At 71.6% G+C, this 50,217-nt stretch carries 50 protein-coding genes and 1 riboswitch (1 of these 51 cut by a window edge); of the genes, 28 read left to right on the top strand and 22 right to left on the bottom strand.

What is annotated here, in order from left to right; translation table 11 throughout:
* The first annotated feature begins 107 nt into the window (after positions 1-107).
* The 10 genes from clsA (at position 108) to AQI95_RS40250 (ending at position 10,401) form a co-directional block, all read left to right on the top strand.
* Positions 108-716, top strand: a complete 609-nt coding sequence (clsA, locus tag AQI95_RS40295; protein ID WP_067135873.1) for a cardiolipin synthase ClsA — start codon at positions 108-110, stop codon at positions 714-716.
* A gap of 114 nt (positions 717-830) precedes the next feature.
* Entirely contained in the window at positions 831-3,326 is a 2,496-nt protein-coding gene (locus tag AQI95_RS40290; protein WP_067135871.1) for a mannose-1-phosphate guanyltransferase, read from the top strand.
* 141 nt (positions 3,327-3,467) lie between these two features.
* Positions 3,468-4,376, top strand: a complete 909-nt coding sequence (locus AQI95_RS40285; RefSeq protein WP_244189027.1) for a DUF881 domain-containing protein — start codon at positions 3,468-3,470, stop codon at positions 4,374-4,376.
* Positions 4,373-4,705, top strand: coding sequence for a small basic family protein (locus AQI95_RS40280; RefSeq protein WP_003988855.1), 333 nt, complete (start codon positions 4,373-4,375; stop codon positions 4,703-4,705). Before AQI95_RS40285 ends, AQI95_RS40280 begins: the two co-directional genes overlap by 4 nt.
* Before the next feature lie 5 nt (positions 4,706-4,710).
* A complete protein-coding gene (locus AQI95_RS40275; RefSeq protein WP_067135867.1) occupies positions 4,711-5,541 on the top strand; it encodes a DUF881 domain-containing protein in 831 nt (276 codons plus the stop codon).
* Between the two features lie 148 nt (positions 5,542-5,689).
* Complete coding sequence (locus AQI95_RS45740) at positions 5,690-6,562, top strand: FHA domain-containing protein (RefSeq protein ID WP_244189029.1); 873 nt, start codon at positions 5,690-5,692, stop codon at positions 6,560-6,562.
* Between the two features lie 43 nt (positions 6,563-6,605).
* A complete protein-coding gene (gene ftsR / locus AQI95_RS40265; RefSeq protein ID WP_067135863.1) occupies positions 6,606-7,343 on the top strand; it encodes a transcriptional regulator FtsR in 738 nt (245 codons plus the stop codon).
* An 85-nt stretch (positions 7,344-7,428) separates the two neighbouring features.
* Positions 7,429-7,902 carry a bifunctional nuclease family protein gene (locus tag AQI95_RS40260; RefSeq protein WP_026253112.1) on the top strand — a complete coding sequence of 158 codons (474 nt, stop codon included), beginning with the start codon at positions 7,429-7,431 and terminating at the stop codon, positions 7,900-7,902.
* 228 nt (positions 7,903-8,130) lie between these two features.
* Positions 8,131-8,814, top strand: coding sequence for a MerR family transcriptional regulator (locus AQI95_RS40255; RefSeq protein WP_107121890.1), 684 nt, complete (start codon positions 8,131-8,133; stop codon positions 8,812-8,814).
* An 81-nt stretch (positions 8,815-8,895) separates the two neighbouring features.
* Entirely contained in the window at positions 8,896-10,401 is a 1,506-nt protein-coding gene (locus tag AQI95_RS40250; protein ID WP_067135859.1) for a DNA polymerase IV, read from the top strand.
* Here AQI95_RS40250 and AQI95_RS40245 read toward each other — a convergent pair.
* Complete coding sequence (locus AQI95_RS40245) at positions 10,314-10,694, bottom strand: PRC-barrel domain-containing protein (protein WP_067135857.1); 381 nt, start codon at positions 10,692-10,694, stop codon at positions 10,314-10,316. The two genes, AQI95_RS40250 and AQI95_RS40245, sit on opposite strands and share 88 nt — an antisense overlap.
* A 119-nt stretch (positions 10,695-10,813) precedes the next feature.
* A riboswitch (glycine riboswitch) is annotated at positions 10,814-10,908 on the top strand.
* A gap of 172 nt (positions 10,909-11,080) precedes the next feature.
* Between AQI95_RS40245 and gcvP the strand changes: the two genes are divergently transcribed.
* Positions 11,081-13,966, top strand: coding sequence for an aminomethyl-transferring glycine dehydrogenase (gene gcvP, locus AQI95_RS40240; protein WP_067135856.1), 2,886 nt, complete (start codon positions 11,081-11,083; stop codon positions 13,964-13,966).
* Positions 13,967-14,020: 54 nt separating this feature from the next.
* Here gcvP and AQI95_RS40235 read toward each other — a convergent pair whose 3' ends face one another.
* The 4 genes from AQI95_RS40235 to modA are packed head-to-tail and all read right to left on the bottom strand — an operon-like array spanning position 14,021 to position 17,283.
* A complete protein-coding gene (locus AQI95_RS40235; RefSeq protein WP_067135855.1) occupies positions 14,021-14,440 on the bottom strand; it encodes a TOBE domain-containing protein in 420 nt (139 codons plus the stop codon).
* Between the two features lie 28 nt (positions 14,441-14,468).
* Positions 14,469-15,554, bottom strand: coding sequence for an ABC transporter ATP-binding protein (locus AQI95_RS40230; RefSeq protein WP_067135852.1), 1,086 nt, complete (start codon positions 15,552-15,554; stop codon positions 14,469-14,471).
* A gap of 41 nt (positions 15,555-15,595) precedes the next feature.
* A complete protein-coding gene (modB, locus tag AQI95_RS40225; protein ID WP_067135851.1) occupies positions 15,596-16,456 on the bottom strand; it encodes a molybdate ABC transporter permease subunit in 861 nt (286 codons plus the stop codon).
* Positions 16,453-17,283 carry a molybdate ABC transporter substrate-binding protein gene (gene modA, locus AQI95_RS40220; RefSeq protein WP_067135848.1) on the bottom strand — a complete coding sequence of 277 codons (831 nt, stop codon included), beginning with the start codon at positions 17,281-17,283 and terminating at the stop codon, positions 16,453-16,455. Before modA ends, modB begins: the two co-directional genes overlap by 4 nt.
* Before the next feature lie 216 nt (positions 17,284-17,499).
* On the opposite strand from modA, the gene AQI95_RS40215 reads away from it, so the two are divergent.
* Positions 17,500-17,988, top strand: coding sequence for a molybdopterin-dependent oxidoreductase (locus AQI95_RS40215; RefSeq protein WP_067135846.1), 489 nt, complete (start codon positions 17,500-17,502; stop codon positions 17,986-17,988).
* On the opposite strand, the gene AQI95_RS40210 is transcribed toward AQI95_RS40215, so the two are convergent.
* Both AQI95_RS40210 and AQI95_RS40205 read right to left on the bottom strand, forming a co-directional pair.
* Positions 17,903-20,644, bottom strand: coding sequence for a molybdopterin-dependent oxidoreductase (locus AQI95_RS40210; RefSeq protein WP_067135844.1), 2,742 nt, complete (start codon positions 20,642-20,644; stop codon positions 17,903-17,905). The genes AQI95_RS40215 and AQI95_RS40210 overlap by 86 nt on opposite strands.
* Positions 20,641-21,465, bottom strand: a complete 825-nt coding sequence (locus tag AQI95_RS40205) for an FAD binding domain-containing protein (protein ID WP_067135842.1) — start codon at positions 21,463-21,465, stop codon at positions 20,641-20,643. The genes AQI95_RS40210 and AQI95_RS40205 overlap by 4 nt, the downstream gene beginning before the upstream one ends.
* A gap of 211 nt (positions 21,466-21,676) precedes the next feature.
* Between AQI95_RS40205 and AQI95_RS40200 the strand changes: the two genes are divergently transcribed.
* Entirely contained in the window at positions 21,677-23,272 is a 1,596-nt protein-coding gene (locus tag AQI95_RS40200; RefSeq protein WP_067135840.1) for a helix-turn-helix domain-containing protein, read from the top strand.
* A gap of 38 nt (positions 23,273-23,310) precedes the next feature.
* Here AQI95_RS40200 and AQI95_RS40195 read toward each other — a convergent pair whose 3' ends face one another.
* The gene (locus tag AQI95_RS40195) at positions 23,311-23,706 is read right to left on the bottom strand and encodes a TOBE domain-containing protein (protein WP_067135838.1); all 396 of its coding nucleotides are present in this window, start codon (positions 23,704-23,706) and stop codon (positions 23,311-23,313) included.
* A gap of 125 nt (positions 23,707-23,831) precedes the next feature.
* Between AQI95_RS40195 and AQI95_RS40190 the strand changes: the two genes are divergently transcribed.
* Entirely contained in the window at positions 23,832-24,413 is a 582-nt protein-coding gene (locus AQI95_RS40190; RefSeq protein ID WP_067135836.1) for a DUF1707 SHOCT-like domain-containing protein, read from the top strand.
* A gap of 78 nt (positions 24,414-24,491) precedes the next feature.
* Here the strand turns inward: AQI95_RS40190 and AQI95_RS40185 are convergent, their stop codons facing one another.
* The 5 genes from AQI95_RS40185 to AQI95_RS40165 all read right to left on the bottom strand — a co-directional run bounded on the left by AQI95_RS40185 (position 24,492) and on the right by AQI95_RS40165 (position 29,414).
* Positions 24,492-26,447 (bottom strand): APC family permease, encoded by a 1,956-nt coding sequence (locus tag AQI95_RS40185; protein ID WP_067135834.1) that lies wholly within the window; start codon positions 26,445-26,447, stop codon positions 24,492-24,494.
* Positions 26,448-26,715: 268 nt separating this feature from the next.
* The gene (locus AQI95_RS40180; RefSeq protein WP_067135832.1) at positions 26,716-27,273 is read right to left on the bottom strand and encodes a hypothetical protein; all 558 of its coding nucleotides are present in this window, start codon (positions 27,271-27,273) and stop codon (positions 26,716-26,718) included.
* A gap of 212 nt (positions 27,274-27,485) precedes the next feature.
* Entirely contained in the window at positions 27,486-28,016 is a 531-nt protein-coding gene (locus tag AQI95_RS40175; RefSeq protein WP_067135829.1) for a universal stress protein, read from the bottom strand.
* 300 nt (positions 28,017-28,316) lie between these two features.
* Positions 28,317-28,523, bottom strand: a complete 207-nt coding sequence (locus AQI95_RS40170) for a DUF5999 family protein (RefSeq protein WP_067135827.1) — start codon at positions 28,521-28,523, stop codon at positions 28,317-28,319.
* 291 nt (positions 28,524-28,814) lie between these two features.
* Entirely contained in the window at positions 28,815-29,414 is a 600-nt protein-coding gene (locus AQI95_RS40165; RefSeq protein ID WP_067135825.1) for a hypothetical protein, read from the bottom strand.
* Positions 29,415-29,985: 571 nt separating this feature from the next.
* Here AQI95_RS40165 and AQI95_RS40160 point away from each other — a divergent pair.
* Both AQI95_RS40160 and AQI95_RS40155 read left to right on the top strand, forming a co-directional pair.
* Positions 29,986-31,503, top strand: coding sequence for a glutamate-cysteine ligase family protein (locus tag AQI95_RS40160; protein WP_067135823.1), 1,518 nt, complete (start codon positions 29,986-29,988; stop codon positions 31,501-31,503).
* A 181-nt stretch (positions 31,504-31,684) separates the two neighbouring features.
* Positions 31,685-32,485, top strand: a complete 801-nt coding sequence (locus AQI95_RS40155; protein WP_067135821.1) for a CPBP family intramembrane glutamic endopeptidase — start codon at positions 31,685-31,687, stop codon at positions 32,483-32,485.
* A 19-nt stretch (positions 32,486-32,504) separates the two neighbouring features.
* On the opposite strand, the gene AQI95_RS40150 is transcribed toward AQI95_RS40155, so the two are convergent.
* A complete protein-coding gene (locus AQI95_RS40150; protein WP_067135819.1) occupies positions 32,505-33,317 on the bottom strand; it encodes a PhzF family phenazine biosynthesis protein in 813 nt (270 codons plus the stop codon).
* 45 nt (positions 33,318-33,362) lie between these two features.
* Positions 33,363-33,797, bottom strand: coding sequence for a hypothetical protein (locus tag AQI95_RS40145; protein ID WP_067135818.1), 435 nt, complete (start codon positions 33,795-33,797; stop codon positions 33,363-33,365).
* Between the two features lie 117 nt (positions 33,798-33,914).
* Here AQI95_RS40145 and AQI95_RS40140 point away from each other — a divergent pair, with 117 nt between their 5' ends.
* Entirely contained in the window at positions 33,915-34,280 is a 366-nt protein-coding gene (locus AQI95_RS40140; protein ID WP_067135817.1) for a MerR family transcriptional regulator, read from the top strand.
* 145 nt (positions 34,281-34,425) lie between these two features.
* Positions 34,426-35,052, top strand: coding sequence for a PadR family transcriptional regulator (locus AQI95_RS45735; protein WP_079071863.1), 627 nt, complete (start codon positions 34,426-34,428; stop codon positions 35,050-35,052).
* A 101-nt stretch (positions 35,053-35,153) separates the two neighbouring features.
* On the opposite strand, the gene AQI95_RS40130 is transcribed toward AQI95_RS45735, so the two are convergent.
* The gene (locus tag AQI95_RS40130) at positions 35,154-35,582 is read right to left on the bottom strand and encodes a type II toxin-antitoxin system Rv0910 family toxin (protein WP_067135813.1); all 429 of its coding nucleotides are present in this window, start codon (positions 35,580-35,582) and stop codon (positions 35,154-35,156) included.
* 262 nt (positions 35,583-35,844) lie between these two features.
* On the opposite strand from AQI95_RS40130, the gene AQI95_RS40125 reads away from it, so the two are divergent.
* From AQI95_RS40125 to AQI95_RS40115, 3 genes are all read left to right on the top strand, one after another.
* Positions 35,845-36,423 (top strand): Clp protease N-terminal domain-containing protein, encoded by a 579-nt coding sequence (locus AQI95_RS40125; RefSeq protein ID WP_425264962.1) that lies wholly within the window; start codon positions 35,845-35,847, stop codon positions 36,421-36,423.
* A 70-nt stretch (positions 36,424-36,493) separates the two neighbouring features.
* Positions 36,494-37,498 (top strand): EamA family transporter, encoded by a 1,005-nt coding sequence (locus AQI95_RS40120; RefSeq protein WP_067135811.1) that lies wholly within the window; start codon positions 36,494-36,496, stop codon positions 37,496-37,498.
* Between the two features lie 189 nt (positions 37,499-37,687).
* Entirely contained in the window at positions 37,688-38,632 is a 945-nt protein-coding gene (locus AQI95_RS40115; RefSeq protein ID WP_067135809.1) for a DMT family transporter, read from the top strand.
* Positions 38,633-38,757: 125 nt separating this feature from the next.
* Here AQI95_RS40115 and AQI95_RS40110 read toward each other — a convergent pair whose 3' ends face one another.
* Positions 38,758-39,438, bottom strand: coding sequence for a pyridoxamine 5'-phosphate oxidase family protein (locus tag AQI95_RS40110; RefSeq protein ID WP_067135807.1), 681 nt, complete (start codon positions 39,436-39,438; stop codon positions 38,758-38,760).
* Positions 39,439-39,517: 79 nt separating this feature from the next.
* Here AQI95_RS40110 and AQI95_RS40105 point away from each other — a divergent pair, with 79 nt between their 5' ends.
* Positions 39,518-40,849 (top strand): aminotransferase class I/II-fold pyridoxal phosphate-dependent enzyme, encoded by a 1,332-nt coding sequence (locus AQI95_RS40105; RefSeq protein WP_079071861.1) that lies wholly within the window; start codon positions 39,518-39,520, stop codon positions 40,847-40,849.
* Between the two features lie 117 nt (positions 40,850-40,966).
* On the opposite strand, the gene AQI95_RS40100 is transcribed toward AQI95_RS40105, so the two are convergent.
* A complete protein-coding gene (locus AQI95_RS40100; protein ID WP_244189026.1) occupies positions 40,967-41,902 on the bottom strand; it encodes a DMT family transporter in 936 nt (311 codons plus the stop codon).
* Between the two features lie 74 nt (positions 41,903-41,976).
* Between AQI95_RS40100 and AQI95_RS40095 the strand changes: the two genes are divergently transcribed.
* Positions 41,977-42,879: a LysR family transcriptional regulator gene (locus tag AQI95_RS40095; protein ID WP_067135803.1), complete on the top strand. Its 903-nt coding sequence runs from the start codon at positions 41,977-41,979 to the stop codon at positions 42,877-42,879.
* 111 nt (positions 42,880-42,990) lie between these two features.
* On the opposite strand, the gene AQI95_RS40090 is transcribed toward AQI95_RS40095, so the two are convergent.
* Entirely contained in the window at positions 42,991-44,487 is a 1,497-nt protein-coding gene (locus AQI95_RS40090; protein WP_067135801.1) for a carboxylesterase/lipase family protein, read from the bottom strand.
* Positions 44,488-44,529: 42 nt separating this feature from the next.
* Positions 44,530-45,177: a TetR-type transcription factor C-terminal domain-containing protein gene (locus tag AQI95_RS40085; RefSeq protein WP_208614383.1), complete on the bottom strand. Its 648-nt coding sequence runs from the start codon at positions 45,175-45,177 to the stop codon at positions 44,530-44,532.
* Positions 45,178-45,363: 186 nt separating this feature from the next.
* Between AQI95_RS40085 and AQI95_RS40080 the strand changes: the two genes are divergently transcribed.
* The gene (locus AQI95_RS40080; protein WP_067135799.1) at positions 45,364-46,380 is read left to right on the top strand and encodes an extracellular catalytic domain type 2 short-chain-length polyhydroxyalkanoate depolymerase; all 1,017 of its coding nucleotides are present in this window, start codon (positions 45,364-45,366) and stop codon (positions 46,378-46,380) included.
* Between the two features lie 64 nt (positions 46,381-46,444).
* On the opposite strand, the gene AQI95_RS40075 is transcribed toward AQI95_RS40080, so the two are convergent.
* Positions 46,445-46,912, bottom strand: a complete 468-nt coding sequence (locus AQI95_RS40075) for a pyridoxamine 5'-phosphate oxidase family protein (protein WP_067135797.1) — start codon at positions 46,910-46,912, stop codon at positions 46,445-46,447.
* Positions 46,913-47,016: 104 nt separating this feature from the next.
* Here AQI95_RS40075 and AQI95_RS40070 point away from each other — a divergent pair, with 104 nt between their 5' ends.
* Positions 47,017-47,661, top strand: a complete 645-nt coding sequence (locus tag AQI95_RS40070) for a cysteine hydrolase family protein (RefSeq protein WP_067135795.1) — start codon at positions 47,017-47,019, stop codon at positions 47,659-47,661.
* A gap of 6 nt (positions 47,662-47,667) precedes the next feature.
* Here AQI95_RS40070 and AQI95_RS40065 read toward each other — a convergent pair whose 3' ends face one another.
* Positions 47,668-48,201 carry a Rieske (2Fe-2S) protein gene (locus tag AQI95_RS40065; protein ID WP_067135793.1) on the bottom strand — a complete coding sequence of 178 codons (534 nt, stop codon included), beginning with the start codon at positions 48,199-48,201 and terminating at the stop codon, positions 47,668-47,670.
* Between the two features lie 182 nt (positions 48,202-48,383).
* Here AQI95_RS40065 and AQI95_RS40060 point away from each other — a divergent pair, with 182 nt between their 5' ends.
* From AQI95_RS40060 to fabG, 3 genes are all read left to right on the top strand, one after another.
* Positions 48,384-49,148, top strand: a complete 765-nt coding sequence (locus AQI95_RS40060; protein ID WP_067135791.1) for a HipA family kinase — start codon at positions 48,384-48,386, stop codon at positions 49,146-49,148.
* Positions 49,145-49,594, top strand: a complete 450-nt coding sequence (locus tag AQI95_RS40055; protein ID WP_067135789.1) for a DUF3037 domain-containing protein — start codon at positions 49,145-49,147, stop codon at positions 49,592-49,594. The genes AQI95_RS40060 and AQI95_RS40055 overlap by 4 nt, the downstream gene beginning before the upstream one ends.
* Before the next feature lie 148 nt (positions 49,595-49,742).
* Positions 49,743-50,217, top strand: partial view of a 3-oxoacyl-ACP reductase FabG gene (fabG, locus tag AQI95_RS40050; RefSeq protein WP_067135787.1) — the 5' portion only. Its footprint extends 287 nt past the window's final position; the window shows 475 of its 762 coding nt (coding positions 1-475); it begins with the start codon at positions 49,743-49,745; its stop codon lies off the right edge, out of view.

Raw genomic sequence — 50,217 nt, 5'->3', positions numbered from 1 at the left:
TCCTTTTACAGCTCCGGCTCTTGGGCACTGCCCAGGGGCCGGAGCTTTTTTGCGTTGGGGTAAGGTCAGGGGGCATCGTTGGCTCGTTTCGCACAGGAGGCCCCCGGGTGGAGGTCCAGGAGACCCGCGTCCAGACAGACCGGGTCCTCACCATCCCCAACATCCTCAGCATGGCTCGGCTCGTCGGTGTCCCCCTCTTCCTGTGGTTGATCCTCAGGCCGGAGTTCGGGGGCCCCAACAGCGACGGCTGGGCTCTCCTCGTGCTGGCTTTCAGCGGGGTGAGTGACTATCTGGACGGCAAGCTCGCCCGCCGCTGGAATCAGATCAGCAGCCTCGGCCGACTTCTCGACCCTGCCGCCGACCGGCTGTACGTGCTTTCCACACTGGTCGGTCTCACCTGGCGTGAGATCCTCCCGATCTGGCTGACCGCTCTCCTCCTCGCGCGGGAGCTGATGCTCCTGGTGATGGTGGGCGTCCTCCGCCGGCACGGGTATCCGCCGCCGCAGGTGAACTTCCTCGGGAAGGCCGCCACCTTCAACTTGATGTACGCCTTCCCGTTGCTGCTCCTCAGCGACGGAAGCACGTGGATCGCGTCAGTCGCTGCTGTTTTCGGATGGGCGTTCGCCGGATGGGGTACAACCCTCTACTGGTGGGCAGGAGTGCTCTACGTGGTACAGGTCCGCCGTTTGGTTCGTGCGGACACCATGGCCGATTGAGCTCGGCGATTGTCCGGACGTGACGCCACGATGGCCCGCGGGGGGAAAGTGCGGGACAATCGGAACGGGTGAAGTCGGCTAGACCGTCGTCTCTTGGAGGAGGACGCTTCCGACATGAAGGCCGTCGTGATGGCCGGGGGCGAAGGCACTCGCCTGCGCCCCATGACCTCTAGCATGCCCAAGCCGCTCCTGCCGGTGGTCAACCGCCCGATCATGGAGCATGTGCTTCGGCTGCTCAAAAGGCACGGACTCACCGAGACCGTTGTCACCGTCCAGTTCCTGGCATCGCTCGTCAAGAACTACTTCGGCGACGGCGAAGAGCTCGGAATGGAGCTCACGTATGCCAATGAGGAGAAGCCACTCGGTACCGCTGGAAGCGTCAAGAACGCCGAAGAGGCGTTGAAGGACGATGCCTTCCTGGTCATCTCCGGGGATGCCCTGACCGACTTCGACCTCACGGAGCTGATCAATTTCCACAAGGAGAAGGGCGCGCTGGTCACGGTCTGTCTGACCAGGGTGCCCAATCCGCTGGAGTTCGGCATCACGATCGTCGACGAGGAAGGCAAGGTCGAGCGATTCCTGGAGAAGCCGACCTGGGGTCAGGTCTTCTCCGACACGGTCAATACGGGCATCTATGTCATGGAGCCCGAGGTATTCAGCTACGTCGAGGCGGATGTTCCGGTCGACTGGTCCGGTGATGTCTTCCCGCAGCTCATGAAGGAGGGCAAGCCGATCTACGGCTATGTCGCCGAGGGCTACTGGGAGGACGTCGGCACCCACGAGAGCTATGTGAAGGCCCAGGCCGACGTACTCGAGGGCAAGGTCAACGTCGACATCGACGGCTTCGAGATCTCCCCGGGCGTGTGGGTGGCGGAAGGCGCCGAGGTGCACCCGGATGCCGTACTACGCGGACCGCTGTACATCGGGGACTACGCGAAGGTCGAGGCCGGCGCGGAAATCCGCGAGCACACGGTCGTCGGCTCGAATGTCGTCGTCAAGACCGGAGCCTTTCTGCACAAGGCCGTCGTGCACGACAACGTGTACGTCGGGCAGCACAGCAATCTGCGTGGCTGTGTCGTCGGCAAGAACACCGACATCATGCGGGCGGCGCGGATCGAGGACGGCGCGGTCATCGGTGACGAGTGCCTGATCGGTGAGGAATCGATCGTTCAGGGCAATGTCCGGGTCTATCCCTTCAAGACGATCGAGGCCGGCGCTTTCGTCAACACGTCCGTCATCTGGGAGTCCCGGGGCCAGGCGCAGCTGTTCGGCGCCCGTGGTGTGTCCGGCATCCTGAATGTGGAGATCACGCCGGAACTGGCCGTACGGCTGGCCGGCGCCTATGCGACCACCCTCAAGAAGGGGTCCACGGTCACCACGGCACGCGATCACTCCCGAGGCGCCCGTGCGCTCAAGCGCGCGGTCATCTCCGCGCTGCAGGCCAGCGCCATCGACGTACGCGACCTGGAGAACGTGCCGCTGCCCGTGGCTCGCCAGCAGACCGCGCGGGGCAGCGCCGGCGGCATCATGATCCGGACCTCGCCGGGTGTGCCGGACTCGGTCGACATCATGTTCTTCGACGGCAACGGCGCCGACCTGTCGCAGGGCGGTCAGCGGAAGCTGGACCGGGTGTTCGCGCGACAGGAGTACCGTCGGGCGTTCCCCGGTGAGATCGGCGACCTGTACTTCCCGGCGAGCGTGTTCGATTCGTACACCGGTTCGCTGCTGCGCAATGTCGACACGACCGGCATCGCAGAATCCGGTCTCAAGGTCGTCGTGGACGCCTCCAACGGCAGTGCCGGGCTCGTGCTGCCGAGTCTGCTCGGCAAGCTGGGCGTGGACTCGCTGACCATCAACCCCGGTCTCGACGAGTCCCGGCCCACCGAGACCGGCGAGATGCGGCGCAACGGTCTGGTCCGGCTGGGCGAGATAGTGGCGTCGTCGGGGGCCGCGTTCGGTGTCCGGTTCGACCCCGTGGGCGAGAGACTGTCGCTCGTGGACGAGAAGGGCCGGATCATCGAGGACGACCGCGCCCTCCTGGTGATGCTGGACCTGGTGGCCGCGGAGCGGCGCAGCGGCCGCGTGGCGCTGCCGGTGACGACGACCCGGATCGCGGAACAGGTCGCCGCCTACCACGGCACCCAGGTCGAGTGGACGACCACCTCGCCCGACGACCTCACGCGCGTGGGCGGCGAGGAGGGCACCATCTTCGGCGGTGACGGCAAGGGCGGGTTCATCGTCCCCGAGTTCAGCAGCGTCTACGACGGCACGGCAGCGTTCGTGCGGCTGATCGGGCTGGTGGCGCGTACGCAGCTCACGCTGAGCCAGATCGACGCGCGGATCCCGCGGGCGCACGTCCTCAAGCGGGACCTGGCCACGCCCTGGGCGGTCAAGGGGCTGGTCATGCGGCGAGTGGTCGAGGCCGCCGGGGATCGCTTCGTCGACACGACCGACGGGGTGCGGGTGGTGGAGACCGACGGGCGCTGGGTGATGGTGCTGCCCGACCCGGCGGAGGCCGTCACCCATCTGTGGGCCGAGGGACCGGACGACGCTTCGGCACAGGCCCTGCTCGACGAGTGGTCGGCCGTCGTGGACAGCGCGGGACGGTAGGCCGGAGGCCGGGCGGCACACGCCCCGGACGGCAAAACCCACGCACGCGTGCGTGCCGGACAAGTGTCCCCAAGGGGGCCTGTCCGGCACGCCGGAGGGGCCATTCGGAGGAACTGCGCGCGACATGCGACGATGTGCGGCATGCCGCAGCAACCCCCCGTTCGGAGCAGCCCCGCGCGGCCGCGCCGCCCGGACGCCTCCATGTCGTTGATCACCAACGTCATGGATCACAGCCTCGACGACGGGTACGCCGAGGCAGCCGCCCGGAAGAGGTCCCGGGGCGAGGGCGGGTTGCCCAAGACCCTGCGGGCGAAGCTGGGGCTCGCGGCCGGCCTCGTCCTCGCGGCGCTGGTCGTGACCGTCGGTGCGGCACAGACGCGGGCTGCGGCGCCCGTGGTGGCCAAGGAGCACCAGGAGCTGATCGACCGCGTCGACAGCGAGACCGCGGCCGCGGACAAGCTGGAGGGCACGGTCGACACGCTGCGTGACGACGTCAGCGCGCGCCAGCGGGCGGCGCTGAAGTCGAGCGGCGGCAGTGCGCAGGCGGATCTGGTGGGCGTTCTGTCCGGCGCCACCGCGGTCCACGGGCCTGGCGTCAAGCTCGTGGTGAACGACGCCAAGGAGGCCAGCTCCGGTGGTGACGGCACCAACCCGCGGGAGACCTCGGGGTTCTCCGACACCGGCCGGGTGCGTGACCGTGACATGCAACGGGTGGTCAACGGCCTGTGGGAATCCGGTGCGGAGGCCGTCTCCGTCAACGGCCAGCGGCTGACCGCCCTGTCCGCGATCAGGGCCGCGGGTGACGCGATACTGGTCGACAACAGGCCGCTGGTGCCGCCGTACACAGTGCTGGCGGTGGGGGACGGGGAACGCTTGAGCACCAGGTTCCAGAACAGCGCCGACGGTCTGTATCTGCACGCCCTGGAGCAGAACTTCGGTATCCGCGCCACCATCTCCACGGCGGGCGACCTGCGGCTGCCCGCCGCACCGAGTGTGATCGTACGTACAGCTCAGCCGAGCACCGAGAAGACTGAGAAGGGCACATCGTGATCGCCGTACTGGGCCTCGTCGTGGGAGTCGTGGCCGGCCTGTTGGTCCGGCCCGAGGTTCCGGCGGTTGTCGAGCCTTATCTGCCGATCGCCGTGGTCGCGGCGTTGGACGCCGTCTTCGGCGGTCTGCGGGCCATGCTCGACGGCATCTTCGACGACAAGGTCTTCGTGGTGTCGTTCCTGTCGAACGTGGTCGTCGCCGCCCTGATCGTTTTCCTGGGCGACAAGTTGGGCGTGGGCGCGCAGCTGTCCACGGGTGTCGTGGTGGTCCTGGGCATCCGGATCTTCTCCAACGCCGCGGCGATCCGGCGCCACGTGTTCCGGGCGTGAGACCGATGAGCGAAGAGAACGAGCGGCCGGAGAACAGGCTGCGCAAGGAACTGCCGGAGGAGGTGCCCGCGCGGGCACCGGAGCCGGCCTCCGAGCAGCCGGCGCAGGCGCCGCTGACCGGGCGGGACCGGCTGGTCAAGGGGATCTGGCCGCCGCGCGTCAGCCGGGCTCAACTGATCGTCGCGCTGCTGTTGTTCGGCCTCGGCTTCGGCCTGGCCGTGCAGGTGGCGTCGAACAGCGACAGCGACAGCGCGCTGCGTGGCGCACGTCAGGAAGATCTTGTTCGCATCCTCGATGAACTGGATTCGCGTACTCAGCGTCTTGAGGACGAGAAGCAGGGACTCGAAAAGCAGAGCTCGGAACTGCAGAGCAGCTCCGACCAGGCCGCGGAGGCCCGCAAGCAGACGGCCGAGAAGGAGAAACAACTCGGCATTCTGGCGGGCACCGTGGCGGCGCAGGGTCCCGGCATCACGATGACGATCGAGGACACGAAGGGGACGGTCAAGGCGGACATGCTGCTCGACACGATCCAGGAGTTGCGCGCGGCGGGTGCGGAGGCGATCCAGGTCGACGGGGTCCGCGTGGTCGCGGGCACCTACTTCACGGATTCGGGCAAGAGCGTCGCCGTCGACGGGAACAAGATCAACGCTCCCTATCGTTTCAAGGTCATCGGCAAGCCGCAGGATCTGGAGCCCGCGCTCAACATCCCGGGAGGCGTGGTGCAGACGCTGGAGAAGGAGCAGGCCACGGTGACGGTCGAGCAGTCGGACAAGATCGTCGTCGACGCCTTGCGACGGGCGAAGCGGCCTGACTACGCTCGGTCGTCCTCCCAGTGAACCGGCGGTGCATGGGGGACGTCGGGCAGGGGCATGAGGTTGCGGGGGGTCGGCGCATCGAAGGGGTGGTGCGTGGTGGAAACTGTTTGGTGGATACGGACGTTGTGAGAATGTCCGGCTCGGCCGGTGAAGGCAATCAGGGTTCGTCCTGCCCCACGGGCGGGTCTGTTTCGGTCAAGGGGAATCGCCCGTGAAGTTGTTTGCGAAGTTGTTCGGCAAGAGCGCGCGAGAGGGCAGCGCCAACGCGACCGCCCGGCATCGCGCGCAGCCTGACGCGGAAGGTCAGCGCCCGCTGTTCCGGGACCAGGTCGCTGGTCCGGGCGGTGACATTTCCGGAGGTCAGGGCGGGGCGTCGGTTGACCCTGCCCAGTCCGGCGGCATAGGTTTCGGGCAGCCGTCGACCTCAGGTGCGGGCGGAGGATTCCCCTCCGGTCCGTACGCGTCCAACGCCCCTGCGGGGCAGCCGCAGCAGGAGGATCCGTCCATGTCGGTCCTGGTGTGTACGAGGTGCGGTAACCGCAATGCGGAGAACGCCCGGTTCTGCTCCAACTGCGGCGCGCCGCTGCGCCCGGGAGTGGCGCCGGAGCGTGCCGCGGAGACGACGTCCACGATCTCCATCTCGGGTCTGGAGGCCTACGACTCCGAGGTGACCGGGCAGACGCAGATGCCGATGCTGTCACCGGAGGCGCAGGCCGCAGTGGATGCGCTGCCGCTGGGCTCCGCGCTCCTGGTGGTGCGCCGCGGCCCGAACTCGGGCAGCCGCTTCCTGCTGGACAGCGACCTGACCACGGCCGGCCGCCACCCGCAGAGCGACATCTTCCTGGACGACGTCACGGTCTCGCGCCGGCACGTGGAGTTCCGGCGCGCCGCGGACGGCTCGTTCACCGTGGCCGACGTGGGCAGCCTGAACGGCACGTACGTCAACCGCGAGCGGATCGACCAGGTCCCGCTGGTGAACGGCGACGAGGTGCAGATCGGCAAGTACCGGCTGGTGTTCTACGCGAGCCGGCAGGGCATCTGACCCGCGCCCGGACCGCGAGTCCGGGGGACCCCAGGGAAGGTCCATGCTTCAAACACCGAGCGGCGGTGCCGGAAGCGGTACCGCCGCCAGGGACAGCGGGCTGATGAGCATCGGCACGGTGCTGAACGGGCTGCGCGACGAGTTCCCCGAAGTCACCATCTCCAAGATCCGCTTCCTGGAGTCCGAGGGGCTCATCGAGCCGCAGCGCACCCCGTCGGGGTACCGCAAGTTCAGCGCCGGGGACGTCGAGCGCCTGGCCCATGTGCTGAGGATGCAGCGGGACCACTATCTGCCGCTCAAGGTGATCCGCGAGCACCTGGACGCCATGGAGCGGGGCGAGGCCGTCCAGCTGCCCGTCGTGGGACGTCAGCGCACCGGCGAGGACGTTCCAGAGTCGCTGCCGGCGCCCACGGTGGCCCGGGTGGGCAAGGCCGAGCTGCTGGCGGCGGCGGGCGTCGACGAGGCCGAGCTGAAGGAGTGGGAGTCGTACGGGCTCATCGCTCCCCTGGAGGACGGGGCGTACGACGCCGAGGCGATCACCGTGGCCTCCCTCGTCGCCGAGCTGGGCCGGTTCGGGATCGAGCCGCGCCACCTTCGGGTGATGAAGGCGGCCGTCGACCGTGAGACGGGACTCGTGGACCAGGTGGTGGCCCCGCTGAAGCGCCACCGCAACCCCCAGACCAGGGCTCATGCCGAGGCTCGTACGAAGGAACTGGCGGCGCTCACGGTGAAGCTGCACGCGGCACTGGTGCAGACCGCTCTCGGGGTGCGGCTGCCGTGAACGCCCGGGACCGCGGGCGGCCGGATCGGGCACCTGTTCCCGGCCCGACTACCCAAACGTCCCGGGCACGGCCTAGGGTTGCTGTGTGAACGAGCTCGATGTCGTAGGTGTCCGGGTCGAAATGCCCTCCAACCAACCGATCGTGCTCCTGCGCGAAGTGGGAGGCGACCGCTACCTCCCCATCTGGATCGGGCCGGGGGAGGCGACGGCGATCGCGTTCGCCCAGCAGGGCATGGCCCCCGCCAGGCCGCTGACCCACGACCTGTTCAAGGACGTGCTGGAGGCTGTCGGCCAGGAGCTGACCGAGGTACGCATCACCGATCTGCGTGAAGGCGTCTTCTACGCGGAGCTGGTCTTCGCCAGCGGCGTCGAGGTCAGCGCCCGTCCCTCCGATGCCATAGCGCTGGCCCTGCGCACCGGAACGCCGATCTACGGCAGTGACACGGTGCTGGACGACGCCGGCATCGCCATCCCGGACGAGCAGGAGGACGAGGTGGAGAAGTTCCGCGAGTTCCTCGACCAGATCTCGCCCGAGGACTTCGGCACCAGCAGCCAGTGAGCGCGCGCGGCCGGTGCGCGCCGACGCTCGTCGCCCGGGCAATTGCCACCGGCCATTGAGAGCGTCCTACGGTCCCCGGCCAGCGCATTCGGCTAGCCTTTCCCCGCGGTGGGACACGGGAAACCACTCCTTGGGTGATTATCACTCGGCGTGCCGAGTGTGGCGATCGTTGACGCACCCCTGGTGACTGCCTACCGTCGTGAAGGCAGGTCAAGGACGGAGGTCGGCGTGAGAACCAGCGGCGACGGTACGGCTGGGGGTGCCCCCGGACGCGGGTTCGGGGGGAGCGGTCCGTGCCCTCCCCCTAGCTCTCAGCTGCGAGTGAATCGGGGGTACCCCCAACCGAGCAGCGCGGTCGACCACGCTTCGCAGCGGCCTACGGTGGTGCCGAACGGCGGAGGGGCGGCGTCCATGGCGTCGGAAGAGATCGGCTATCGCGGGCCCACGGCCTGCGCGGCCGCGGGGATCACCTACCGGCAGCTCGACTACTGGGCGCGCACCGGCCTGGTCGAGCCGAGCGTGCGGCCCGCCCACGGGTCCGGCACGCAGCGGCTGTACAGCTTCCGGGACGTGGTCGTCCTGAAGATCGTGAAGAGGTTCCTGGACACCGGGGTCTCGCTGCAGAACATCCGCACGGCCGTGCAGCACCTCAGAGAACGCGGTTTCTGCGACCTGGAGCGGATGACGCTGATGAGCGACGGCGCCACGGTCTACGAGTGCACCTCGCCGGACGAGGTCCACGCCCTGCTCCAGGGCGGTCAGGGCATCTTCGGGATCGCTGTCGGCGTGGTGTGGCGGGACGTGGAAAGCGCGCTCTCCCAGCTGCACGGCGAGCGCATCGACACCGGCGAGACCCTCGTCGGCCACAATCCGGCGGACGAGCTGGCGCGGCGTCGCAACCGAGCGGTCTGACCGCCCGCACCCCGGCGCCTCGCACACGGCGGGGCGCCCCGCGCCGGGGCATTGTCAGTGCCGTGGTGCAGCATCGGAGATGTGAGACACGCGCCCACGATCCTCCATCTCGACATGGATGCCTTCTACGCCTCAGTGGAACAGGCCTCCAAGCCGAGCCTGCGCGGGAAGGCGGTCGTCGTGGGCGGCCTTGGGCCTCGCGGGGTGGTGGCCACCGCGTCGTACGAGGCGCGGGCCTTCGGGGTCCACTCGGCGATGCCCATGGCCCAGGCGCGTCGGCTGGCACCCAACGCCGCGTATCTGGTGCCGCGCTTCGCGCTGTACCGGGCGATCAGCGAGCAGGTGATGGCGTTGCTGCGGGAGCTGTCGCCGCTGGTGGAGCCGCTCAGCCTGGACGAGGCGTTCGTGGACCTGGAGGCCGGCGGGACGGCCTGGGACGAGGAGTCGGCGAGGCTGGTCGGGATCAGGCTGCGCGCCGACATCCGGGAGGTCACCGGGCTCACCGGCTCGGTGGGGCTCGCCGCCTCCAAGATGCTCGCCAAGATCGCCTCCGAGCAGGCCAAGCCGGACGGTCTGGTGCTCATCGACCCGGGGTCCGAGCGGGCGCTGCTGGGGCCGCTGCCGGTGCGGACGCTGCCCGGGGTCGGGCCGGCGACCGGGGACCATCTGCGCAGGGCCGGGATCCACACGGTCGAGGAGCTCGCCGAGGCGGGCGAGGACGAGCTGGTGCGGCTGCTCGGCAAGGCCCACGGCCATGCGCTGTACGCCATGGCCCTGGCTCATGACGAGCGGCCCGTGGTGGCGGAGCGCGAGGCGAAGTCGGTGTCGGTCGAGGACACCTACGACGTGGACATCCACGACCGGGTGCGGGTGGGGCTGGAGGTGCAGCGGCTGGCCGACCGGTGCGTGGGGCGGCTGCGCGGGGCCGGCCTGTCCGGGCGGACGATCGTACTGAAGGTGCGTCGGTACGACTTCTCGACCCTGACCCGCTCCGAGACGCTCAGAGGGCCTACGGACGATGCGGCGGTGGTCCGTGAGGCGGCCGCGCGACTGCTGGACTCCGTGGACACCACGGGCGGGGTACGCCTCCTCGGCGTGGGTGTGACCGGGCTCGCCGACTACACGCAGGAGGACCTTTTCGCGCAGGCAGAACCCGTGCGGGTGGCGCAGGAGGCGGAGGGTGTCGTCGCCGAGGCCGTCGCGCGGGAACCGGAACCCGCCGAGCGGCAGTGGCGGGCCGGCCAGGACGTGCGGCACGGTGAGTACGGCCATGGGTGGGTGCAGGGGAGCGGGCTGGGCCGGGTGACGGTGCGGTTCGAGACGCCGCAGTCCCCTCCGGGCAGGGTGCGGACGCTTTCTGTCGGCGATCCGGCGCTGGAGTCCGCCGAGCCGTTGCCGTTGGTTCCGGGCCCTGTCGCTGCCTGCCCGCCCGTCCGTCCCGGTCCGCCGAGCGGTGACGCACCCGGGGCCTCCCCCCGGGCCCCGGCGGAGTCTCCCGGTCAGGCCTCCTCCGAGCCAGACCCCGCCAGTTTGCCGAAATCGCGATCGGGGACCGACGGAGGTGGGGCGGCGACGTCCAGGCCGTAGTGGTGGTAGAGCTGGAGTTCCTGTTCGGGGGAGAGGTGGCGGCCCACGCCGAAGTCGGGGGCGTCCTTGATCAGGGCTCGGTCGAAGGGGACGTGGAGGGTTCCCTCGACCAGTTCGCTCGGCTCCAGGGGGACGAAAGCGTCCCGGCTGAACAGGCCGGTGCGTATGGCCGCCCACTCGGGTACGCCGGTCGCATCGTCGAGATAGACCTCGTCGATGGTGCCGATCTTGGTGCCGCTGCGGTCGAACGCCTTGCGGCCGATCAGGTTGCGCGGATCGATGTCGGTCTGCACGGTCCCTCTCCCTCAACTTGGTCGCAACTCATCCGTAAGCACTACAAAAGAGCACATTCAAGGAGGCGGCCACTCGAGGGCTCGGGCGTTGACCTCGCTGGTACGCTGACAGCGGCTGCTGACCCCGTGCGGGAGAGTCCTCCGATCATCTCGGAGGCGCCGAAGGAGCAACTCCTCCCCGGAATCTCTCAGGCTCACGTACCGCACGGACGAGGTCACTCTGGAAAGCAGGGCGGGGGTCGACGACTTCCGCTCTCACCGACGGTGAAAGCCGGGATCTTCGGGCCCCGGTGAAGCTCTCAGGTCAGATGACAGAGGGGGAGGCCGTCCGGGCACCCGCGCCGTGGTGCCCTTCGAAGGTCGCGTCAGACCAGGAGGCCTCCGCCATGACCGCCCATCGCATTCCGCTCTCGGAGCTCGAAGCGGGCATCCCCTTCGAGCAGCGTCACATCGGGCCCGACCATGAGGCGCGGGCCAAGATGCTCGCGCACGTCGGCTACGGCTCGCTGGACGAGCTGACCGCCGCGGCAGTCCCGGACGTCATCAAGAACGCCGACGCCCTCGACCTGCCGGGCGCCCGCACCGAGGCCGAGGTGCTGGCCGAGCTGCGTTCGCTCGCCGACCGCAATCAGGTCCTCGGTTCGATGATCGGCCTGGGGTACTACGGCACGTTCACGCCGCCCGTCATCCTGCGCAACGTCATGGAGAACCCCGCCTGGTACACGGCCTACACGCCGTACCAGCCGGAGATCTCCCAGGGGCGGCTCGAAGCCCTGCTGAACTTCCAGACGGTGGTCGCCGACCTCACCGGACTGCCCACCTCCGGTGCCTCCCTGCTCGACGAGGGAACGGCCGCCGCCGAGGCGATGGCGCTGTCCCGGCGCATGGGCAAGAACAAGAAGGGCCTGTTCCTGGTCGACGCGGACGCCCTGCCGCAGACCGTCGCCGTCATACGGACCCGGGCCGAGCCCACCGGTGTCGAGGTCGTCGTCGCCGACCTCGGCGAGGGCATTCCGGCCGAGATCGCCGCGCGTGAGATCAACGGCGTGCTGATCCAGTACCCGGGCGCCTCCGGTGCCGTACGCGACATCAAGCCGCTCATCGACCAGGCGCACGAGCTGGGCGCCCTGGTCACCGTCGCCGCCGACCTGCTCGCGCTGACCCTGCTGGTCTCGCCGGGCGAGCTGGGCGCGGACATCGCGATCGGCACGACCCAGCGCTTCGGCGTCCCGATGGGCTTCGGCGGTCCGCACGCGGGCTACATGGCGGTGCACGAGAAGTTCGCGCGCAGCCTGCCCGGCCGCCTCGTGGGCGTCTCCGTCGACGCCGACGGCAACAAGGCCTACCGGCTCGCGCTGCAGACCCGTGAGCAGCACATCCGCCGGGAGAAGGCGACCAGCAACATCTGCACCGCGCAGGTGCTGCTCGCCGTGATGGCCGGCATGTACGCCGTCTACCACGGCGCGGAGGGCCTGAAGACCATCGCCCGCCGCACGCACCGCTACGCGACGGTCCTCGCCGAGGGTCTGCGGGCCGGCGGTGTCGAGATCGTGCACGGCGCCTTCTTCGACACCCTCACCGCGCGCGTGCCCGGCAAGGCCGCCGAGATCGTCGCCGCCGCCCGGCAGGGCGGGGTCAACCTCCACCTGGTCGACGCCGACCACGTCTCCCTGGCCTGCGACGAGACCACCACGCGGGCCCAGCTGGGCACCGTCTGGTCCGCCTTCGGTGTCGAGGGCGACATCGAGGCGCTGGACGCGACCGCCGAGGACGCCCTTCCCGAGGCGCTGCTGCGCACCGACGCCCTTCTCACCCACCCGGTCTTCCACCAGCACCGCTCCGAGACCGCGATGCTGCGCTACCTGCGCAAGCTGGCCGACCGCGACTACGCGCTCGACCGCGGCATGATCCCGCTGGGCTCCTGCACCATGAAGCTCAACGCGACCACGGAGATGGAGCCGGTCACCTGGCCCGAGTTCGGGCAGCTGCACCCCTTCGCCCCGGCCGAGCAGGCGCAGGGCTACCTCACGCTCATCCGCGAGCTGGAGGAACGTCTCGCCGAGGTCACCGGCTACGACAAGGTCTCGCTGCAGCCGAACGCCGGCTCCCAGGGCGAGCTGGCCGGTCTGCTGGCCGTACGCGGCTACCACCGCGCGGCCGGCGACGAGCAGCGCACCGTGTGCCTCATCCCGTCCTCCGCGCACGGCACCAACGCGGCCAGCGCCGTGATGGCCGGCATGAAGGTCGTCGTCGTCAAGACCGCCGAGGACGGCGAGATCGACGTCGAGGACCTGCGGGCGAAGATCGAGCAGTACCGTGACGAGCTGTCGGTGCTGATGATCACCTACCCGTCGACGCACGGTGTCTTCGAGGAGCACGTCGCCGACATCTGCGCTCAGGTGCACGAGGCCGGCGGCCAGGTGTACGTCGACGGCGCCAACCTCAACGCCCTGGTCGGCCTCGCCAAGCCGGGCCACTTCGGCGGCGACGTCTCGCACCTGAACCTGCACAAGACCTTCTGCATCCCGCACGGCGGCGGCGGCCCCGGCGTCGGCCCGGTCGGAGTCCGCGCGCACCTCGCGCCGTACCTGCCGAACCACCCGCTGCAGCCGGCCGCGGGCCCGGAGACCGGGGTCGGCCCGATCTCGGCCGCTCCCTGGGGCTCCGCGGGCATCCTGCCCATCTCCTGGGCGTACGTCCGGCTGATGGGCGGCGAGGGCCTCAAGCGGGCCACCCAGGTCGCCGTGCTCTCGGCGAACTACGTGGCCAAGCGTCTGGAGCCGCACTACCCGGTGCTCTACACCGGCCCCGGCTCCCTGGTCGCGCACGAGTGCATCATCGACCTGCGCCCGCTGACCAAGGCGACCGGCGTCAGCGTGGACGACGTGGCCAAGCGGCTGATCGACTACGGCTTCCACGCGCCGACCATGTCCTTCCCGGTCGCCGGCACGCTGATGATCGAGCCGACCGAGTCGGAGGACATCACCGAGCTGGACCGCTTCTGCGAGGCGATGATCGCCATCCGCGCGGAGATCGAGAAGGTCGGCTCGGGCGAGTGGCCCGCGGAGGACAACCCGCTGCGGGGCGCCCCGCACACCGCTGCCGCGCTCGGCGGCGAGTGGGCGCACTCCTACAGCCGCGAGGAAGCGGTCTTTCCGGCCGGAGTCTCGGCCGCCGACAAGTACTGGCCGCCGGTGCGCCGTATCGACCAGGCCTTCGGCGACCGCAACCTGGTGTGCTCCTGCCCGCCGTTGGACGCGTACGAGGACTGAGCGAGCGGTGACGTGAAGGGCCCCGTCCGGTTTCCGGGCGGGGCCCTCGCCGTGTCAGACCGTCGCCAGCGCCACCTCGGTGGACTTGATCAGGGCGACCACGGGGGAGCCGGTGGAGAGTCCGAGATCTGTGGCCGACTCCTTGGTGATGGCCGAGGTCACCGAGCCGCCGTCGATCGAGATCCTCACGGTGGCCATCGCGGCGCCGGAGGCGATGCCGGTGACGGTGCCCGGCAGTTGGTTGCGGATCGAGACGCGGTCGATCGGCGCGGTGGCGAGGGAGACCTCGGTGGACTTCACCAGGGCCCGTACCGTGGCGCCCTCGGACAGGCCGAGGTCTCGGACGGCGTCCAGGGTGATGGCCGCGGTCAGGTCCTGGCCACCGTCGAGACGGATCTTGACGGTGGCCATGGCCTCGCCCGGCTGGATCGCCGTGACCGTGCCGGGAAGCTGGTTGCGGATGCTCAGGGTCATGGGCACCCACGGTAGGGCGCCCGCCCGGTCAGGCCGGGTATGCGTGTGTCTGCGTCGCTTTGACCGTCGCCCAGACGGCAGCGCCGGGAGACAGTTCCAGTTCGGCGGCGGCGACCGTGGTGAGGTCGGCGGCGAGGGGCAGTTCCCCGCCGAGGGCGGCGCGGATCTGGTCGCCGTGGGTCTCCAGGCCGGTCACCTCGCAGCGCCAGAGATTGCGGGCGCTGGCACCGGTGGGCCGGTCCCGGAACAGGGTCACCGCGCTCGGCGGGAACGCCACGAAGACCGGCCCGGTCAGGTCTTCCGTGATGGTGATCGCGGGACCCGTGTCGAGCCGTACCGTGTGCCCCTGCGCCTGGCCCCGGTAGAGGTTGAGGCCGACGAGGTGGGCGATGTAGTCCGTGCGCGGACGGCGGGCGATGTCGGCCGGGGTGCCCTCCTGGACGACCTGCCCGTGCTCGATGACCACCAGCCGGTCCGCGAGCACCATGGCGTCCAGCGGATCGTGTGTGACGAGGACGGCGACCGCCTCGAACTCGGCCAGGTGGCGGCGCAGTTGGGCACGGACATCCAGCCGCGTACGGGCGTCCAGGGCGGCCAGCGGCTCGTCCAGGAGCAGCAGCCGGGGGCGGGTGGCCAGGGCGCGGGCGAGGGCCACGCGCTGGGCCTGTCCGCCGGAGAGCCGGCGGGGCTTGGCGCCGGCGTGAGCGGCCAGACCCATCCGGTCCAGCCACGCGGCGGCCTGGGTGCGTGCCTCGGCCTTGGGCACGCCCTGGCAGCGCGGTCCGAAGGCCACGTTCTCCAGTGCGGACAGATGCGGGAAGAGCAGGTAGTCCTGGAAGACCACACCGACCGGGCGGGACTCCGGGGGAGTGCGCTCCAGCGCGGTTCCGTCCAGGCGCAGATGGCCGTCGGTGAGCGGGGCGAGACCGGCCAGGGCGCGCAGGGCGGTGGTCTTGCCCGCGCCGTTGGGGCCGAGGAGGGCGACGACGTCCCCGGGGGCCGCGGTCAGGGTCACGTCCAGCCGGAAGGAGCCGCGGTCGACGACGAGGTGGGCGTCGAGTCCCTCGTCGCCCGCTTTCCGCAGGTCGGTTCGGGGGGCGTCGATGTCGGTCATGGGTCTGTACGTTGGCACACGCCCCGGTCCGGCGGCCACGGTCACGCTCCCGTCATCCAGCGGTCCCGGAGCCCGGCCAGCACCGCGATCGACACCGCCAGCAGGACCAGGCTGAGCGAGATCGCGGCGTCGGGATCGTTCTGCAGCGCCAGGTAGACCGCCAGGGGCATGGTCTGGGTGCGGCCGGGGAAGTTGCCCGCGAAGGTGATCGTCGCGCCGAACTCGCCGAGCGCACGCGCCCAGGCCAGCACCGACCCCGCGGCGACGCCGGGCGCGATCAGCGGCAGGGTGACCCGGCGGAACGCGGTGAAGCGGGACGCGCCGAGCGTGGTCGCCGCCTCCTCGAAGCGCGGGTCGGCCGCGCGCAGGGTGCCCTCGACGCTGATGACGAGGAACGGCATGGCGACGAAGGCCTCGGCGATCACGACGCCGGTGGTGGTGAACGGGAGGGTGATCCCGAACCAGGAGTCCAGGAACTTGCCGATCACTCCGTTGCGGCCGAGCGCCAGCAGCAGGGCGACACCGCCGACCACCGGCGGCAGCACGAGCGGCAGGGTCACCAGGGCCCGCAGGAACCCCCGGCCGGGGAAGTCCGTGCGGGCCAGCAGCCAGGCCAGTGGCACGCCCAGGACGAGACTCACCGCGGTCGCCGCGGTGGCGGTGACCAGCGACAGCTGCAGTGCCTGCCACACCTCGGTGCTGGACAGCTGGTCCGGCAGGCTGCCCCAGGGCGCCCGGACGAGCAGCGCGAGCAGCGGCAGCAGCAGGAAGGCCAGCGCCACCAGGCCAGGCAGCAGCAGCGGCAACGGCACCCTGCCCCGGCCCCCCGTGCCGACGCGACGGCGCCGCGGCGGGCCCGTGCGGGGGCCGGCCGCGGCGCCGGGTTCGTCGAGCGAGGTCACGGCTTGAGGAAGCCGGCCTGGCTCAGCACCTTCTGGCCTTCGGCGGACTGCACGAGGGCCATGAACGCCTTGGCCGCTTCGGCGTTCGGCGCGTTCTTCAGCAGGACGATCGGGTAGTCGTTGATCGCCTTCGACGACTCGGGGAACTCCACGCCCGCCACCTTGTCACCTGCGGCGTGCACATCGGTCTTGTAGACGACCGCGGCGTCGGCCTCCTTCAGCTCCACCTTGTTCAGGGCGCCCTTGACGTCCTGCTCGTAGGAGGCCGGGGTGAGCTTCAGGCCGCTGGCGTCCAGGGCTTTCTGCGCGGCGGCGCCGCACGGCACGGTCTTGTCGCACAGCACGACCTTCAGGCCGGACTTGGTGAGGTCCTTCAGGGAGGCCACCTTGTGCGGGTTGCCCGGCAGGGTGGCGATCTCCAGCTGGTTGCGGACGAAGGTGGCCGGGGTGCCGACCGCGTCGTTCTTGGCCGTGACGATCTTCATCGTCTTGGGGCTGGCGGCGGCGAAGACGTCCGCCGGGGCGCCGCCGGTGATGCTGGCGGCCAGGGTGTCGCTGCCGCCGAAGTTGAAGTTGACCTTGGTGCCCGGGTGCTGCTTCTCGAACTCCTTGCCCAGGGTCGTGAAGCTCTCCTGCAGCGAGGCGGCCGCGAACACGGTGACGTCGCCGGACAGTTTCGGGGAGGCCGACGACCCCGACGAGGCGGAGGTGTCCTTGGACTTGTCCGAGTCGGACGAGGAGGAGCAGGCGCTGAGTGCCATCAGGGCGGCGGCTCCCGCACCGGCCACCTGCAGCATCCGCCGGGTCCGGCGCACGGAACGGGTCATCACGGTTCTACTCCTCGGGTTCTTCAAGCTCTGTGGAACAACTGTCGCGCCCTGTCACGACCGGCTCAACCAGGCGTGACGGCGATGATACTGCCGCATCTGCCAGCTGTAAGTCTCCTGTCGCATCGCATGAGCTGCGAACTTGTGACTTGTAGCTTGCATGTGCGTTTGCGCGGCGGGTTCGGGTGGGTACGGTGCTGCGGGAGGTGTTCACCGGTGACGCTCGCGGTACTCGCCCTGACCGGCGATCTGGCCCGGCCCGTCCGGCTGACCGTGCCGGACCTGCTCCGCTGGCCGCAGCACCGGGTGGACGTCAGCTTCGAGTGCGCGACCAGCGGCATCCAGCACCACCGCTTCGCCGGCCCGCGGCTGTACGACGTCCTCGCCGACGCGAGGCCCGGTTTCGACCCGGCACGGCGCAAGGACCGGCTGCGCTTCCTCATCGCGGTCACCGGCACCGACGGCCACCACGCCGTGCTGTCGTGGGCCGAGATCGACCCGGACTTCGCGGACGCGCCCGTCCTGCTGGGCGTACGTATCGACGACACCCCGCTGGACGCGGCCGGGCCCCAGCTGGTGCTCCCGCAGGACCGGTGCGGGGCCCGGCACATCAGCGGGATCACGGCGATCCGGGTGGACGGCGGCTACCGCTGTGGCGCTCCAGTTCCCGCCACACCCGATCACGCAGCAGCGGCACCTCGGTGAACCGCACGCCCGTCGCGTCTCGCAGGGCGTTGGCGAGTGCGGGGGCGACCGGGTTGAAGGGGCTCTCGCTCATCGACTTCGCGCCCAGCGGTCCGATGGCGTCGGACGTCTCCATGAAGTGCACCTCGGTGCGCGGCACATCGGCGTACTGCGGCAGCCGGTAGCGGCGGAAGGCGGCCGTGTCCACCGCACCCCGCTCGTCCAGCAGGACCTGTTCGAAGAGCGTGGCGCCCAGCGCCTGGGCGACCCCGCCCTCGACCTGGCCCCGGCACTGCATCGGGTTCATCACCTTGCCGGCGTCGGCCGCGTGCACGCTGCGCAGGATGCGGATCTCGCCGCTGCCGGGATCGACCGCCACCCGGAACCAGTGCGCGTTGAAGGCGACCGAGCGCGGGGTGCCGCCGAAGTGCCCGTCGGCGGTGAGCGCCAGGCCCACCGCGCGCGAGGCCGCGTACATCTCCTTGAGCAGCAGCCGTCCGCCGGGGTGCAGGACGGCCTCCTCCACGAGCCGGCAGTCGGCGCGAGCCGCGCCCAGGTGGGCGGCGGCGAAGTCGAGGAGCATGTCGGCGAGGGCGCGGGAGGCACGCAGGGTGGCCTTGCCCGCGACGACCGTGCCGGTGGAGGCGAAGGCGCCGGTGTCGTGCCGTACGACGTCCGTGTCGGACTGGCGGATGGTGATCCGGTCGACGGTGGTGGTGAGTTCGCCGGCCGCGATCTGCTTGTGCACGGTCGTGGTGCCGTTGCCGAACTCGGCGGTGCCGACGGCCAGATCGAAGGTTCCGTCGGGCAGCAGGGTGGCCTTGGCGTCGGCGATGTGGCCGCCGGGCGGGCCGGTCGCGATCATCGCGAGGGCCGCGCCCTCACCGAGCAGCCAGCCGTCCGGGACGGGCTCGGCCGGCGGCTCGGCCTGGGCCCGGCGCACGATCGCCAGGCACTGGTCGAGGCCGTAGCTCGCGATGTGCAGGTCCTCCTCGTGGCCGCCCGGACTGAGCATCGGCTCGTCCGGGCCGATGATGTTGCGGGCCTTGAACTCCAGCGGGTCCAGATCCAGTCGCCGGGCCAGTTCGTCCAGCGCGGACTCCACCGCGAACAGCGCCTGGCCGAGGCCGTAGCCGCGAAAGGCGCCCGCCGGGACGGTGTGCGTGTACACCGAGTAGGCGTCGACCTTCTTGTGCGCGGCGCGGTAGACCGCCATGGACTCGCCGACGCTGTGGAACATCACGGCCGGGCCGTGGTTGCCGTAGGCGCCGGTGTTCGAGACGACGCGCAACTGCAGGGCGGTGAGGGTGCCGTCGCGACGGGCGCCCGCCTTCACCCGGATGGTGAACGGGTGCCGGGTGGTCGCGCCGTAGAACTGCTCGGCGCGGGTGTACTCCAGTTTCACCGGGCGGCGCAGTTTCAGTACGGCGAGGGCCACGATGTCCTCGACCAGCATCTCCTGCTTGCCTCCGAACCCGCCGCCGACGCGGCCCGCCATCACCCGGACCTGCTCCTCGGGCAGGTCGTACAGGGCGCACAGGGCGCGGCGGGTGAGGAACGGGGTCTGGGAGCTGGTGCGGACGGTGAGCCGGCCGTCCTCGTCGATCCAGGCGAGGGCGCCGTGCGTCTCCAGGCTCGCGTGCTGGACCCGCTGAGTGCGGAAGGTCTCCTCGTATACGACGTCCGCCTCGGCGAAACCGGCCGCCACATCGCCGATCTCGCCGTGCGCCTCGCCGACGACGTTGTCCCGCGGGCGGGAGATCCGGGCCGTCACCGCGTCCTTGTCGTGGACCACGGGTGCCCCGGGCCGCATGGCCTGCTCCGGGTCGAGGACGGCGGGCAGCACCTCGTACGTCACCTCGATCCGCCGGCAGCCCTCCTCGGCGGCGGCCTCGCTGTCGGCGACGACGGCCGCCACCCGCTGGCCGATGTAGCGGACCGTGTCGTCCAGCACCCGGGTGTCGTCCGGATCCTCCGTGGGGTGCTCGTGGCGGGCGGTGGAGAAGTGCCGTTCCGGGGCGTCGTGGTGGGTGAACACGGCCTGTACGCCGGGGACGCGCAGGGCGGCGGAGGTGTCGATCGCGAGGATGCGGGCGTGGGCGTGCGGGGAGCGCAGCAGCTTCATGTGCATGAGGCCCGGCACGTCGATGTCGAAGGTGTAGCGGGCGGTGCCGGTGACGACCTGCGGTCCGGCCGGGGCGGGCAGGCTGCGGCCGACGGACTCGCCGGGCGCGGGCGCCTCCACGTTCTTCACGCCGCGTACGGCGTCCTCGATGGCCCGGTAGCCGGTGCAGCGGCACAGGTTGCCCTTGAACGCCCTCGGCAGATCGGCCAGTTTGTCCTCGTCGAGGGCGGCCGTGGTCATCAGGAAGCCGGCCGTGCAGAAGCCGCACTGGAAGCCCTGCGCGTCGAGGAACTTCTGCTGCACGGGGTGGAGTTCGCCGTCCTGGGAGGCGAGGCCCTCCACCGTGGTGACGCTGTGGCCGTCGGCCCGGAAGGCCGGGTACAGGCAGCTGTGCACGGGCCTGCCGTCGACATGGACCGTGCAGGCGCCGCAGTCGCCCTGGTCGCAGCCCTTCTTCACACCGAACCACCCGCGATCACGCAGATAGGTTCGCAGGCACTGGCCGGGGCGGGGTTCCTCCTCGAAGGACCTCCCGTTGACCTCCACCTTCATCGCCGCTCCTCCTGCACCAGCTCGCGGCGGATCTCCTCCGCCATCCGGAACGTCATGTGCCGCCGCCACTCGGGCAGTCCGTGGATGTCGTCGAACCACTCGCCGTCCGCGACGGCCGCGTCGATCGCCTCGCGCAGCGCCGCGGCGGTCGGGGCCAGCGGGAACCACAGCCGCACCGGCCGGACCGTGGCTGCGGTGACGGTGATCGCGACCGAGTGGTCGACCGGGTCGAGCGTGCCGATGACCAGGGCGGCCGAGCGGCCCAGGCCGTACAGCGAGGTCTGCCGGAACGCCGTGCGGCAGGCCAGGGCGCGGGCCGGGAGGGTGACCGAGCGCAGGAGTTCGCCTTCGGCGAGGTCCTTGCGGCCCGCGCCGAGGATGAAGTCGGCGACCGGGATCCGGCGCCGGGCGCCGTCCTGGGCGATGAGCAGGCACTCTCCGTCCAGGGCGGACGTGAGGGAGATCATCGGGCCCGCCGGCAGGCCGTTGCACAGGTTCCCGCCGATCGTGGCCATGTTCCAGATCTTGAACGAGGCGAGGAAGGCCCGGCAGCACTGCTCGAAGAGGGAGGCGGCGGGGGCGATCAAGTCCCGGGCGTAGCCCGACAGCTCGGCGATCGTGCAGGTGGCGGCCAGCTCCAGGGAGCCGTCCGGATGGCGGTGCGCGGGTGTCCAGCCCATCCGGCTCAGGTCCACCAGGCGCCGCAGGTGCGGTTGGGGCTCGGAGAACAGGTACGTTCCGCCGCCGAGCCAGGCGTCACCCGGCCGCCACGGCGCGGGCCGTCTGGCGTCTCGTATCTCGAGCACCGTGTTCAGGTCCATGGCCGAAAGTGAAGCAAGGGGGACCGGCTCGGACGACTGGTGCGGAGCACGGAAACTCCGACGCCCGGGCAGCTTCCACTGGAGGATTCACCAAGAAGCATTCCGCTCCCGAAAGCTTGCATTTACGATGCATTATCTCGCACTCGGCTTGCGAATGCGAGGATGCCGGGAGGTCTGCTCGCCGCCCGGCGGTCGTACGAGGAGCCAGCACATGCACGTCGAACACCTCCTGGGGGACGCCTCCCTCGGCCTGCGCCTGCTGTGGGCGGAGGACGCACTGCTGAGGCGTGAAATCAGCGGAGTGACCGTCACGGACCTGGAGGACCCGGCCCGGTTCGTGCGGCCGGGCGAGCTGGTGCTCAGCGGGCTCGTGTGGTGGTCGCCGGACGGCGGCACCGGCAAGGCGGAGCGGTTCGTCTCCGCCCTGAAGGGTGCGGGGGCCGCCGCACTGCTCGCGGGCGAGGAGACCCATGGGAGCGTGCCGGACGACCTGGTCGAGGCGTGCGTGCGCCATCGGGTGCCGGTGGCGGGGGTGCCGGCGCACATCATGTTCCGGTCGATCACCGACACCGTGTATCTGCGCCAGTGGGGCGGGCTGAGCCGGCATCACGCGCTGCCGGAGAACACACGGGTGCGGCTGAGCCGGCTGCTCGCACAGGATGCCGGTCCGTACGCCGTCCTCGCCGCGGCCTTCGCCCACCTCGGCGGGACGGCGGCGTACGTCTTCACCTCCTCGGGGCGGACGGTCGCGGCCACGCCGGGCGCGCCGGCGGTGTCCGCGAAGGAGGCTGTCGCCCTGGTCGCGGACGGGGACGGGGTCACCGCCGCCCTCGACACCCACGGCGTGTCCGCCTACGAGCGCCGGCTGTTGTACCTGCCCGATCCCGACGCCGCCCCGCCGCGGATGCTGCACGAGGTCGCCGCCGTTCTGGCGCACTGTCAGGAGGCCGGTGCCCGGCGTCCGCCGGCGGGGTTCGGCGCGGCGGACGAACTCGGTGCGCTGCTGGCCGCTCCGGCCGCGCGGGGCGACGCGGCCGTGCGGGCGGCGCTGCGCCGGTGCGGGCTGCCCGAGCGGGGGTCGTACCAGGTGATCGTCGCGGACGCGGTGGCGAGGCAGCCGGGGCTGGGTGAAGTGCCGCTCGCCGAGGGCGCGTTGACCGAGGTGGCCGGGCATCTGGTGGATGCGGGCGGCGGCGGTGCCGCAGATGTCGTGGCGGAGCCGGACGGCACCGGGGGCGCGGGCGAGCGGGTGCCTGCGGTGGCGGCGGCCGTGGGGCGGTTGCCGGACGGGTGCGCCTTCGCGGTGATCTCCGGTGATCTCGCGGCCGGCCGGGCGGGTGAGGCCTGGGCGCTGGTCGCCGACTCCGTGCCGGGCGTCGTGCTGCACGGCGGCGTCGGCGCGCCCGCGGCGGAACCCGAGGGCCTGGGCGGGGCGCTGGCGCAGGCCCGCTATGCCCTCGCCTCGGCCCGCAGCATGGCTCCCGACGCCTGCCGCCTCGTCGACGCCGGCTCCTTCACCACCCTCGACGGTCTGCTCACGGGGGTGCCGGCCGAGGTGCGCACCGCCTACAGCCGTACGGTCCTCGGCCTGCTGCTGGAGGGCGGCCGGCCCGCCATCGCCGACCTGCTGAGCACGCTGGAGACCTTCCTGGCCTGCGACGGCTCCTGGGCGCGCACCGCCCAGGAGCTGCATGTGCACGTCAATACCGTGCACTATCGGGTGGAGCGCGTCGAGCGGCTCACCGGGCGCGACCTGTCCCGGCTGCGGGACCGGCTGGATCTGTGGGCCGCGCTGATGTGCCGATGACGGCCGGGGTGTGACGACGGGGGCGGCGGTGCGAGAGGTCAGACGCGGTCGATGTGCACGTTGGTGGACTTCACGCGCGCGGTGGCCTCCATGCCGACCTCCAGGCCCAGTTCCTCCACGGCTTCCCGGGTCAGCAGTGACACCAGCCGGTGCGGGCCCGCCTGGATCTCCACCTGGGCGGCGACGTCACCGAGCTTGATGGCCGTGACGATGCCGGGGAACGCGTTGCGCACGGAGGTGTAGGTGGCGTCCTCCTCGCCGCCGCCCGCCTTGGCCAGTTCGACCGAGAACGCGGCGAGGTCCCGGCCGTCGATGAGCCGCCGCCCGGAGTCGTCGCGATGGGTGGCCATCCGGCCCGCGTCGGCCCAGCGTCGGGCGGTGTCGGGGCTCACGCCGAGCAGCCGCGCCGCCTGGCCGATCGTGTAGGACTGCATGCCGGTCACGATAGGGCCACGCGCAGGGAACCGTGGACACCGGGTTGGCCGTTGGGTATAACGCGATATGGCGTTAGTTCGCGACGGTGGTTCCCTGCGGGGACGTTCTGGACAGGGGTGAGGGTATGGCGGTCGAGCTGCTGCCCACGGAGTCGTCCTCGGGGCTGCGTGCCTCGCACGCGGATCGGGACCGGGTGGTGGACGTGCTGACGGGCGCCGCCGCAGACGGCCGGATCACGGCCGAGGAGTTGGACGAGCGCGTGGCGGCGGCGCTGTCCGCGCGCACGCTCGGAGAGTTGGCGGCGCTCACCGTCGATCTGCCGGAGGAGGCCACTGCGGCGCCCCAGAAGGAGGTCGTCCGGATCGAGCAGCAGTGCGCCCGGGCCGTGCGGGCGGACGGCTGGGTGGTGCCGCGCCGGATGGAGATCGCCTCGCAGTGGGGACAGGTGACCCTCGACTTCTCCGGCGCGGTGATCACGCACGACACCCTCCGCATCGACCTGGACATGTGCGGTGGCGACCTGCGGCTGATCACCCCGCCCGGCGTGGTCGTGGACGCCGACGCGCTGGTGATGGGCTACGGCAGGATCAAGGTGCGGCCGACCCGCGATCCGGGGGCACCGGTCGTGCTCCGTGTGGAGATACACGGACGGCTCACCATGGGGCGCCTGGAAGTACGGCCGCCCAGGCGGTGGTTCGGCGGATAGGCCGGGCGCTCGACGGCGTCGGCGGGCGGGCCTCGGTCGACGGCCCGCCCGGTCCGGTCGGGGTGCTCCCGTCCGGTCTCAGCCGGTGTGCACCCGCGGCCGGCGGGCCCTGTCCGATTCCGCCTCGCGCAGCACTTCACGGGTGACCGGGGCGACCTCGCCCTGCCCGAAGAGGAAGAAGCGCAGGAAGTTGGCGAACGGATTGCCCTCGGTCCACTCGAAGTAGATGTGCGGGGTGCAGCCCGTCATGTCGCGCACGTGGAGCAGCAGTGCCGCCAGGGCGTTGGGGATGGACGCGGACTCCAGGGTCAGTACGCGGTAGCGGCCGTGCAGGACCTCGCCGCGCACGGTCAGCCCCGCCTCGAACTCGGAGGGGTCGGTGACCGTGACCTCGACGAAGACGAAGTCCTCCTGCTCGGGCATGTCGTTGTCGGCCCGGATCTGCTCGATCTTGTCGCGGTACTCGGCCTTGTCCCGGTGGCCGGGCTCGTTGGCGATGAACCGCATCTTGCGGCTGGCCATGTCGCGGACGAATCGTTCCGCCAGCGGGTCGAGCGTCACGCTGGTCACCCGCAGCTCGAAGGCACGGGCCAGCCGGGACAGCAGCGAGACCAGGATGATGCCGACGATGAAGCAGGCACCGATCTTCACACCGTCCGGACGCTCGATGACGTTCACGACGGTCGTGTACAGGAACACCACAGAGATCACGCCGAACCCGATGGTCCACTTGCGCTGCCCGGCCTTGCGCGCGGCGATGGTCACCGCGATCGCCGCGGAGCTGATCAGCACCAGCACACCGGTGGCGTAGGCGCCGCCCTGCGCGTCGACGTTGGCGTCGAAGAGCCAGGTGACCAGGAAGGCGATGAGCGTGAAGACGATGACCATCGGACGCACCGCGCGGGCCCAGTGCGGGGCCATGCCGTAGCGGGGGAGATAGCGCGGCATGAGGTTGAGCAGTCCGGCCATGGCGGAGGCGCCGGCGAACCACAGGATGGCGATGGTCGAGACGTCGTAGACCGTGCCGAAGCCGTTGCCGAGGTACTCGTGCGCCAGATACGCGAGCGCACGTCCGTTGGCCTCGCCGCCGGCCTTGAACGCCTTCTCCGGGATGAGCAGCGTGGTGATGAAGCTGGAGGTGATGAGGAACGCGCTCATGATCAGCGCGGCCGTGGTCAGCAGCTTCTTGGTGTCCCGGATGCGGCCGGTCGGCTTCTCCTCGGTGTCGTCCGGGTCGCCCTCGACGTGCGGCATGACGGCGACACCGGTCTCGAAGCCGGAGAGGCCGAGCGCGAGTTTGGGGAAGACGATCAGCGCCAGGCCGATCATGACGAAGATGTTGCCGTGCTGCGCGGTCAGCGCGCTGGACCAGTCGGTGATCACATGTCCCGCGGTGATCACGTGGTAGAGGCCGACGGTCACGACGACGACGTTCAGCCCGAGGTAGATGCCGACGAGCGCGGTGGCGACGCCGATCGCCTCGAGGAAGCCCTTGAGGAACACCGCGCCGAGCAGCGCCACCAGGATCAGGGTGATGATGACCTGCTTGCCGTGCAGGAAGTCGCTCAGATGCGGGTTCTCCACGAGGTGGGTGGAGGCGTCGGCGGCCGAGAGGGTGATCGTGATCAGGAAGTCGGTGGCGGCGAAGCCGAGCAGCGTGAGCACGAAGAGCTTGCCCTGCCAGAAGGACAGCAGCCGCTCCAGCATGGCGATCGAGCCCTCGCCGTGCGGGCTCTCCTCGGCGACCCGGCGGTACACCGGAAGTGCTCCGGCCAGGGTGACTATGACGAGGACGATGGTCGCGATGGGACCCAGCAGTCCGGCCGCGAGCGCCGCGATGCCCGGCTGGTAGCCGAGGGTGGAGAAGTAGTCGACGCCCGTCAGGCACATCACGCGCCACCAGCGCTGGCCCTTGTGCACGGGCTCCGGTTCGGCCTCCGCCCCGCCCTGGCCGCCGTGCTTGCCCATGTCGGACAGCCCCTCCAGCATCCAGTTGCGCAAGCGACTGGGCGGGGGGTGTTCGGTCGTGGCCATCGGCGTGCTCCTGTGTGCGGCTCAGCTCTTTCCGGCCATCACGCGGACGGCCGCACCAGCGTAAGCGGAGAGTGACGCCAGGGCCCATGGATCCGGGCAGGGCAGGCGTCAAGCTTGCGTTAAGAATGGCCCGGAAGGGCCGGAGCCGCATCAAGAACGGGAGGCCGGAGAGGTTTGCCGGGAACACGGCCGTTCGGGTCAATCGCAACCCCGTCGACCCATGGACGGCCACCGAGTGTCATGGTCTCAAGACGTCGGACGCATCACCTCACTTCATGTCCGAGACCCGGAAGACGCCCAGGGCCGTCTCGCGGTCGAGGCGAGTGGCGAGGCGGCGCAGCGCGGTCCTGCCGCACAGCAGGGTGCCGGCCGCCTCGGAGACCCGGGCGCCCTCGTCGAGCAGGTACCAGAGGTTCGGATTGCGGATCAGGACGTCGGGGTCGATCTCGACGCGATTGCCCAGGGTGTCACGGAGGATCAGGCGCTGGGCGACGCCGTCCAGCGGGCGCACCGCGGTCAGCAGATCGGTACGGACCAGGCGGGTGACCAGCAGGCGCCGCACGGCCAGCCAGCCCACGCCGGCCGACACCCGGACCGGGAAGAGGACGAACAACAGCAGCAGCGCGAGGGTGGCCCACAGGGCGCCGCGCCACCAGGTGAGGGAGTCGGCCGCCCAGTCGGCGACCAGCAGCAGCCCGAGCAGCACACCGGCACAGCCGAGCGCGGCGCGCACGTCACCGTCCCAGCCGCGGTCGTGCGCCGCGCCGACGGCGCCGGCCGGGCGTGAGCCCCTGGGCCGGGTGTGGGTGTCGTCGCGGCGCCTCATGGCTGAGACGGTAGACAGCGCCGGTGCCGCCGGAGCGCGGCCGACGCGTTCCTTGACGTCCTTCTGACGGCGGACGGGCCCGTTTTGACGCGTCCCCAGCGCCCTCCGGCACCCCGCCCAGTCTCCCCGGCGCGTTCGGTGCCGCAGCGTGCCCCGGGCGCCGCGTCGTCCGCGGGACTCCTTCGGCATGCTCCCTCCGTTCGGGGTGGCCGTCACAAGCCCCGCATGTCGATCCGCAGATGCCAGGTGCAGCGCCGGTGCACGGACAGCAGCTCCGACTCCAGCGGTGACGGGGGCACCGCGAGCACGGGGCAGACCGCGTGTGCCAGGCAGTGCCGGGAGACCCGGCCCGAGAAGGCGCGCTGCAGACCGCGCCGGCCCGCGCCCACCACCAGTACGTCGCTCTCCCGGTCCGCGGTCGCCACCAGGGCCGGGCCGGGGGCACCGCGGACGACGCCCGGGCGCATCGCCACGCCGGGAGCCTCCCCGCCGAAGATCTCGTCGAGCACCGCGGCGAGCCGTTGCCCGGCGAGCCGCTGCCAGTCCTCGACCGGCAGACCGGCGGCGGGGCCGCGGCGCGCGGCGGGGTCGCCGCCCGGCGGCTCCCAGGCCAGCACCGGCCACAGCTCCGCTCCCAGTCGGCGGGCCAGCGCGGTGGCCCGCCGCAGCGCCGTGACGCTGCCGAGGGAACCACTCACACCGACCACCACCCGAGCGGTCGCCGAGGGGTCGTAACCGGACATCACTCCACCGTTCCTCGCGGGCGACGCCGGGTGTCTCGCGCGGGGACGTGCCCGCTCCGCGAGGCCCTTGCTCCTTTCCATCCCACTCCCGCACCGGCGATTCGACCAGCCGGGCGGACATCCGGGATTCGGCTCTGGCCGGTGCGCGACGTTCGGGGAGGCGGGCGAATGTCCCACCCACCTCGGCTGCGAGGCGCTGCGTCGACGCCCGGCCACCGACCGTGACCGCCCCGGGACATACGTCGGGGCCGGTGCGCACCGATGTGTGCGGCCGGCCCCTGGAGGTCGCTCGTGCTCGGCTCAGGCCGCGGTCATCACCTGGTCGGCGCCGAGCGGGCGGTGCGGGCCGATGATCCGGCCGTCGGGCAGCAGCTCGCCGGTGTCCTCGAAGAGCAGGACGCCGTTGCACAGCAGACTCCATCCCTGCTCCGGGTGGTGCGCCACGAGACGGGCGGACTCCCGGTCGGCGGACTCGGCTGGTGGACACGGCGGCTGGTGCTGGCACATGGGTGGGATCTTTCGCTCTGTCGTGGTCATGGCCGTCCCCCGTGGTGTTAAGTCGGTCGGAACCCAGTGTTGCCCGCTGGACGTCATTCCGCAGGGATTTCGCAGCACCGCTTCTCACAGGTTGATGACGCGTCACCCGCGCGGACGGTTCAGTGCAAGTGCACTGTCCCTTTGGGTGGTTCGCAGTGGCCGGATCGGGCTAGTCCGTGCAGGCCAGCCCCCTGACATGGTCGTACCCCGCCTCCCGTAGGGGTAAGCGGGGCACGTGAGCGGCGCAGTGCGGGCGGACGGTCAGGCGGGTGAGCCCAGCACCGGCGGCACCAGCAGCGGCACGGGGGTCGCGCGGTGGGTCAGCACCGGGAGCAACTCCGTGACCGGGAACGGGCGGTGCGCCGGTATGCCCGGCGGGGCCGGCGCGAGCGGGACGAGCAGATCGGTGCCGGCCGGATGCCCCTCGGCTCCGTCGGCGGTGGTGTCGCCGTGCAGCCACAGGGTCAGCATGTACAGGCCGGGCACCGACAGCAGGCGCGCCTGGTAGGGCTGTTGCAGCGCCTCGGCCTGGAGCAGGGCGCGCTCGGTCGAGGTGACGTACGGGCCTTCGAAGAAGTGCGAGAAGGCCCAGCCGTCGGGCGTGAGCATGGTCTCGGCCGCGGCCACCGCCCGCCCGCCGGACCGTATCAGGAAGCGCCAGCCGGCCAGCCGCGTCGCGGACAGGCCCTGCGCGGTGATCCGGTCCAGCACATGCACGGGCAGCGGGAGTTCAGGTGTCGTCGGGCCCTGCGCGGCACGCAGGGAGGGGGTGCGGGCCTCACGCACCGCGGTGGGCGAACCGAGGGCGGTGAGGACGGAGCGCAGGGCGGGCGCGGGGGCAGGGGGCACGTGCAGCGGCATGTGGGTCGCCTCTCTCATTCGACAGGCGCGGCGGCGCGAGGAGGGGTGGGGCGGACGGCGCTGTCTGCTCACGCAAGGCCGGAAGGGTGTGGGCCCGGGTCGGTGAACACGGCTGCGGCTCGGCCTGCCGCCCGTCACCAGGACGGCCTGAACACGGCAGGAACCAGGACCGAGGGCGTCAGCCTTCTGCCTTGTGGGCGAAGTTTATACGACGTCTGTTCGGCCGTTGTTTCGTCTATCCCATTTCCAGGCGCGGCGCAAGGCGATAATACGCCGCCGATTTGCGGGACTCCTCCCGATTCCCGGACCGGCCTCCCGCGGCTGACCTCGCACTACGCGTCGGTGGCGGTAGGCTGAATGTCGTCGGCGTTTTTCACGAGCCGTTCAGGGAGCGCGGAGTTCCGGTCTGTTGCATGCCTCGTGAATGTGCCGCGGGGAACATTCCGACAGGGTAGCGGGCGCCTGGCTGACGCGGGACGTTATCGATCGCTTCCGTTGGGCATCATCCTCCCACTGACCGGGACCCCGGCGGCCGGATCGTCGGTCCGCCCATCCGAGGAGGGACACTTCGATGGGGGAGAAGGTCGTGGCAGGGCAGTTCGACCTGTCCGATCGCCAGCGCTACCGCGAAAAGCTCCAGAAGTGCCTCACGGGACTGGAGCGGCTGTTGCGCGAGAAGCGATTCGACCGTCCCAAGAACCTCATGGGAGTCGAGATCGAATTGAATCTCGCGGGGCCCGACGGTATGCCGAAAATGTTGAACGGGCAGGTACTGGAGCGCATCGCGAGCCGCGATTTCCAAACAGAACTCGCCATGTTCAATCTGGAAGTAAACATAGCTCCACACAGATTGGGCGGCCGGGTATTCGACCGGCTCGCCGAGGAACTGCGCACTTCGCTCGCCTACGCCGACCGCAAGGCCGGCGAAGTTGCCGCGGGCATCGTGATGATCGGCATCCTGCCCACGCTCGACCGCGACGACCTGGTCTCCGCCAACCTCTCCGAGGCTGACCGCTACACCCTGCTCAACGACCAGATCGTGGCCGCGCGAGGGGAGGACTTCCGGCTCGACATCGAGGGCGTCGAGCACCTCGTCTGCACGTCCAAGTCGATCGTCCCGGAGGCCGCCTGCACCTCCGTACAACTGCATCTGCAGGTCACCCCGGCCCGGTTCGCGGACGTGTGGAACGCGGCGCAGGTCGCGACCGCCGCGCAGATCGCCGTCGGCGCCAACTCGCCGTTCCTGTTCGGCCGCGAACTGTGGCGCGAGTCCCGGCCCCCGTTGTTCCTGCAGTCCACCGACACCCGCCCGCCCGAACTCCAGGCTCAGGGCGTGCGGCCGCGCACCTGGTTCGGCGAGCGGTGGATCACTTCGGCGTACGAGCTGTTCGAGGAGAACCTGCGCTTCTTCCCGGCCCTGCTGCCGATCTGCGACGACGAGGAGCCGCTGGACGTCATCGAGGCGGGCGGCACGCCCAGACTCGCCGAACTGGTGCTGCACAACGGCACGATCTACCGCTGGAACCGGCCCGTGTACGGCATCGCGGACGGCGTCCCGCACCTCAGGGTGGAGAACCGGGTGCTGCCGGCCGGGCCGACCATCACCGATGTCATCGCCAACGCGGCCTTCTACTACGGCCTGGTCCGCGCCCTCGCCGAGGAGTCCCGTCCGGTGTGGACCCGGCTGTCCTTCGCCGCGGCCGAGGCCAACTTCGACACCGCGTGCCGGTACGGCATCGACGCCCGGTTCGTATGGCCCCGGCGAGGGCGCTACGGCGGCACGGGCGTGGTCGACGCGGTCACCCTGGTCCGCGACGAACTGCTGCCGCTGGCCTCGGCCGGGCTGGACGCGTGGGGCGTGGAGGCGGCCGACCGCGATCTGTACCTGGGCGTCATCGAGGAGCGCTGCCGACGCCGGGTGAACGGGGCGTCCTGGCAGGCCGCCACGTTCCATCGGGCGCTGGAGCAGGGGCTGAGCCGTGACGCCGCGCTGGCCGCCACGACCCGCAGGTACGCCGAGCTGATGCATGTCGGCGAGCCGGTGCACACCTGGCCGGTGGGCCTGCCGGAGCCGGTGCCTCTCGGCTGAGGGGCGGGCGGTGCGTGCGCCGGGCGCCGTACGCACCGCCGCTGCGCGCCACGGGGCCGGGCGCCGCTGCGGCGGCCGGAGGCCCTGGAAGACCGTGGGCGTACGCCGCCCTCACATCTCCTTCTGCGATCCTTGCCCGGCAGAGGTGGGCCAGGGGCTCACGAGCCGGATGGAGGCAGGGGTGCAGGTGGAGGCTGACTCGGTGGCCGATTCCGGGGTGCGCGAGCGCGATCCGCGGCGGATCCTGCGGGACGAGACACTGCTCGTCCTCGGGCTCTCGCTGGGGGCGAGCGGGGTCTCCGCGCTGATCAGTTTCATCGGCTCGGTCACCAAGCCGGGCGGTCTGAAGGACCAGGCGGCCACCCTCAACGCCTCGGCCGCGCCCGGCCGTCCCTGGCTCGACCTGGCCTGGCAGCTGTTCGGCATCGCCTCCGCCCTGGTCCCCGTCGCCCTGGTCGCCCACCTGCTGCTGCGCGAGGGCACGAGCCTGCGCACCATCGGCTTCGACCGGACCCGCCCCTGGCCCGACCTGGCCAGGGGCGCCGGGATCGCGGCGGTGATCGGCAGCACCGGGATCGCCTTCTACCTGGCCGCCCGCGGCCTCGGCTTCAACCTCACGGTCGTGCCCGAGGCACTGCCGGACGTGTGGTGGAAGTACCCGGTCCTCATCCTGTCCGCCCTGCAGAACGCGATCCTCGAAGAGGTCATCGTCGTCGGCTATCTGCTGCGCAGGCTGGGCCAGTTGGGCTGGACCCCGGGGACCGCGCTGGTGGCCAGCGCGGTCCTGCGCGGTTCGTACCACCTCTACCAGGGCATCGGCGGCTTCCTCGGCAACATGGTCATGGGCGTGGTGTTCGTGTACCTGTACCGCCGCTGGGGGCGGGTCGGTCCGCTGGTCGTCGCGCACTCCCTGCTCGACATCGGTGCCTTCGTCGGCTACGCCCTCCTCGCCGGGAAGGTGGGCTGGCTGCCGACGGCCTGAGGCCGGTGGCAGGGCCCGCTCAGGCGTGCAGTTCGCCCTCGACGACCGTGACCGCGTGCCCGGTGAGCAGGGTGCGTCCGCCGCGCAGCCCGGTGCGGACCAGCCCGGTGCGGCGGGAGGCCTGCAGCCCGGTGAGGTCGTCGCGGCCGAGGCGTGCGGACCAGTGCGGGGCGAGCGCGGTGTGGGCGCTGCCGGTGACCGGGTCCTCGTCGATTCCGACGTTCGGGAAGAAGCAGCGGGAGACGAAGTCGTAGCCGCGCGAGGAGTCGTCGGCGGCGGCGGTGGCGATGATGCCGCGCGAGGAGTAGGCGCCGAGGGACTTCAGGTCCGGGGCGAGGCCGAGGATCGTCTTCTCGTCGGCCAGCTCCACCAGCAGGTCGCCGACGTTCGGGCCGGTGTCGAAGGCGGCGAGGGGCTGTGCGCCGAGCGCCTCGGCCACCCCGGCCGGGATCTCGACCGGGGTGAGCGGGGCCGTCGGGAAGTCCAGGGTGATCGAGCCGTCCGTGGCGGGCGTGGCGATGAGCACGCCGCTGCGGGTGGCGAACCGCACCGGTCCCTGGTGGGCGCCGGTGGTGTGCAGGACATGGGCCGTCGCGAGGGTCGCGTGCCCGCACATGGCCACCTCGGCGACGGGCGTGAACCAGCGCAGCGCCCAGTCCGCCGCGCCGCCCTCGGGCAGCCGGTGCGCGAACGCCGTCTCGGCGTGGTTGACCTCCATGGCGACGTTCTGCAGCCAGTCGTCGTCCGGGAAGACGTCGTCGAAGAGGAGTACTCCGGCCGGGTTGCCGGCGAAGGGGCGGTCGGTGAAGGCGTCCACGATTCTCATGCGCATGGGACCGACGCTAGCGGCGGCGACGGGCGGGCGCCCAAGGCCAATTCACGAACCCTGGCATGTTTCCCGCAGCCCGCCGGCCCCCGCTCGGGCCCACGGGGCCAGTTGCGCGATGCCGAACGAGACCTCCAGGACCAGGAACGGCCACAGCACCCCGGGCCCGCCGTGGGCCAGCGCGTAGGCCTGCCAGAGGGAGAAGAGGACGCGGGCGGTTCCGTCGAGCAGGCCGTGCAGGGGCAGCGGGCGTACGACGCGCAGGACGGACCAGACCAGTACGACCGAGCCCATCAGGTTGGCGTACAGGGTCTGCAGGGGGGTGAGCGCGGGCATGGTGCCGAGACCGACCGCGTCGCCCGCGGCCGACAGCAGGCGATGCACCAGCGCATAGGTCCAGGGCGAGGCGAAACCGGCCGTGACGATCAGGTCGTACCAGCCGCTCGCGCGGACGAGACGCACATAGGCAGGGGAAACAGGGGACATCGGGGGCTCCTCGGGGCTCCGTGGGCGGGCTCGCTCGGGCGCCGCCCACGCTAGAGCGCGGAGTACGCTCCAAGGTCAAGTCGGCCGAGCGGCGGGGACCTGAACGGCGGGGGAGTCATGCGCATCGGAGAACTGGCCGCGCGTACCGGGCTGTCGAAGGACACCCTGCGCTTCTACGAGAAGATCGGCCTGCTCGAGGGCGACCGGCTGCCCAACGGCTACCGCGACTTCCCGCCGGGGTCCGTGGTCTGGTTGCGCTACGTCCGCACCGCGCAGGCGCTCGGCTTCACCCTGGCCGAGATCGCCCGGCACTTCGCGGAACTGCGCGACGCGCCGGACAGCGCCGAAGCGCTGTCCGCGCTGTTCGAGGACAAGATCCGGCTCATCGACGCGCGCATGGCCGAACTCACCGCACTGCGCGCGGACCTGACCTCGCGCGTGGACACGGGCTGCCCCTTGCGGGCGGCGGACCGGGCGGTCTGAGAGGCCCGCGAGTCCCGGGCGGGGGCGCTGCGACCAACGCATCGGAAGGGCCTTGCCATGCGATCGGTTCCGATATATCGTTGAGCCATCGCGAACGATACGCGATGCAGACGTGACAGATCAGCGATGGAATGGAGTGATCGCGATGCGTACCCACGGTTTCGAGCATGGGCATCGGCACGAGGGTCCCGGCCGGCGGGGCATGGGCGGATTCGACGGGCGACGGGCCGCCTTCGGCCCCTTCGGTCCGGGTGGTCCGGGGTTCGGCCCCGGCGGACCCGGATTCGGACCAGGCCCCTGGGGGCCCAGGGGGCGCGGTGGCCCGAGGGGGCGGGCTCGGCGCGGTGACGTACGGGCCTCGATCCTGGCCCTGCTCAAGGACCGCCCCATGCACGGCTACGAAATGATCCAGGAGATCGCCGAGCGCAGCGGCGGCGCGTGGAAGCCGAGCCCCGGCTCGGTCTACCCCACCCTCCAGCTGCTGGAGGACGAGGGTCTGATCGCCAGCGAGTCCGAGGGCGGCAAGAAGCTCTTCGCCCTCAGCGACGACGGGCGCACCGCCGCCGAAGAGGGGCCGGACGCGCCGTGGGAGGAGGCCTCTCGCGGGGTCGACTGGGAGGCTCTCGGTGAGATCCGCCAGGCCGGTTTCGGTCTGATGGAGGCCTTCGGCCAGGTCTGGAAGACCGGCAGCAAGGAGCAGCGCGAGAAGGCGCTGGCCGTCATCAACGACGCCCGCAAGAAGCTGTACCTGATCCTCGCCGACGAGCACTGAGGCTCGCGGTGGGGCGAGGTGCCCCGCGCGGTGATCCGCACGGGGCGCCTTCGTGTCCCCGAAGTCGCCGGGGACTCTTGGTGTGCCCGGCCCGCGACGGCTCAGGCGACCAGGTCGGCCAGCTTGCGCAGCGACTCGTTCAGGGCCGCCGTCGCCGAGTCCTTCAGCTTGCCCGCCATCAGCGACACGGCGGCGCCGGTGAACTCGCCGTCGATGCGCACGGACGTGGCGTCGCCGTCCGGGGTGAGCGTGTAACGGGTGGCCACCGTCACCGCCATCGGGCCCTTGCCGCGGATCGCGAACACCCGCGCCGGCTCCAGCTCCTCGATGGTCCAGTCGACCTCGGCCGGGAAGCCCATCAGCTTCATGTTCTCCTGGAACGTTCCGCCCACGGCCGGCGACTGCGGGCCGCCCTTGGGGAAGCTGGTGTGGGTGGCGTTCCACTCCCCGTACGACGACCAGTCGGTGAGCTGGGCCCACACCTTCTCGGCCGGTGCCTGGATGCGTGCCTCGGCGCTGACTTCGGCCATGCGACCACCCCTTCGGATTCGGGCGTAGCGGGCTACGGTGTCGCGGAACGTAGCCGCAGGGGCGCGAACATTCAATACTGATGAACTGTCAGGACCGATGGGTGGGGTGCATGGCAAGCCGACGCGCGCCCCCTGGGGGCGGATCGGCCGAATCTCCTCCGCAAGGATGAGATGCCGGGCGTCGATGTCCACTCTGTGTGGGACGCGAAGATGGTTCCAGTCGTCGATGACTCGGCCCGTTGAGGCTGATGAGGTAGGGGATGTGCAACCCCGTACTACCCCCTGGACCGCCCAAGACGAGGCGGCGGCGCACATGGACGACGATGCCGCGCTCGGCGCAGAGCTGGCAGCGATGGTCGCCGGTGCCCGCCGAAGGGCCGTCCGGGACGGGGACCGGCAGATCGACACCGCCCATCTGCTGCACTCCCTCCTGGAGCACGATCCCGAGGCCCGCGCCGTCGTCGGCGGCCCGCCCCAGCTCGCCCGGCTCCTCGGCTATCTCGTGCAGCGCAGCATCGGCTACGGACTGCGCTGGCAGGGCAGTGTCGAGGACTCCGGTGCGCTCGCCGTCCTGCCCACAACGGCCGTACCCGGCGCACGGGAACCCAGGGACACCGCGGGCTGGTCGCCCGCCGCGGCCGCCGCCCTGGCCGACGCCCGCGAGCGCGCCCGGCTGCGCGGCGAGCCCCGCGCCACCGGCGTCGACCTCCTCGCCGCACTCACCGCGGACCCGGGATCCCGGGCCGCCGAGGTGCTCGAACGCGCCGGCATCCGCGACCTGGACACCCGCATCGCGGGCGGCGCCGAGGAGTGCGCCGGCGACGGCGAGCCGGTCCACTGACGGCGCCGCACGTCCAGCCCCTGAGACAGGTGTCAAAGGGGATGACGCTCATGTCGCCGCCTGCCATCATGTGCCGGTGCATATGTCAGAGAGCAGTCAGGGCAGCCGCGGCAAGGGCGCCGGGCTCGGCCTCGCGCTCGCCTCGGCACTCGCCTTCGGCGGGTCCGGAGTGGCCGCCAAGCCGCTGATCGAGGCGGGACTGGACCCGCTCCACGTGGTCTGGCTGAGGGTGGCCGGGGCCGCCCTGGTGATGCTGCCCCTCGCGGTGCGGCACCGCGCGCTGGTGCGCCGCCGTCCCGCGCTGCTCGCCGGGTTCGGGCTGCTCGCCGTCGCCGGCGTGCAGGCGTGCTACTTCGCCGCGCTCTCCCGGATCCCGGTGGGGGTGGCCCTGCTCATCGAGTACCTTGCGCCCGCGCTGGTGCTGGGCTGGGTGCGGTTCGTGCAGCGACGGCCCGTGACGCGCGCCGCCGCGCTCGGCGTGGTCCTCGCGGCCGGCGGCCTCGCCTGTGTGGTGGAGGTCTGGTCCGGACTGAGCTTCGACGCCGTCGGCCTGTTGCTCGCGCTGGGGGCCGCCTGCTGCCAGGTCGGCTACTTCGTCCTCGCCGACCACGGGGGCGACGCGGGTGAGGAGGCACCGGACCCGCTCGGCGTCATCGCCTACGGCCTGCTCGTCGGCGCCCTCGTCCTGACCGTCGTGGCCCGCCCCTGGGGCATGCGCTGGTCGGTGCTGACCGGCTCCGCCGACATGAACGGCACCGCCGTACCGGCTCTCGTCCTGCTGGGCTGGATCGTGCTGATCGCCACCGTCGTCGCCTACGTCACCGGAGTGCTGTCCGTGCGGCGGCTGTCCCCGCAGGTCGCGGGCGTCGTCGCCTGCCTGGAGGCGGTCATCGCGACCGTGCTGGCCTGGGTGCTGCTCGGTGAGCATCTGTCCGCCCCGCAGATCGCCGGCGGCGCCGTCGTTCTCGTCGGCGCGTTCATCGCCCAGTCGTCGACCCCCGCCAAGGGCTCCGCCGAGCCGGTCGCCGTCGGTGGCCCGGAACGGGAGTTGTCCGGGCACCGTACGTCCGCCTAGAGTGCCGGACATGCCGTCCACGCTCGTTCTTCCGCCCCCGGCCGCCTGAGGCGGGCCTCCGGGACACCCGCCCGGCGCAGTCGCGTCGGGCCGGACGGTGCTGCCCGCAGATGAAGTCCGCGCGCCCCGCTCCAGCGGGCCGCCCTCGAACTTCCGCACCCTTCGGTGCGCCTCTGCGGAGAGAATCCCTTGTCGAACCTTGCTTCTGGCCTGCCCGTCGGGCGTGGCCTGCTCTATCTGATCATCACCGGTGCCGCCTGGGGCACCGCCGGCGCCGCCGCCTGCCTGGTCTACCGGACCAGTGACATGGGAGCCTTCGGTCTGTCCTTCTGGCGCTGCGCGCTCGGCCTGCTCCTGCTGCTGGCCGGCCGGGGGCTGCGCCCCCGCGTCCGCCCGTCCTGCGGTGCGCCCCTGGCCCGCAGGGCCGGCCGGGTGCTCGCCACCGGCCTCGGTCTCGCGGTGTTCCAGACGGCCTACTTCGCCGCCGTCGAGTCGACCGGACTGGCCGTGGCCACCGTCGTCACCCTCGGCGCGGGCCCCGTGCTCATCGCGCTCGGTGCCCGGCTGCTGCTCGGGGAACGGCTCGGGGCCGGCGGGGCGTCGGCCGTCGCCGGGGCGCTCGCCGGGCTGGCCGTGCTGACCTTCGGCGGCTCGGCGGCCACCGTGCGCCCGGCCGGTGTGCTGCTGGCGCTCGTCTCGGCCGCGGGCTACGGCGCCATGACCCTGCTGACCCGCTGGTGGGGGAGGGGCGGCGGCGCCGACGCCTGCGACACCACCGCCGGGGCCTTCGCGGTGACCGCCCTGTGCCTGCTGCCGTTCGCGCTGCACGAAGGACTGCTCCCGCACACGGCCCACCCGGCGCGGCTGCTGTGGCTCGTGCTGTACATCGCCGCCGTGCCCACGGCTCTCGCGTACGCCCTGTACTTCGCCGGGGCGGCCGTCGTACGGTCCGCCACCGTCTCCGTGATCATGCTCCTGGAGCCGGTGACCGCGGCCGTGCTCGCCGTCGCCCTGCTCGGCGAGCCGCTGACCGCGACCACCGTGGCCGGCACCCTGCTGCTGCTCGGCGCGGTCGCGGGGCTCGCCGTGAGCGAGGCACGCGGGGCGGGCCACCGGGACTCGCTCCCGGTCTGACCGCGCCGCCCCGCAGCGGCGCCGGGCGCACCCGCGCCGCTGCGGGGCGTGCGGTCCGGCGCCGCTCCCCGGGTGCCAGTGGTCCGGCGCCGCGAGGCTCCGCCACGCCTCGGACGGTCTCGGTCCTACAGGGCCTTCAGATAGTCCGGCAGTTCGATGCCGGGCGCCAGGTCGGCGTTGGGGAGCGGCGCCGCGTAGCCGCCCCGGAGCGGGAGGACGCCGGCCCAGTGCGGCAGCGCGAGGTCCTCGGGGTCGTCGTTGGCGCCGCCGGTGCGGACCTTGGCCGAGACCTCGTCCAGGTCCAGGCGGATTACCGCCGTGGCGGCCAGCTCCTTCTTGTTCGCGGGCCGGGAGTCGGCGGCGCGGCCCGGCACGACGTGGTCGACCAGCGCGTCCAGCGCGGCCCGCTTCTCCTGCGGGTCGGTGACCTGGCGCGCGGTGCCGTGCACCACCACGGAGCGGTAGTTGATCGAGTGGTGGAAGGCGGAGCGGGCCAGCACCAGCCCGTCCACGTGGGTGACCGTCACACACACCGGCAGGCCCGGGTCGGCCTCGCCGGTCATCCGCAGTGCACGGGCGCCGGTGGATCCGTGCACATAGAGGCGCTCGCCGACCCGGCCGTACAGCGTCGGCAGCACCACGGGGGCTCCGTCGCGGACGAAGCCGAGGTGGCAGACGTACCCCTCGTCGAGTATCGCGTGCACCAGCTCCTTGTCGTACGACGCCCGGTCGGCGGAGCGCGTGGGCACGGTGCGGTCGGTCGGGGTGTAGGCGGCGGCCCGGGCTTCCTCGGTCGTCCCCTGCATGACGGTCCCTCCATGGCGAGCATCGGTGTGCAACGCCGAGCGGTGGCGCCCGGCTTTGCACTAGTGCATAATAGGTTTTGTGCTAGGAGAGTATCCCATCGAAGGGCGTGGCGCAGCAGAGATCGCGGCCAGCGTGGAGCGCGCGGTCGGGGCGGGTGCGCTGGCACCCGGCCAACCCCTGCCTCCCATGCGTGAGTTGGCGACCCGGCTGGGCGTGAATCCCAACACCGTCGCGGCCGCGTACCGCACCCTGCGCGAGCGCGGAGTGATCGAGACCGCCGGCCGGCGGGGCAGCCGTGTCCGGGCCAAGCCGGCCACGACCGGGCGCGAGGAGCTGCGGGTGGAGGTCCCCGCGGGGGGCCGCGATCTGGCCTCCGGCAATCCGGACCCGGCCCTGCTGCCCCATCTCGCCCCGGCGCTCGCGACAGCGGCGCAGGAGGGCGACCGGCGGCCCGTCCGCTACGGTGACGACCCCGTCGACGCGGACCTCGCCCGCCTCGCCCGCGCCGAACTCGACGCCGACGGTGTCCCCGAGGGCCCGCTGACCGTGACCTCGGGCTCCCTCGACGCCATCGAGCGCGTCCTGTCCGCCCACCTCAGGCCGGGCGACGCGGTCGCCGTCGAGGACCCCGGCTGGGGCAGCGTCCTCGACCTGGTCCCCGCGCTCGGGCTGCGCACCCTCCCGGTGGGCGTGGACGACGACGGCCCGCGCGCCGACGATCTGCGCCGCGCCCTGGAGTCCGGGGCCCGCGCGTTCATCGTCACCGACCGCGCGCAGAACCCGACCGGCGCCTGTGTGACCGCCACCCGCGCGCGTGCCGTGCGCGCGGTCCTGCGCGACCACCCGCAGACCCTGCTGATCGAGGACGACCATGGCCACGGCATCGTCGATCTCCCGCTGCACCCTCTCGCGGGCGTCACCCGCCACTGGGCCGTCGTCCGCTCCGCCTCCAAGGCCTACGGCCCCGACCTGCGGGTGGCCGTCCTCACCGGTGACCCGGTCACCGTCGACCGGGTGCGGGGCCGCCAGCGCCTGGGTCCAGGGTGGGTGAGCCTGCTGCTGCAGCGGGCCGTGGCCCGGCTGTGGGCCGAGGGTGCGGTGGACCGGGTGGCGGTGGCGCGGGCCTACGGCGCCCGCCGGGACGCGCTGGTCGACGCGCTGGCGGACCGGGGCGTCGTCGCCCACGGCCGCAGCGGCATGAACGTGTGGGTGCCGGTCCCCGACGAGACCGGCGCGGTCGCCCGCCTCCTGCAAGCGGGCTGGGCGGTCGCCCCGGGGGCCCGCTTCCGCGTGGGCAGCCCGCAGGCGATCCGCCTCACGATCTCGACACTCACCGAGGACGACATCGCCCCCTTGGCCGACGCGGTGGCGGCGGCGGTCCGCCCGTCCCCGGCTCGCGTCTACGGCTAGCGGCAACTGAACCGGCAGGCGGGGGGAACCGTGCGACGCGCCAGAGCGCACCCGCACTCGCTCACGAACCCCCGCACCCCTCCCCGCCGGGCACACTTCGGCCGAACCGCGCGAGCGCTACGCGCCCTTCCGCCGCACTTGGGTGAGTGCGGCACCCGCCAGCACGATCACCGCCCCCACCGGCGTCGTCCACCGCAACGACTCACCGAGGATCGCCACCCCCGCAGCCGTGGCGATGACCGGAATGAAGTACGTGACCATCTGCGCGGTCGTCGGACCGACCTCGGCGACCAGCCCGTACTGGATCAGCACCGCCAGCCCCGTGCCCAGCGCTCCGAGCGCGGCGATCGCGAGCAGCGGCACCGGGTCGACATGCGTGGGAAGTCCGGCGAACAGCGGTGTGACGAGGGCCAGTTGGAGGGTCGCCAGCAGCAGCTGCGCCCCGGTCATCGACAGATGGGAGTTGCCGGTGCCCGCGAGCGTCCGGCGGACGTAGATCCAGCCCACCGGGTAGCTCAGCGACGCCAGCAGAGCCAGTGCCGTACCGGTGGCGTCCAGGCCGTGGAAGCCCTGCCACGCCCCGAGCACCGTCAGCACGCCGAGGAAGCCGAGACCGAGCCCGGCCACGCGGACCCTGGTCGGCCGGTCCTCGGACAGGGCGACCAGGGACAGGGCCATGCCCCACAGCGGGGACGTGGCGTTGCAGATGCCGGCGAGCGTGGACGGGATCGTCAGCTCGGAGTAGGCGAAGAGGGAGAACGGAAGGGCGTTCAGGAAGAACGCGGCGACTGCCATGTGGCCCCACAGCCGGGCCCCGCGCGGCAGCTTCTCACGCTTGACGGCCATCGCCGCGGCCAGCACCGCCGTACCGAACACGAGCCGCCCGAGGGTGACCTGGAACGGCGCGTACCCTTCGGTCCCCACCTTGATCAGCAGAAAGCTGAAGCCCCAGATCAGGGACAGGACGCCGAAGCGGAGGCGCCAGTCGAGGCGGGTGCGGGGGCGGACGGGCGCGGGCGACTGGGTACGGGATCGGGTGACCGTGCTGCTCATGCCCTCAACGATGCTGCAGGCAACCTCGTAGCACAATCGAGATTTCCCACCTGGTACCCATTAGAATCGCTTACGTGTTGAACCTTGAGCGCCTGCGCACCCTGGACGCCCTCGCCCGGCACGGCTCGGTCGGCAAGGCCGCTGAGGCGCTGCACGTCACCACCTCCGCCGTCTCCCAGCAGCTGGGCAAGCTGGAGCGCGAGGTCGGCCAGCAGCTCCTCGCCAAGAACGGGCGGGGGGTGCGGCTCACGGACGCCGGGCGCCTGCTGTCGGAGCACGCCTCGCGCATCCTGTCGCAGGTCGAACTCGCCGAGTCCGATCTGGAGGCACACCGCGGTCAGGTCGTCGGCGAACTGCGGCTGTCGGCGTTCCCGACCGCCGCCCGTGGACTCTTCCCGGCCGCGCTCGGTGCGTTGCGGGCCGACCACCCCGGGCTGCGGGTGCGCTCCAGCGAGCTGGAGCCGGAGCAGGGCATCGCCGGAGTCGTCCGCGGCGACCTGGATCTCGCGGTGGTGCTGGACTGGTACAACAAGCCGATGCCCGTGCCCGACGGACTGGTCAAGGCGCCCCTGCTGGACGATCCGGCCGATGTCGCCATGCCGGTCGGGCACCGGCTCGCCGGCCGCGGCGAGGTCGACCTCGCCGAGTTCGCCGAGGACGAGTGGATCACCTGGGGCGAGGGTGAGTTCTGCCACGAGTGGCTGCTGTTCACCCTGCGCTCCAAGGGCATCGAGCCGATCGTCGGCCACCGCGCGGGCGAGACCCACACCCAACTCGGCCTGGTAGCCGCCGGGTTGGGAGTCTGCATCGCACCGCTGCTGGGGCGCCACCCGGTGCCGCCGGGCATCGTCATGATCCCGCTCAAACAGCATGTGCGCAGGCATGTGTACGTCGTCTGGCGCGCGGACGCGGACCGCCGCCCGTCGATCCGCGCGGCGGTCGAGGCCCTGCTGTCGGCGGCGCGGCAGCTCGGCTGACGGATCGCGGGGCCCCGACGAACGGGCGGGCCGACGGCTGCTTCGTGGCCTTTGGGAGACCCTGATCCCCGCCGACCACCGCAGATAGGCGCGCAGGCAGGGGCATTGCCGTCAGCGCAGGCCGTCCCAGAGGGTGCGCAGACCGCCGCGCGGGTCGTGGTCGACGGCCGGTGCGACCGCGAACCGGCGCACGGCCCGCCGCGGTTCACCGTAGGCGGGCCAGCCGGGATCGCCGGTGGTGGCGAAGGCGACCCAGGCGGCGTGCATGCCGTCGGCGATCGCCTGGGGCGGGGAGTCTCCGAGCAGGGGCGCGAAGGACGGGTCGGTCAGGTTGTCGAAGACGAAGGGGACGTCGAGCGCGTGGCAGGCGCCCAGCGCGCCGCCGAACGCGGGTGAGGACCAGGCGAATTCGTAGACGAAGGCGCGAGCACCGTGGCGGGCCTGGGCTTCGGCGAGGCGCAGCGCGGGGAGGCGGTAGAACCAGTCGGTGGCGATCTCCGCGAGCAACTCGCCCGGGCTCGCCCCGGGGAACGCGTCGCGGTAGGCGGCGACGCCCCGGCCCGGCGGCAGGCCGTATGCGGACGCGGTACGTTCCACCAGGTCGTCGGTGACCGGACGGCTCGGTCCCGAGGCCACGGTGAACAGCCGGAACTCGTCGCCGGTGCAGCCCACCAGGACGTCGACGCCCGCCGCCGCGCCCGCGGCGATCGCGTCCAGCGGCGCGTGGGGCAGGGTGTCCTGGTCGACCACGGGCTCGAAGGGCATGAGGTTGAGCGCGGCCTCGCCCCACAGGGCCGGGTCGGGGCGCGCGGAGATCTCGCCGCGCAGCCGAACCTGCGCGGCGAGCAGCCGTTCGACGGGCACGGCGGCGACGGCCGGCCGGGTGGGCGCCACTTCCAGGATCGCGGCGAGACGGCCGGCGACCAGGGCGGCGCTCGCGGGCGAGAGGGCGTGGTGGGCCGCGCCGCTCTGCAGTGCCGCGCGATGGAAGAGGCCCTTGGCCGCGGGCATGGCCAGCAGGGCGCCGACGCTCATCGCCCCGGCCGACTGGCCGAACACCGTGACGCGATCGGGGTCGCCGCCGAAGGAGGCGATGTTGTCGTGGACCCAGGCGAGCGCGGCGATCTGGTCCAGCAGACCGAGGTTCGCCGGTGCGGGGTCGCCGGGGCCGAAGTGCAGGAAGCCTTCGACGCCCAGCCGGTGGTCGAGGGTGACGAGCACGACCCCGTCGCGGGCGAACGCGGTGCCGTCGTAGCCGGTGAGGGATCCGGAGCCGTTGGTGAACGCGCCGCCGTGGAGCCAGACCAGGACGGGCAGGCGCCCGGCCGGATCCGGGGTCCAGACGTTGAGGTTGAGGAAGTCCTCACCGGGGACGAGGCGCTCGGGGAGCAGGCGGTCCATCGGCGGCGGGTACGGCGCCTGCGGGGCGGTGGGGCCGTAGGCGCCGGCGTCGCGGACGCCGTCCCACGCGGACGGCGGGCACGGTGGCGAGAAGCGCAGCGGCCCGGTGGGAGCGGCGGCGTAGGGGATGTTCTTGAACGAGGCGGTCCCGGCAGGGCCGGTGGTGCCGCGGAGGCGTCCGCGGCGGGTGGTGAGGACCGGTCGCATGGGCACTCCTTGCGCGCGGTGCGGGGACGGGTGACGGTCCGCTCAGCGGTCGGCGTTCACGATGCGCAGCGCGAACCGCGCGTACTGGTCGGCGACCTGCTCGCGGGTCCGGTCGAGGGCGGGGCCGAACCACTGGGCGACCTGCACGCCCAGGCCGCCGATCGCGGTGACCGCCAGCAGCGGATCGTCCAGCTCGAACTCGCCGTCGGCGATGCCGCGTTCGACGACGTCGGCGAGCAGGAGGCGGCACTCCTCGCGCAACTGGAGCGAGGGTGCGGACAGTTCGGGCGGCAAGGCGTGGAGTTCTCCGTTGGTGACCACCGCCAGCAGCGGATGGTCGGTGTGGAGCAGCACATGGGCGCGGACCAGCGCGGCCAGTTGCCGGGCGGCGCTGTCGCCGCGGGTCTTGGCGGCGGCCTCCGTCAGCCGGGTCCGCATCTCCTCGTGCCCGATGCGCACCAGCTCGGCCAGTACATGCCCCTTGGACGGGTAATGCGCGTACAGGGTCGCGGAGTTGATGCCGACCATGCCCGCGATCTGCCGGATCGAGGCGCCCGCGAAGCCGGACTCGGCGAACAGCTCCAGGCCCGCCTCGAGGATCCTGCCTCTGGTGCCGGGCGGTGTGACGCCCTCGGGAAGGACCGCCTCCATCGCGACGACCCGGCGGGGTTCCCAGGCGGGGAGTTCCACGGCTGCTCCTGAAGGCTCGACGGGATTCCGACTCGGCACATCTTCCAACCAATCGATTGGTTGACACCGTAACGCAGAAGCCGGATGGTGGCTCACGACATGTCAGAAACCAACCAATCGATTGGTTGGAATCGGCGGTCTGATTGCACTCCTCACCCCGTTCCCCCAGCCATCGGAGTGTGTTCCATGAGATTCCGCTCCCCGCGCAGAGCCGTGCAGGCACTCGCCGCCCTCGGCACCGCACTCGCCCTCGCGGCCGGCGGCCCGGCCGCACCCGCCCGGGCCGCCACCCCGCTGCTGCCGGACCTGAACATCACCGGCACCTACGTCACCGGCGTCTCGTCCGGCGGCTTCATGGCCACCCAGCTCCAGGTCGCCTACTCCGGCACCTTCGACGGCGCCGGAATCGTCGCCGCCGGGCCGTACGACTGCGGCCAGGGGCATGTGATCGAGTTCGTCACCTGTGACCTCGGCCTGGGCGTCGGCGACCTGGAGCGGCAGGCCGAGGACTGGGCGTCCGAGGGCCGCATCGACCCCGTCGCGAACCTGCGGGGCAAACCGGTCTACACGTACCACGGCTCTCTCGACCCCGTCGTCAACCCGCTGGTCTCCCGGGCCGGCGTCGACTTCTACGAACACTTCGGCGCGGACGTCACCTACCACGACCGGGATCCGGCCGGGCACTCGTGGCCCACCCCCGACGGCGTGGTGCCGTGCGCCCTCACCCTGCCGCCGTTCCTCAACAACTGCCACGACGACCCTGAACGGGAGATGCTCACCGCCTGGCTCGGCGGGGTCGACCCGCGCAACACCGGCGCCCCCGAGGGCACCCTCACGCACTTCGACCAGAACGCCTACGCCCCCGGCGGCTCGGCCCGCGCCCTGTCCATGGACTCCACCGGGCAGCTCTACGTCCCGCCGTCCTGCGCGGCCGGCGCTCCCTGCACGCTGGTGGTGGCCCTGCACGGCTGTCTGTCCGCCCAGCAGCTCCTCGGCACGGCCTTCGCCGAGAAGGGCAACATCGACACCTACGCCGACACCAACCACCTGGTCGTGCTCTACCCGCAGGCCGTCTCCAGCGTCTGGCCCGTCAACCCGCAGGGCTGCTGGGACTGGTTCGGCTACACCGGCTCCGACTACGCCGTGAAGAGCGCACGGCAGATGACCGCCGTCGTCGCCATGGTCCACGCCCTCGGCGCCTGACCCGCACCGCCCGTCCCCGCGCGGCCCGCCCTCCGGGCGGACGACGGGAATGTGACGACAGGCCCTAGCCGCCCAGCTTCCGGAAGTCCCAGGAGACGATCTTCTTCGGGGTCAGCCGGGCCCAGGCGTGCCGGCCGTCGTGCGGCATCTCGTCGAGGCCGAAGTTCTTCCGCGCGAACAGCGTCTCGGCCGTGTCGAGTTCGGCGCACAGCTCCCCGGTGCGCGGTGCCTCGCCCACGAACTCCACCCGGCCGGACAGCTCGACCCCGCGCAACTGGTCGTACTCCTCACCCGAGTCGACGACCACGGCCACCCGCGGATCGCGGCGCAACTGTGTCCAACGCCTGCTGCGCACCACCGAGTACAGCCACAGCGAGGTGCCGTCCCAGGCGAACCACAGCGCGCTGACGTGCGGCGCTCCGTCCGGTGACACGGTCGCCACCCGGCAGGTGCGCTCGGTCGCGAGGAACTCGTCCAGCTCGCCGGGCGTCATCATGATCTTCCGGCCCCGGCGTTGCTGAGTGACGGTCATGCGGTCCCCTCTTCTCTCACGTCGTGCCAGAGAACTATCGTGTTCTGTAGATCCTCTGACATCACGTCAGAAAAGAGAATGGGTCGTCCTCCGGGAGGCGTGCCATGCCGTCGTACGAACAGCTCAGCGAACTCCTCGACCCCGTGAGCACCGTCCTGCTCACCGTGGAGTGCCAGCAGGGCGTCGTCGGGCCGGACAGCGCCCTGCCCGAACTCGCCCGCGAGGCCCGCTCGTCCGGCGCGCTGCGCAATGTGGCCCGGCTGGTCGCCGCCGCACACGAGACCGGAGTCCAGGTCGTCCACGCGATCGCCGAGCGCCGCCCGGACGGCCGGGGCGCGAGCCGCAACGCCCGGCTGTTCCGGGCCGCGGAACGGCTCCCCGTGCTGCAGCTGTCCGGTACCCACGCGGTCCGGGTCGCGCCGCCCATCGAGGTCGCCGAGGAGGACTTCGTCGTACGCCGGCTGCACGGCCTGTCGCCGATCCACGGCACCGACGTCGACGCCCTGCTGCGCAACCTCGGCTGCCGCACGCTGATCGTCACCGGTGTCTCCGCCAACGTGGCGATACCCAACGCGGTGTTCGACGCGGTCAACCTCGGCTACACCGCCGTCGTCCCGGCCGACGCCGTCGCGGGGGTGCCCGCCGACTACACCCCCGCGATGATCAAGCACACCCTCGCGCTGGTCGCCACGGTCTCGACCACCGACGAGGTGCTCGGCTGCCTCAAGCGGCCGCGCGGGCGCGGCTGAGGCGGCTCAGGCCAGCGTGATGTCCTCGCCGGAGACCGTGATCTTCTCGGCGGCCAGCGGCTGGGTCGCGGGCCCCTGCTTCACGCTGCCGTCCGCGACGGAGAAATGGCTCTGGTGGCACGGGCAGACGATCACGCCGCCCGTCACGCTGCCCACCGCGCACCCCTGATGGGTGCACTTGGCCGAGAACGCCTTGAACGTGCCCGCCGTCGGCTGGGTGACGACCACACCCTGCTCCTTGAAGATCTTGCCGCCGCCCTCGGGGATGTCGGAGGTCTTGGCGAGCGCGGCGCCGCCGCCGTTCCCGGACGCCCCGGAGGACGTGGCCGAACCGCCGGAGCCGGTCGTACCCGTCGTACCCGTCGTGCCCGTAGTACCCGTCGAGCCGGAGGAGCCGGACCCCGTACCGACCTTGTCGGACGCGTTGTCGTCGCCCGATCCGCAGGCGGTCAGCGCGGCGGCGAGCCCCGCCGCCCCGGCCGCCGCCACGACGGTACGGCGGGCCGGTCCCGCACTGTGCTGGGGCGATGCGCTGCTCATGTGGGTTCCCTTCCGCGGAGCTTCTCGTGATCCGTCCAGGGGTACGGCGCCCGGGCGCCACCCGTTCAGACGGGCCCCCAGATCCTGCCGCCGGGGCATGAGACGGCCGTGGGCCACAGCTGTCGGTCCGCTGACGGACCCGTCCCGCCGGGCCGCCGGCCGCACCCCAGTAACCTGGGCCGATGCTCAAGGAAGTCACCGCGACCCGTTACATCACGCCGCTGCGTGAGGGCGGCTCACTGCCGGGGCTCGTCGAGGCCGACGACTTCGGTACGTACGTCATGAAGTTCACCGGCGCCGGACAGGGCCGCAAGACACTGGTCGCCGAGGTGGTCTGCGGCGAACTCGCCCGCCGCCTCGGATTCCGGATGCCCCGGCTGGTGACCCTGCTGCTGGACCCGGTCCTCGGACTCGGCGAGCCCGAGCAGCAGGTGCAGGAGCTGCTGCGGTCCAGCGGCGGCGCCAACCTCGGCATGGACTTCCTCTCCGGCGCCCTCGGCTACGACCCGCTCGCCTTCCCGGTGACCCCCGAGGAGGCCGGCCGGATCGTCTGGTTCGACGCGCTGATCAACAACGTGGACCGCTCCTGGCGCAACCCCAACCTGCTTGTGCACCGAGGCGAGCTGTGGCTCATCGACCACGGCGCGACGATGATCTGGCACCACAACTGGCCCTCCGCCGAGGCCTCCGCGGCCCGCCCCTACGACGCCGGGGACCACGCCCTCGCCCGCTTCGCGCCGGACACCGCTGCCGCCGCGGCCGAGCTGGCACCCCGCGTCACCGAGGATCTGCTCGCCGAGGTCACCGCCGAGATCCCCGACGCCTGGCTCACCGACGAGCCCGGCTTCGCCACCCCGGACGAGCTGCGCCGGGCCTACGCACGACCGCTGCTCGCGCGGGCGGCCGTCATCGCCGAGCGCATCACCGGCATCGAGGGGACGAAATGAGCGAGACCCACATTCACATGGCCGGCCATGTGGTCGAGCGCCACATCACCCGGGCGGGCCAGGGCGGCGACCGGGACGTGTTCGAGTACGCGCTGCTGCGGGTCGTGCCGCGCGTGGAGCGCGGCGAGTGCATCAACGCGGGCGTGCTCGTCTACAGCAGGGCGAAGGCCTACGTCGGCGCCCGCACCCACCTGGACGAGGCGCGGCTGCTCGCCCTGGACCCGGAAGCGGACGTGGCCGGGGTCCGGGCCGCGCTCGGTGCGATCGAGCGGCACTGCGCGGGCGGCGAGGAGGCCGGGCAGGCGGCCCGGGACGACGCCGGGCGCCGCTTCCGCTGGCTGATCGCGCCCCGGTCCACCGTCGTCCAGCCGGGTCCCGTGCACACCGGCCTGACCACCGACCCGGCGGCCGAGACCGAGCGGTTGCTGGACCTCCTGGTGAGGTAATGGATCACACCGGCCGGGCGTGCCGTTGACACCGGGTGCCAGGGCTTCTAGCGTCACGTGTGCTGAAGGTACTAAGCGGTCGCTCACCGCACGAGGGGTTCTCTCTGCCGAGGGCCCCGAAAGGTTCTCTCTAGGGCGAGGAGAAGCAATGTCCACCACTGAACAGCGGGTCGCGGTAGTCACCGGCGCGGCGCGCGGCATCGGCGCCGCCACCGCCGTACGACTGGCCGCCGAGGGTCGCGCGGTCGCCGTGATCGACCTGGACGAGGCCGCCTGCAAGGACACCGTCGAGAAGATCACGGCCGCCGGCGGCAAGGCGATCGCGGTCGGCGCCGACGTGTCCGACGAGGCCCAGGTCGAGGCGGCCGTCGCCCGGATCGCCGAGGAGCTGGGCGCCCCGACGATCCTGGTCAACAACGCGGGCGTGCTCCGCGACAACCTGCTGTTCAAGATGAGCGTCTCCGACTGGGACACCGTCATGAACGTGCACCTGCGCGGCTCGTTCCTGATGGCCAAGGCGGTCCAGAAGCACATGGTCGACGCGGGCTTCGGCCGGATCGTCAACCTCTCCTCCTCCTCGGCGCTCGGCAACCGCGGCCAGGCCAACTACTCCGCCGCCAAGG

This window comes from Streptomyces yokosukanensis, from assembly GCF_001514035.1.
GTDB lineage: Bacteria > Actinomycetota > Actinomycetes > Streptomycetales > Streptomycetaceae > Streptomyces > Streptomyces yokosukanensis.
Note: the sequence above shows the minus strand (reverse complement) of the source record. Positions and strands in the feature narration are given on the sequence as shown.

Excerpts from the sequence above, each read along its gene's own strand:
- AQI95_RS40275 (WP_067135867.1), top strand. The coding sequence starts at position 4,711 with ATGAGCGAAGAGAACGAGCGGCCGGAGAACAGGCTGCGCAAGGAACTG.
- AQI95_RS40055 (WP_067135789.1), top strand. The coding sequence starts at position 49,145 with ATGAGCGAGACCCACATTCACATGGCCGGCCATGTGGTCGAGCGCCAC.
- AQI95_RS40235 (WP_067135855.1), bottom strand. The coding sequence starts at position 14,440 with ATGACCCTGAGCATCCGCAACCAGCTTCCCGGCACGGTCACGGCGATC.
- AQI95_RS40230 (WP_067135852.1), bottom strand. The coding sequence starts at position 15,554 with ATGACCGACATCGACGCCCCCCGAACCGACCTGCGGAAAGCGGGCGAC.
- gcvP (WP_067135856.1), top strand. The coding sequence starts at position 11,081 with ATGACCGCCCATCGCATTCCGCTCTCGGAGCTCGAAGCGGGCATCCCC.
- AQI95_RS40180 (WP_067135832.1), bottom strand. The coding sequence starts at position 27,273 with ATGAGGCGCCGCGACGACACCCACACCCGGCCCAGGGGCTCACGCCCG.
- AQI95_RS40285 (WP_244189027.1), top strand. The coding sequence starts at position 3,468 with ATGCCGCAGCAACCCCCCGTTCGGAGCAGCCCCGCGCGGCCGCGCCGC.
- AQI95_RS40100 (WP_244189026.1), bottom strand. The coding sequence starts at position 41,902 with ATGAGCAGCACGGTCACCCGATCCCGTACCCAGTCGCCCGCGCCCGTC.
- AQI95_RS40090 (WP_067135801.1), bottom strand. The coding sequence starts at position 44,487 with ATGCGACCGGTCCTCACCACCCGCCGCGGACGCCTCCGCGGCACCACC.
- AQI95_RS40205 (WP_067135842.1), bottom strand. The coding sequence starts at position 21,465 with ATGGACCTGAACACGGTGCTCGAGATACGAGACGCCAGACGGCCCGCG.
- AQI95_RS40080 (WP_067135799.1), top strand. The coding sequence starts at position 45,364 with ATGAGATTCCGCTCCCCGCGCAGAGCCGTGCAGGCACTCGCCGCCCTC.
- AQI95_RS40290 (WP_067135871.1), top strand. The coding sequence starts at position 831 with ATGAAGGCCGTCGTGATGGCCGGGGGCGAAGGCACTCGCCTGCGCCCC.
- AQI95_RS40195 (WP_067135838.1), bottom strand. The coding sequence starts at position 23,706 with ATGCAGTCCTACACGATCGGCCAGGCGGCGCGGCTGCTCGGCGTGAGC.
- AQI95_RS40145 (WP_067135818.1), bottom strand. The coding sequence starts at position 33,797 with ATGTCCCCTGTTTCCCCTGCCTATGTGCGTCTCGTCCGCGCGAGCGGC.
- AQI95_RS40060 (WP_067135791.1), top strand. The coding sequence starts at position 48,384 with ATGCTCAAGGAAGTCACCGCGACCCGTTACATCACGCCGCTGCGTGAG.
- ftsR (WP_067135863.1), top strand. The coding sequence starts at position 6,606 with ATGCTTCAAACACCGAGCGGCGGTGCCGGAAGCGGTACCGCCGCCAGG.
- AQI95_RS40110 (WP_067135807.1), bottom strand. The coding sequence starts at position 39,438 with ATGCAGGGGACGACCGAGGAAGCCCGGGCCGCCGCCTACACCCCGACC.
- AQI95_RS40075 (WP_067135797.1), bottom strand. The coding sequence starts at position 46,912 with ATGACCGTCACTCAGCAACGCCGGGGCCGGAAGATCATGATGACGCCC.
- AQI95_RS40200 (WP_067135840.1), top strand. The coding sequence starts at position 21,677 with ATGCACGTCGAACACCTCCTGGGGGACGCCTCCCTCGGCCTGCGCCTG.
- modA (WP_067135848.1), bottom strand. The coding sequence starts at position 17,283 with ATGACCCGTTCCGTGCGCCGGACCCGGCGGATGCTGCAGGTGGCCGGT.
- AQI95_RS40065 (WP_067135793.1), bottom strand. The coding sequence starts at position 48,201 with ATGAGCAGCGCATCGCCCCAGCACAGTGCGGGACCGGCCCGCCGTACC.
- AQI95_RS40175 (WP_067135829.1), bottom strand. The coding sequence starts at position 28,016 with ATGTCCGGTTACGACCCCTCGGCGACCGCTCGGGTGGTGGTCGGTGTG.
- AQI95_RS40185 (WP_067135834.1), bottom strand. The coding sequence starts at position 26,447 with ATGGCCACGACCGAACACCCCCCGCCCAGTCGCTTGCGCAACTGGATG.
- AQI95_RS40165 (WP_067135825.1), bottom strand. The coding sequence starts at position 29,414 with ATGCCGCTGCACGTGCCCCCTGCCCCCGCGCCCGCCCTGCGCTCCGTC.
- AQI95_RS40190 (WP_067135836.1), top strand. The coding sequence starts at position 23,832 with ATGGCGGTCGAGCTGCTGCCCACGGAGTCGTCCTCGGGGCTGCGTGCC.
- AQI95_RS40170 (WP_067135827.1), bottom strand. The coding sequence starts at position 28,523 with ATGTGCCAGCACCAGCCGCCGTGTCCACCAGCCGAGTCCGCCGACCGG.
- AQI95_RS40140 (WP_067135817.1), top strand. The coding sequence starts at position 33,915 with ATGCGCATCGGAGAACTGGCCGCGCGTACCGGGCTGTCGAAGGACACC.
- AQI95_RS40150 (WP_067135819.1), bottom strand. The coding sequence starts at position 33,317 with ATGCGCATGAGAATCGTGGACGCCTTCACCGACCGCCCCTTCGCCGGC.
- AQI95_RS40070 (WP_067135795.1), top strand. The coding sequence starts at position 47,017 with ATGCCGTCGTACGAACAGCTCAGCGAACTCCTCGACCCCGTGAGCACC.
- AQI95_RS40130 (WP_067135813.1), bottom strand. The coding sequence starts at position 35,582 with ATGGCCGAAGTCAGCGCCGAGGCACGCATCCAGGCACCGGCCGAGAAG.
- AQI95_RS40160 (WP_067135823.1), top strand. The coding sequence starts at position 29,986 with ATGGGGGAGAAGGTCGTGGCAGGGCAGTTCGACCTGTCCGATCGCCAG.
- AQI95_RS40210 (WP_067135844.1), bottom strand. The coding sequence starts at position 20,644 with ATGAAGGTGGAGGTCAACGGGAGGTCCTTCGAGGAGGAACCCCGCCCC.
- AQI95_RS45735 (WP_079071863.1), top strand. The coding sequence starts at position 34,426 with ATGCGTACCCACGGTTTCGAGCATGGGCATCGGCACGAGGGTCCCGGC.